This is a genomic window from Paenibacillus oryzae, from assembly GCF_001675045.1.
Classification (GTDB): Bacteria; Bacillota; Bacilli; order Paenibacillales; family Paenibacillaceae; genus Pristimantibacillus; species Pristimantibacillus oryzae.
The window spans coordinates 346029-403699 of sequence record NZ_LYPA01000065.1 but is presented as its reverse complement, the minus strand read 5'-3'; the positions used below and the strand labels follow the sequence as shown (position 1 = coordinate 403699).

Below are 57671 nucleotides of genomic sequence, written 5' to 3'. Positions count from 1 at the left end.
TGTCTGGATTGCGGTACATAAAACAACTCGTCAAAACCCCTCAGCAGCTGAACGTTTTGCTTTTCTACCGTATGAGGAAATACTCCAAACATTTTTTGATCCAGATTATATTTGGGAATGCCATAATGATGGTAAAGCCCCGCCTGGGACGCCCAGCAAATATGGAAGGTAGAGGTGACATGGCGTTTGCTCCACTCCATGATCTCCTTCAGCTCTTCCCAATAAGTAACCTCCTCGAACGGCAGATGCTCAACGGGCGCTCCTGTAATAATCATGCCGTCGAAGTAGCGGTGTGCGATTTCGTCAAACGTTTTGTAAAAGGACTCCAGATGCTCTGCAGACGTATTTTTGGACGTGTGCGTCCGGGGATGGAGCAGCACGACCTCAACCTGCAGAGGCGTATTGCCGATCAGGCGGAGCAGCTGGGTTTCAGTCGTTTCCTTGGTCGGCATCAAATTTAATATGGCAATTCGAAGCGGACGAATATCCTGATGGTAAGCGACGCTTTCATCCATGACAAAAATATTTTCGCGGTTCAGTATTTCCTTTGCCGGCAAGTTGTCCGGAACTTTAATGGGCATTCTGACTCCTCCTATGCTCATGATGCGGCTTGCGCCAAAATCATCAGACTGCAATAAAAAAGACCCCTTCTGCGTGAGAAAAGGTCGTCTGCTCGGAAAAGAAGCCATCCGCCTCTCTCATCTCCCAGAAACGTTGTCGTTTCCGCAAGAATTAGCACCGTGCTTATGCCGGTTGCCGGGCTTCATCGGGCTAGTCCCTCCGCCTGCTCTTGATAAGAAAGTAGTCTATTCAATTTTTTGCAATCCTAATTTATTTACACTTTAATGCATTATGTCACTCTCGTCAAGAACCTGTTTTGCATACACTACTACTGATATCTGTTCAATGCTTGAATGTTACAGCGAACCGGGAGTATACTAGACAAGGATTGCGGCTTAATTGAAGACAAAAAGGAGTGAACGCAGGATTATGGAAGGTGATCGAGGTAGCTCGGACAATTGTGATACGGCATTACCGCCAGTCTTCGCGAGAAGGCGAAGCATAACCCTCAGTTCCCTTGTTTGTCGCCGCTTATCGGGCAGATTCTCAAGGCATCTCTGAAGGCTTGATTTCGCCTCTGCAGACTGGCGGTTTCCTGCATGAAGCGAGAGGAGAAACTGCATATGAAAATCAGACATGTGATCAATGGCAATTTTGAAGTGCTGGAGGAAATCGAAAAAACGATTACGCCTCCCGCCGAAGGTTTTTATTGGATCGACGCCGACGTTGAAGATCTGGCCGTTCTGCAGCCGTTGTTCGGCATGCATGACCTGGCCGTGGAGGATTGTCTTCAGGAAGAGGAGCAACGTCCCAAAATCGAGCTTTACGAGCAGCATTATTTTATTGTAATCAACAGCATCCGGTTCGACGATGAGGAAATTTTCCTCCGTGCGCTTAACATCTTTTTGGGCCGCCATTATATTATTACAGTTACCCGGCAAAAAATTAGCGAGCTGCGCACGCTGAAGCCTATTCTATGGGAGCAGGAGGTCTGCCGCCCCGACCAGTTTCTCTATCATCTTGTCGACCTTGTCGTCGATAATTACTTCCTGGTTGGCGACCGGATCGACATGCGGATAGAAGCGCTTGAGGAGGATATCCTCATGCATACGAAAAAATCCCATCTGAATGAAATTATCGGCTTGCGCGCCGAAATATTGTGGGTCAAAAAAGCGCTTGGCCCTCAACGCGAGCTTATCTTTACATTAAATAAAAAAGAACTGCGCCTGATCGACGACCAGCTCCAGAAATATTTTGGCGACGTTTATGAAAATACGCTGAAAATCGCGGAGTCCTTTGAAACGTACCGCGATTTGATGGGCAACTTGCGCGAGGCGTATCAGTCCAGCCTGTCCAGCAGAGCAAACGAAATTATGCGCGTTTTTACCGCTATTACAACCATTTTTATGCCGCTGACGTTTATTACCGGAATCTACGGCATGAACTTCGACATTATACCCGGCCTACATTATCGCTTTGGCGCGTATGTGCTTCTTGGCATCATGGCGATACTTGGCTTCAGCATGTTTGTTATCTTCCGCAAAAAGGAATGGCTCTAATGCCTTTCCTTTTTTTCTTTTTCTTTTTCTTTTTGCTGCCGCTTGACGGGAAGGCTATAATAGAATAAGGACTGGCGGCATTCTGCAAGTCGGAAGGAGGCATAACCGAATATGAATATCAGCCAGTTGGAAACGCTGCTGACCATCTCCAAAACGATGAGCTTTCGCAAGGCTGGCGAATTGCTGAACTTGACCCAGCCGGCTGTGTCGGCCCAGATCAAAAGTCTGGAGGACGAATTCAAGTCCGTGCTGATCAATCGAAATCAACCCGTCACATTAACGGATCACGGACAAGTCTTTCTGGAGCATGCGGAGAAAATACTTGGCATTGTAGAGGAGCTTAAGCAGCGTCTGGATGATTTGAATCAGACCCCTCAGGGCCACATCGTGCTTGGCACAACAACCTCCATTGCCATTCAGATTTTGCCCAGGGTGCTTTCCTATTTCCAGGATCAATATCCGCAAATTAAAACCACCATCCATACAATGCCTTCTTCACAGGTGATGACATGCGTGGAGAACGGTACGGTTGATGTCGGAATCACCTACCTGACCGAAAAAAATCCGAATATTTCCTCATCCGTTCTTTATTACGACACCTTCGAGCTTGTCGTGTCTCCCGAGCATCCTATGAGCCGTCTAACCCATACAACAGTAGACAAGCTGCGAGATTTGCCCATGATTATGCTGGCGCCGGACACACTTGGGAGACGGTTTATAGACGGTATTTTAAGAAAGCATAATGTGCAGCCAAATATTGTCATGGAGCTGTCCAGCAGCGAAGAAGTGAAGCGAATGGTGGAAATAGATTTGGGCGCAGCGATCGTGTCCAAATTATCGATACCTACGGAGCTAAAATTGGGCACGCTAAAAATCATCAAGGTGCATGAGCTGGAGACAACCCATCCCGTTGGGGTGGTTTATCGGTCGGGACGTTACCTTAATACCGCGATGCAGCAGTTTCTTAGCGATTTGAGGGGTATGCCGGAGCACCAATTCATAAGCAGCGAGTAGGAGCGTGAGTACAATGAAATTTGATTTACATACTCATCATTTCAGATGTGGACATGCCGACGGCAGCATTGAGGATTATATTAAAGCCGGCATTGAGCATGGCCTGCAGGTAATCGGCATATCGGATCACTCCCCTTATTTTGCCCATGAGGAGGATCATCCCGCCCCCGGCATCGCCATGGCGCGCAGCGAATTCGCCAACTACGTGGCCGAGGTGCAGCGCCTCAAGGAAAAGTACAGAGGCAAAATCGAGGTGCTGCTTGGCGTGGAGTCGGATTATTTCCCCGACAAAGCCGACGTTTACCGGGCCGCCTACAAAGATGTTCCGTTTGACTACATCATCGGCTCTGTCCATCAGGTTAGCGGCGTCAGCATTTTTAACCGGACTCGTTGGCAGAAGCTTCCAGAAATCCGGCATGTTGACGAGAAAAAGAGCTATTACGATCTTATAGCCCGTTCCGCGCAAAGCGGCATGTTCGACATTCTGGGCCATATCGACGCCATGAAGGGGTATTATCCTGCCTTTTCGGACATTCAAACGCCAGAAGCCATAGACGATGCGTTGCGGGTCATTGCTCAAAGCAATGTGTCCATTGAAATCAATACCTCCGGCAGCACCAAATATGTGGGCGGGTGGTATCCATCCGACGCGATTCTGGAGCGCGCTCATTATTTTGGCGTCAATGTTACCTTTGGCTCCGACGCCCATCTCCCTTCCAGAGTCGGGGACGAGTGGGAGCTTGTTGCAAAACGGCTGAAGGAAATCGGCTTTAAAAAATGGGTTTTCTACCGTCAGCGCAAACCCGTTATTGTGCCTCTATAGACAAAAAAGTGGACCCGCGCTAAACGCAGGTCCCAATATAGTTATATGAAAAGGGGGTCTTGCTTATTATAATAACCCCTTTATATAAACGTGCGATAACAGGAACATTTCATTTGTGTAACAAATAGGACATGTTGAAAGTAATGAAACGGCTCCCCTTCCTCCATTGCTCTGAACCTGGGAACGCATACCGTATTAGACACTTACTTTTTGTACGTGTATATGGTATAATGGAAGCAGAAAAGCGGGGTGATTACGTTGGATTATTCGATCATGTGTCCTAGATACGAGGCGGCTGCAGATATCCTGGGTAAGAAATGGACTGGCCGGATTATCCGGGTGCTGTTGGGCGGACCGAAACGCTTCAAGGACATGAAGGAGCAGATTCCGGAGATGAGCGATAAAATGCTGACGGACCGGATGAAGGAATTAGAGCTGCTCGGCATTGTCAATCGCCATGTTTATCCCGAGATGCCAGTACGGATTGAATACGAGCTTACGCCGAAAGGCCGCGATCTGAAGCCCGTAATCGAGTCGATTCAAGTCTGGGGAGAATCCTGGATGTAAAACATGCGTTGCGCGTCATGCAGCCTGGCTGTTATGCCGCTCCCAAAAACAAGCAGTCTCCCGCCTTGCCGATGCCGGCATGACCAGGAGACTGTTTTTTTGTCATCTTAAAAAGGGAAGAACAAGGGCAGCGCCACAACCATAGCAACGCCTAGCAGTATCTGCACCGGCATGCCCACCTTAACATAATCCATAAAGGAATAACGTCCCGCGGACATGACTAGCGCATTGGGAGGCGTTGAAAATGGAACGGCAAAGCAAATGGTAGCGCCTAATGAAACGGCAAATAGATAAGGCACCGGATTAACGCCAAGTTGAACGGCCGCCGATAGCGCGATGGGAGCAAACAGGATAGCGCAAGCCGTGTTACTGATAAACAAGGTCAGGAACGAGGTGGCGAAATAGATGCCTGCCAGCATCGCCATCGGGCCAGCGCTGCCCAAGCTGCCTACAAGCCCTTCTGATATCAGGGTCGCCGCGCCCGATTTCTCAATCGCTGTAGACATGGGAATCATGCCTCCGATCAGCACGATGCTTTCCCAATTGACTGTTTTATAGGCGGCTTCCATGTTGCGAAGACAGCCTGTTGCCACCATCAGAACAGCCGCCAGCATGACAGAAACAACGGCCGGGAATACTTCCGCTATCATCAGCACCACCATCAGCAGCATAATGCCTCCGGCAAGCGGCGCTTTATGCTTGAGCGGCATAGCCGCAGCGGATTCCAGCGGCTGGCCGACAACAACAACGTCATCCTGCTCGCGCGCCATGCTTGCGATGCTTTTCCACGCTCCCTGCACCAGCAGCGCATCCCCCGTGCGGATTTTTTCATCCTTTAGGCCATGCAGGACAAACGTCCCTTTCCGCTGGATGCCTAATACGTTGACGTTATAGTTTTCACGAAAACCGGAATGCTTCACCAGTTGATTGATATGTTTGGAATTGGTGGGAATAATCACTTCGGCTATGCCAAAGTCGGTGGAGGCGTAGCCCTCGCTTGCGGATTCCCCTTCCTTTTCCGTCGCGCCTTGATCCATCAGAATCAAATCGTATTCCTTGGCAAAGGCATTAATTTCAGGGAAATCGCCTTTTACATAAAGAATATCCTGCACCAAAATCCGCGTATCGGGTCGGGCCATCTCGCCATTGATCGTTTTGAAAAAAGGATTTTTATGCGATGTTTTTCTGCGAATTTCACTAATATGGATACCGAACTGTTCGCCAATATTAAGCTCGCGAATGATTTTCTGGGCAATTGGCGACCGCTCATGCACCTTAAGGCGGTACAGGTTTTGCGACAGCATATATCGCTTGGCCAGCTCATTAATGTTGACGCCTGCCCCGCCGCTGGCGTTGCTGTCATCCTTGCGCCCTGACAAAAAGAGTTTGCTGAAAAATAAAATAAGCAGCGTGCCTAAACCTAAGGCAACCAAACCAATCGGCGTAAAGGAAAAAAAGGATAATTCCTGAAAGCCGCCTTTGGTCAAGGTTTCACGAATAACCATATTGGGCGGCGTCCCGATAAGCGTAAGGGTCCCGCCAAGGCTGCTGGCAAATGCCAGAGGCATCAATAATCTAGAGGGGCTGCTGCCGGCTCTCATCGCCAAGCTGACGACGATAGGCAGCATAACCGCTACTGTCCCGGTGTTGCTTACGAACGTTCCCAAAAACGATGTTGCCAGCATGACCGTTATGAGAAGCTTTGTTTCATTGGCGCCGGCAAGAGCCAGCAGCTTTCCGCTGACGATTCCGGCAAGCCCCGTCTGGAAGATGCCTCCTCCGACCACAAATAATCCAATCATCATAATAACAACCGAATTGGAAAAGCCGGACAACGCCTCCGAAGGTGTCAGAATATCGCTGACGACCAGCACAATAAGAGCGCAAATGGCTACAAGATCGGAACGAACTTTGCCGCTGGCGAACAACGCCGCAGCAGCAGCCAATACAAGCAAGGTAATAATCATATCGCCGCTCATCTCTGCCTATCCCCCCACTCGCCCGTGTGGTTTTCTATTTAACCGGGCAAAATCTGCAAGCATGTTCACTGATGAATTGCTTATAACTTCTCCATGTTTACGTTGAAAATTTTAACACAGTTTCACAAGCGCTTTTGTGATTTACTTCACAATGATTAGCGTTGACAGCAATCGTCTTTGACGTTATTATAAATGATAATAATTATCAATTTCAAAATCAAGCTTATGTATGTAAAAAAACAGCCGGCAAGCCTGTCGCCGCTTGCCGGCTGCTGAAACGCGCCACCATGGCGGCGCTATTGTCATCAAGAATAAACGTATAATGTTAGGTTACATACCCAGCCATTTCTTGAACAGATGTTTGGTGGTGTCCTTGTTCATCGCCGCTATGGATGTTGTCAGCGGAATGCCCTTTGGACAAGAGCGGACGCAGTTTTGCGAGTTGCCGCAGCCTTCAATGCCGCCATCGGTCATCAGCGCTTCCAGACGCTCCTCTTTGTTCATCTCACCCGTAGGATGAGCATTGAACAAACGAACCTGTGAAATCGCCGCAGGACCGATAAAGCTGTTCCGGTCGTTTACGTTAGGACAGGATTCCAGACAGACGCCGCAGGTCATGCACTTGGAAAGCTCGTACGCCCATTGACGCTTTGTTTCCGCCATGCGCGGACCAGGGCCAAGGTCATACGTACCGTCGATCGGAATCCATGCTTTAACCTTCTTGAGCGCTCCAAACATGCGCTCGCGGTTAATAACAAGGTCTCGTACAACCGGGAAGGTACGCATAGGCTCAAGGCGGATCGGCTGCTCCAGCTTGTCAACGAGCGCGCTGCACGCTTGACGCGGCTTGCCGTTAATGACCATGGAGCAAGCTCCGCACACTTCCTCCAGACAGTTGGAGTCCCAGCATACCGGCGAGGTTTTGGTTCCGTCTGCCTTGAGCGGATTGCGCTGGATTTCCATCAGCCCGCTGATTACGTTCATATTGGGACGATACGGAATTTCGAATTCTTCCGTATACGGCTTGGATTCAGGCGTATCCTGGCGAGAGATAATAAACTTAACCGTTTTAGTAGCAGCAGTCGTTTCAGCCATCGTTATTCTCCTTTCTTCTTATCGGTAGAATAGTCGCGCTTGCGAGGCGGGATCAGACTGACATCAATATCCTCGTAGCTGATTTTGGGACCATCCGGCGTCCAGGTTGCGATTGTGGATTTCATAAATTGATCGTCATTACGGTCCGGGAAATCAGGCTTGTAATGCGCGCCGCGGCTTTCATTGCGCTGCAGGGCGCCCAGCGTCATCGCTTCCGACAGCTCAAGCATGTTCCATAGCTGGCGGGTAAAGGCGACGCCTGCATTGTTCCAGCCAGCGGTGTCGTTGATATTGATGTTCCGGTAGCGCTGCTTCAGCTCTTTGATTTTGCCAATCGTCGCTTCCAGCTTGTCGTTAAACCGGACAACGGTCATGTTGTTGGTCATCCATTCGCCAAGCTCTTTGTGAAGCACGTAAGCATTTTCCGTGCCGTTCATGGCCAGAATGCCGTTGTATTTATCGGTGTGGCGTTTTGTATCCCGGTCGAATACAGAGGAAGCTACATCCTCAGCCGATTTTTTTAGGCCTTTAATATATTCAACCGCTTTTGGACCGGCCACCATGCCGCCATAAATGGCTGACAGGAGGGAGTTGGCTCCCAGCCGGTTAGCGCCGTGGTATTGATATTCGCATTCGCCTGCGGCGAACAAGCCCGGGATATTGGTCATCTGGTTGTAATCAACCCACATGCCGCCCATGGAATAATGAACCGCAGGGAAAATTTTCATCGGAATTTTGCGAGGGTCGTCGCCCATGAATTTTTCATAAATTTCGATGATGCCGCCCAGCTTGACGTCAAGCTCCTTGGGATCTTTATGCGACAGGTCGAGATAAACCATGTTTTCGCCATTAATGCCAAGCTTCTGATCGACGCAAACGGCGAAAATTTCCCGTGTCGCAATATCGCGCGGCACCAGATTGCCGTATGCGGGATATTTTTCTTCAAGGAAATACCACGGCTTTCCGTCTTTGTACGTCCATACTCGTCCGCCTTCGCCGCGCGCCGATTCCGACATCAGCCGAAGCTTGTCGTCGCCCGGAATGGCTGTGGGGTGAATCTGGATAAACTCGCCGTTGGCGTAGTTGACGCCTTGCTGGTAAACCGCGCTGGCCGCCGTACCCGTATTGATAACGGAGTTGGTTGTTTTTCCGAAAATAATGCCTGGGCCTCCTGATGCCAAAATAACGGCGTCAGCCCTGACGGTAAGAACCTCCATGCTGCGAAGATCCTGAGCGGAAATGCCGCGGCATACGCCGTCGTCGTCGAGCACCGCGCCAAGAAATTCCCAATGCTCGAACTTGTTGACAAGACCAGCCGCTTCCCATCTGCGGACCTGCTCGTCAAGCGCGTACAGAAGCTGCTGGCCTGTCGTTGCGCCCGCAAATGCCGTGCGGTGATGCTTGGTGCCGCCAAAACGGCGGAAATCCAGCAAGCCCTCCGACGTACGGCTAAACATAACGCCCATCCGGTCCATCAGGTGGATGATGCCGGGAGCCGCGTCGCACATCGCTTTGACCGGAGGCTGATTTGCCAGAAAGTCGCCGCCATATACGGTATCGTCAAAATGTTCCCAAGGCGAATCGCCTTCGCCCTTTGTATTAACCGCGCCGTTAATGCCGCCTTGCGCGCATACGGAGTGGGAGCGCTTTACCGGCACTAGTGAAAAGAGATCGACATGTATGCCGGCTTCCGCCGCTTTGATTGTCGCCATCAGGCCGGCCAAACCGCCGCCGACAACGATAATTTTATTTTTAGCCATTACGCTTGCCTCCTTGTCGTCAATCTAGCCGATATTGCCAAGCAGGGCAATGGCGGCGCTTGCAACTTCATTAAACTCGTCACCCCTGAACGCTACAAGGGAAAGAATGAACAATGCGGAAACGATAACAAAAACACCCATGCAAATATAAGAAGAGACACGCTGAGCCTTAGGGCCGATCGTAATGCCCCAGCTGATCAGAAATGCCCAGAGTCCATTGCTGAAGTGGAACACGGCCGCCAATACGCCAATAACGTAAAGAGCGAAAAAAACCGGGCTGCTGGCAATGTGATGCATGGTGGAGCCTAACTCTTCATGCGTAATTTTGCCCATATACACTTGAAGACGGGTTTGGTACACATGCCAGAAAACGAATACAAAAGTAATCACGCCGGTAATTCGCTGTGCTGTAAACGCCCAGTTGCGACCATATTTGAATCGCCCCGTATTGGAGTTGGACTGATACGCCACGTATAAGCCGTATATCCCGTGAAACAGCAGCGGGAGATAAATCATTACCACCTCAAGCAGCGGCAGCAGCGGCAGGCCGTTAATCAGGCCAACGCCCTTGGCAAAGCCTTCCGGCCCGCGCTCGAACGCCTGATAGTTCGCCAAGCCATGCACAACAATGAACCCGCCAAGCGGAATAATACCCAGAAGCGAGTGCAATTTGCGCGCGAAATACGAATTCCCTTTCATTGTTCCCTTCTCCTTTCAAATCTGTGAATACCCCCACTTGTCACATAAGCCAGTTTACATTGTAACGCTGGCGTTTGCCTCCGTCAACAAAACTCGACACACATTCGCCACACTTCCATGGTACTCTTTTTCAGCTTATAATGGAATTGCATATTTATTATTAACTATTATAACAAAATGACATAAGAAGGTGTTAGCATGTATGAAGAATTGGAAATGTTTGCGGTTATCGTCGAGCAACGGAGTCTCAATAAAGCGTCGTCGCAATTAAATTTGTCACAGCCGGCGCTGTCTCGCAAGCTTGCGAAGCTGGAAAACGAAATCGGAGTCAAGCTTTTCCTGCGCGTCGGCAAGCGGCTGGAGCTGACCCGCATCGGCCAGTTGACCTACGAATATGCGCTGGAGCTGCGCCATCTTCACAAAAATTACCTGCAGACGGTAGCCGAATTTACCGCGACGGGGCGAGCCTCGCTGACAATCGGCGCCAGCCTGACGACGCTTCAGACAACGCTGCCGGATCTCATTCAGATCCTGACGGCAAGTCATCCCGAAATCGACATCAAGGCGGTAACGGGCAAAACACATGAAATTATCACCTATGTGCGCGAGCATAAGGTAGACCTTGGCATTATCGCGTCCAGCATCGACGATTCCGCCTTGCATTGCAGCCCGCTTTTCGAGGACCATCTGCTGCTGGTGCTGCCCAGCAATCACGATATGGCACATAAAAAAGGGCTCTCCATCGGGGATTTAAACGGGCTGCCGATGATTCTTTTTTCCAGAGGCACCTGGTATCGCCTGCTTACGGACGAGCTGTTCGAGAAGCATCGCCTTGCCCCGGACGTTCGAATGGAAATCGACTCCTTCGAAGCCATTCTCCGATTGCTGCATACCTGCCGGGCAGCGACGCTGCTTCCTAAGTCATATATGAGACGCGAGCTGATGGAGGATAACGACGTCATCGCCCTTTCCATCCGGGAACTGGAGGAAACCAAACGGACGACCTCGCTCATTCACGCTGACCCTGCCCGGCTCAGCCCCTCCGTTCGGGACTGCATCCGCGAAATCGAAGCCAGATACAGCTAAATTGCCTTAAACGCTCCCGTTGCGGGTTGGATAAATAAGCCACCATTGTGATATGGTATACCATAAGATGTTGTTCAAAAGCTGAGCTTTTTGAACCGGTCTATATTTTAGAAAAACAGAGGTGAGCTATGGAGCGCCAACTAATCAATGCCGGAGAATGGCGGCGTTACTGGCTGGCGGCATTGCTGCTGACAGCCGTTTTTATGGTTATTGAAATTTATCCCCTTGTGAAGTCCGTTTCCAATCATCCTTACCAAAACAAGGTCATTTCAAAAGCGGAGGCCGCTGAAGCGGCAATTACTTTCGCAAATGGAGAAACGGGGCTTTCCTTCGAAGCCAGCCGCGTCCTGCATCAAACCAATAAGCTCTTAAACGGTTATTTGTCCAAGGAAAAGCTGCTGGAGACCTATGAAGCCAAATATGGAGCGCGTTATCCGGCCGATACCTTTCAAGTTAATCTGGATCAAAAAGACGGGAGAGGCTACGGCTTCGTTTATGTGCATATGTATACGGGAGAAATTGCCGCTTGGAAGCTGGACATTTCCCGAGACGGACAGCTAAGTGATGAAGCTCAGGTACTCGCGGCGTTGACGGATAAGCTCCGGTCACGAGACATCGATCCGGGAAGCCTGACGCTGGAGGGAAGAAATACGTGGCAGGTCGCGGGAGCCTCGATCGGTAAAGCATCGTTATCCATTAAAGCAGTGGCCCAGGAGAACAACGGCAGCATTTCTGTCGTGGAGTTCAAGCCTGAATTCAAGGCGCCTCAGGATTACATCAGCTATGTGACCAAGCAGGATAATCTGGCAAAATGGCTGACTGGCGTGGGCTACGTTTTGTTTAGTATTATTCTTGGCATTTTGGCCATCGTTTACAGCATCTTGTATCGGAAGCATACTTCATTCAAATATGGCATCTTGCTGACGGTTGTGTTCTTTGTTGCCTATCTCATTATGAACCTGAATATGCTGGACGGCGGATATGCAGCCAGCGGAGAAACGCGACTGCCGCAAGGGTTCGGCATGATTACGCTTGTTGTTACTATTTTGCTCGCCATTCCTATGGTTGGCTCCGTTTATGTGTCCATTGTTGGCGGCGACGGCTTGTGGAGGTCGCAAGGAAGGGACTTGTGGCCGCGTCCGTCTGCGCCAGGCTTTGGCGATTATGTGTGGCGCAGCGTAGGGCTTTCCTATCTGTTTGCTTTAGGCATGCTGGGATTGCAGCCCCTTCTTTTTAAAGCGCTGGAGCTGGCTATTGGAACATGGTCAACAACCGATGTGATGATGTCGCCTTACAATATGGGCGTTCTATGGCTGATGCCAGTACTGGCCTGGGCAGCAGCTATTTCGGAGGAAGCCGTATTCCGCTTTTTCGGCATCGGCCTGCTCCGCAAATGGTTCCGTCATACGTTTGCCGCAACCATCATACCAACGATTGTCTGGTCGCTCGGCCATGTTATGTATCCTTTCTATCCATCGACAACCCGGCTGTTCGAGCTTATGGTCATTGGTTTGATATTCAGCTTTATCTTTGTGCGTTACGGCTTTATTACAGCCATGTTTACACATGCCATCTTCAACAGCATCGCCGTTGCCAGCTCGCTTTATCTGATTGGCTCCGCGGCAAATATCATTTCCGCTACCTTCTTTATCGTTTTGCCTGTCATCATAGCCTGGGTTTTGCGGGAATGGAACAAACGGGCCGTTCGAAAGGGCCCGCCCTCTATAGCGGCTAACCAATATGCCGGCGGCCCTCAGGCGCCGCAATAATAACTGCTAGGGTAAACCTGCGGATGTGTTGCAGCTTGATTGGCATAACGCATCCGCAGGGCTCAGCACCGCAGCTTGCACATGGCACATCCGTGAGCCTGCTACTGCCGCAGTTTTGCGCGCATCCGCTGTGCCAGCCAAGTAGCGCAGCTTGAACGCATGACGCATCCACGTGCCTCGCAATATGGCGCAGCTTGAACGCATGAGCGCATCCACGTGCCTCGCAGCCTCGCGCAGCTTGCAAGCTGCCTCGCTACATAGCGAATCCGCGGGCACGCTACGTGTCGCAGTTTGCGCGCATGTGCGCATCCGCTGTGCCAGCCAAGTAGCGCAGCTTGAACGCATGAGCGCTTCCAAGTGCCTCGCAACATAGCGAACCCGTGACCACGCTACGTACAGCTTTTGCGCACAGAGCGTATTTGCTAGCTCGAAAAACCGAAAATCATTAAAATGTATCCTTCCAAAAGTTTTAATGTTGATGACACTATACACCGACTCATAAAAGAAGTCATTTTGTACGATTCTTCGTATAAAATATATGCTCCCCCAAGCCGTTCCTGGCTTTTTGTACGATGAATCATACAAAATGAGAACGTTCAGGCCATGATCCTTTTATTTTGTACGATTTTTCGTACAACCGGCATCTATTGCCGTGGATGAAACGGTATTTTGAGTGAAATATCGTACAAAACCTCCCCTAATACACATAACATAAAAAGCTGGAGCGAAAGCAAATGGGGCTGGGATAACCCCCTGCGCCCTTGTTTCACTCCAGCTTTATGTTTTTGTGCATTTGAGCAAGCCTGTATTAACTAGCTGGATTAAGGCATTTGCTTAGGTTGCCGAGGCTGCTAAGGCTCATAAGGCTGTTAAGGCTGTTAAGTCCGTTAAGTCTCATAAGGCCGCTAAGGCTCATAAGGCCGTTAAGGCTGCTGTGGATCGGCAAGCGCCGCAATGATTTGCCCGGCAAGCTTGTCGCCGATCGAGAGAGGCCGGAAGTCTTCGACGGAGGCCTCTTTTATTTTTTTGAGCGAGCCGAAATGCTTCAGCAGCTGTTTGCGCCGCTTTTCTCCGATGCCTGGGATGGCGTCCAGACGCGACTCTACCATCGACTTTGCCCGCTGCTCGCGGTGGAACGTAATCGCAAAACGGTGAACCTCGTCCTGGATGCGCTGCAGCAAATAAAATTCCTGGCTATCGCGCGGCAATGGCACAATCTCCGCGGGGTCGCCCGTCATCAGTTGAGCCGTTTTATGCTTGGCATCCTTCACTAAGCCGCATACCGGGATAAACAACCCCAGCTCATTCTCCAGCACGTCCAGCGCTGCCGCAATTTGTCCCTTGCCGCCATCCACCACGATCAAATCAGGCTGTGTCAAACCATCCTTCAGCACTCGCTCGTATCGTCTGCGGATGACCTCCCGCATCGTTTCGTAATCATCGGGCCCGTCCACCGTTTTTACCTTGAACTTGCGGTATTCCTTGCGATCCGGCTTGCCGTCTGTAAATACCACCATAGCGGATACGGGGTTCGTCCCTTGTATATTGGAATTATCGAAGGCTTCGATCCGTTTGATGCTATCCATGCCAAGCCAATCCGCCAACGATTCGCTCGCTTTGACGCTGCGCGCCTCGTCCCGTTCGATTAATCGGAATTTTTCGTCCAGCATCATTTTGGCATTATCCTGGGCCATCGTTACGACTTGGCTTTTTTTGCCGCGCTGCGGCAGCAGCACCTTGACCTTCAGCCAGTTATGCAGCGAGGAAACAAGCTCCTCCTCGTGCTCTGTATCCTTCTCCGGCATGGAAGGCAGCAAAATTTGCTTGGGCAGAGCCGGATTGTCGCTATAATACTGCGTCACAAACGTCATGAAGTCGTCGTATTCCTCCCCATAATAAGGGAACACGCTGCCATGGCGCTCGATAAGCTTGCCGCCGCGCATATACAGAATTTGCACGCACATCCAGCCCTTATCCACCGCATAACCAAAAATATCGCGGTCCATGGCGTCGTTCATCGTAATTTTTTGCTTCTCCATCACGGCGTCAATGGCCAAAATCTGGTCGCGGAACTCCTTCGCTCGCTCAAACTCCAGATTTTCCGCCGCCTCCTCCATTTTACGCTGAAGCTCTTCTCTTACGGCATCGTGCCCGCCGCCCAGGAAACGGACGATTTCCCCAATCATAGCATCGTATTGGCTCTGCTCCACGTCAAATTCGCAAGGAGCGAGGCATTGGCCGATATGATAATACAGGCAAACTTTGTCGGGCATCGTTTTGCATTTGCGAAGCGGATAAAGCCGATCCAGCAGCTTTTTCGTTTGCTGCGCCGCATACGCGTTAGGATAGGGGCCAAAATATTTGCCCTTGTCCTTGTAGATTTTGCGTGTAACCTCCAGCTTGGGATGGCGTTCATTCGTTATTTTGATATAAGGAAAGGACTTGTCGTCCTTCAGCAATACATTGTACCTTGGCTGATGCTGCTTGATCAGGTTGCACTCCAGAATAAGGGCTTCCATGTTGCTGGCTGTAATAATGAATTCAAAGTCATAAATTTCCGAAACCAGCCGCTGCGTCTTCACGTTATGGCTCCCGATAAAATAGGAACGTACCCGGTTTTTAAGCACTTTGGCTTTACCGACATAGATGATGACGCCATCCCTGTTTTTCATCAGGTAACAGCCCGGCTTATCCGGCAGCAGCGCAAGCTTGTTGCGAATCGCTTCCCTTGCTGCGTCAAATTGTTCCTTCTCTGCGCCGCTCCTGTTATGCTCCATTCTGCTTCCCCTCCAACCGCCTTGCTTATCCCTTTATTTTATCATAAAAACAGTTGGCAAGGAGTGAAAAAGCGCCCTGGCAGTCATGAGTGTCCGTAGGGCCGCAAAAGTATAAACGGAATTTGTCAAGCTAACGCTTTACAATTATCCAGAGAGTTGGGTATACTAATGTAAGCGATTGATCGCTGTCAAGGAGGACGACCATAATGGAAAATGTCAGAGACCCGCGCGAGCACATTAATGAAGAGCCCCGTCATGATTTGATGGATGTTGTGTTCGGCTTTGGCGGAATGCTTACCTTTATGACCGTTGTGTTTGCAGCGGCGGTCATCATAAAGTTCGTCATTTCCTGATTTGCACCGCAATAGCGGCGCAAGAAAGAAGGCGCGTTTCACAAGCTTGAGCTTGAGAAACCCGCCTTCTTTTTTTTATTATTGAGCTGCCCGAAGCGATAAGTGCCCGTTGTCTTCGTCAGCGTTTGACTGCTGGCGCTGGCTGGCCTGACTTTGCCGAGCCTCTTGCTCAGACTGGCCCGTCTGGGTTCGCTGATCTCCCAGGCTCGGCTCGCCAATCTGGCTTTGCCGGACATCTTGCTTAGACTGGGCATTTTGCCTTTGCTGTCGTTCCTGACTCTGCTGTCCTGCCGAAGGGGCTCCCGCTCCTTTTTTACGCTGGGACGATGGGGCCGAAGCAGGCTGCTCGCTCTTTTGGGCGGCCGCATCATAACGCGTGCGCTCTGTTCGATCAATCTGCACGATCCTTCCATCGTGGACCGTAATAATGACCTGACCGTATTGCAATCCGCTCACCTGGCTCAAAATCCGATCCCGCCACTGCTCATCCACTTCCAAAGGTTTTGTCATTTTGATTCCCTCCAATAAGTTAGCCCGCTTAATGGGCAGATGATTTCCATTGCACAATCGCTTTAACCATTAACGTAGCGACCGCAAGCATAACAAGCAGCGATGCCACAGCAAAGGATGCCGAAAACTGATATTCGTTGTACAAAATCTCGACATGCAGGGGCAGCGTATTGGTTTGGCCTCTTATATGGCCCGATACGACCGATACAGCTCCAAATTCGCCCATTGCGCGTGCATTACACAAAATAATGCCGTACAGCAATCCCCATTTAATATTCGGCAGCGTCACTCGCCAGAAAATAGCAAAGCCTCGCGCGCCTAAGCTGGCAGCCGCTTCTTCTTCCTGCACGCCTTGCGCCTGCATAAGCGGAATCAGCTCCCGCGCTATAAACGGCACGGTTACAAAAACAGTGGCAAGCACGATGCCTGGCAAAGCAAACACGATCTGAATGCCGCGCTCATCCAGCCACGGTCCGAAAAATCCCTGCGCGCCAAACAGCAGCACATAAACAAGCCCGGCGATAACGGGCGATACGGCAAACGGCAAATCAATCAAGGTAATCAGAAAGTTTTTCCCTTTGAACGAAAACTTGCTTACGGCCCATGCCGCGGCGAGACCAAAAACGGTATTAAGCGGCACCGCAATAACGGCGACGAGAAGCGTCAGCTTTAGTGCGGACAAGGCATCCGGCTCCGTCAGCGCCTTCACGTACACCTCCGCTCCCTTGCGAAACGCCTCTACAAACACCGACACCAGAGGCAACGCCACGACCAGCCCCAAAAAAGCCAGTGCCAGCCCGATCAGCAGCCATTTGACGACAGGGGACTCCGTTATATGCCGCGGCCGCTTGGACGCCTCGCTGTCCGTATGCACGGATATAGCTCCCGCCATTCCTCTTCCTCCTCTCCTTAAGTAAAAATGGGGAGGCGGCCCTCCCCGCTTATTCCGACAGCGTACGGCGGTTCATTTTCCATTGCAGCAAATTAATAAGCAGGAGCAGGATAAAAGAAATTGTCAGCATAACGGCAGCAATCGCCGTAGCGCCCGCATAGTCGAACTGCTCCAGCTTGGTCATAATTAGCAGAGGCGCAATTTCCGTCTTCAGCGGCATATTGCCCGATATAAACACAACCGAGCCGTATTCGCCAATACCTCTGGCAAAAGACAATGCAAAGCCGGTGAGCAAGGCCGGCAGCAGCTCCGGCAGGATGACTTTTATGAAGGTTCTGAGCCTGTATGCGCCAAGCATCACTGCGGCTTCTTCTCTTTCCTTCTCCAGATCCTGCAGCACCGGCTGCACCGTCCTGACAACAAACGGAAGCCCGATAAACACAAGGGCAATGATGATGCCTGACTGCGAATAAGCAACCTTGATGCCGAGCGGATCAAGCAGCGAGCCGATCCACCCGTTTTTGGCATAAATCGTCGTTAAGGCAATGCCCGCTACAGCCGTTGGCAGCGCAAACGGAATATCCACAAGGCTGTCGATCAGCCCCTTGCCCGGGAAACGGTAACGGACCAGCACCCAGGCAACCAGCAAGCCAAATACGGCATTGATCGCGCCTGCCCAAAATGCAGTGCTGAAGCTGATGCGGTAAGAAGCCACAACTCTCGGATTGCTCACTGTGCTCCAGAACTGCGCCCAGGTGAGGTCAAACGATTTTATAAACACGGCAGCAAGCGGTATAAGCACGAGCAGGCTGATATAAAATATAGAAAACCCAAGCGATAAACCAAATCCCGGCAGCACTCTAATCTTCCTGGAACCCTTCATGAGAAGTCAGCCCCTCTTTCACGCTTTTTTTCCATCATGCACCCGGTGTATAAATTTGATCGAATATGCCGTCATCGGCAAAATGCTTGGTTTGCGCTTCCTTCCAGCCGCCAAAATCTTTATCGATCGTAAGCAGCTCCAATGACGGGAACTGCTCCGCAAATTGTGCGGCAATGGCCTCATCCGTTGGTCTGTAATAGTTCTTTCCGGCGATTTTTTGCCCTTCATCGGAATACAAATATTGCAGGTAGGCTTCAGCTACTTCACGCGTGCCGTTCGCATCGACCGTTTTGTCGACAATAGCAACGGGAGGTTCCGCCAAAATACTGATCGACGGATAAACGATGTCGAATTTGTCAGGCCCAAGCTCGTTAATGGACAGATATGCCTCATTTTCCCAAGCAAGCAGCACATCGCCAAGGCCGCGCTCAACAAACGTTGTTGTGGAGCCGCGAGCTCCGGTATCCAAAACCGGCACATGCTTGAACAGGTCTTTAACAAACTGTTTGGCCGCTTCTTCGTCATTATTGTTTTGCTTCAGCGCATATCCCCAAGCGGCCAGATAGTTCCAGCGTGCGCCTCCGGAGGTTTTGGGGTTAGGCGTAATGACCTCCACTCCATCCTTCAGAAGGTCATTCCAATCCTTAATCCCTTTGGGGTTGCCCTTCCTCACCAGAAAAACAATGGTTGACGTATAAGGGGAGCTATTGCGCTCGAACTGGCTTTGCCAGTCGCTGCCCAGCAGCCCTGCATCCACAATAGCGTCAATGTCATAACCTAACGCCAATGTAACCACGTCCGCCTTCAAGCCATCAATAACCGTTCTTGCCTGCTTGCCGGAGCCTCCATGCGACTGGTCAATTTCTACCTTCTGATTTTTTTCCTTAAGCCAATGGGCAGCAAAAGCTTGGTTGAATTCAACGTAAAGCTCCCTTGTAGGGTCATAGGAAACGTTAAGCAATTTTACGGGGGGAAGCGGCTTATTGCTCTCTGCCGCAGCGTCTGTGCCGGGAGCTGCTGTTGTGGAACCTTCTGTTGTGGACGGCGTTCCAGCAGCACCGCCGCTATTCCCGCCGTTATTGCCTGATTTTGCGCTGCCGCATGCAGCCAGCACCAAAGTCATGACAACCAAATATAAAAAAAGAGTTTGAAAACGAACCGACGTTTTTTTCATCTGTTAAGCACCCCTTGTTCCAAATTTGTTCGGGAAGCAGTTAACTCCGGTTCGTCCGGTCATCACCATTATTCCTACCCATTTAGTTGGTTATTACTGAATATTACCAGCAGCCTCCAGTCCTGTCAATAACAAAATTGTATGCTTGCTTTAATGCTTGCAAAAGAGTTTAAAGGACAGCAAAAAGCCCGGAGGGGAGGACCTTTTCCCCCGCATCCAGGCTATATCTGCAACTTATTTTTTTCCGCGCTTGTTTTCGCCCGCAACCATCACCACTTCAACATAAGGCGATATGCGGTCCATAAGCCTCTGACCCTTATGCGACTCATCGCCGTCCTTGCTTGTGAAGCTGAAATGCCTCTCCAGCGCGTCCAGCTCATAATTGGAGGTATAAAAGGTCGGCTTTCGCTCCATCCGGTAGTTCAAAATAGCGCCCAGCACATGATCACGCACCCAGGGACTCAAATTTTCAGCCCCGATGTCGTCAAAAATAAGCAGATCGGTTTCCTTCATCATGTCAACCGTTTCCTTCAGCTTGCCAGGCTCATGCATCATCGCTTTCAAATCCTCGACAAAATCCGGCATATACACAATAACTCCGGAGTATCCCGCTTTGGCAAGCTCCTGCAGCAAATAACACATCAGGAACGTTTTGCCCGTTCCGAAACGCCCCGCCAAATAAAGGCCTTCCTGCTGAAGTCCCTGCTCTTTCGTTTTATGAATGTAAGAGAGCACTTGTCCAACCGATTCCGCCCGCATCAAATCCTTTGTCAAAATTTCATCGGAGGAATATTGTTTCCTAAGCACATGCTCATCCACGTAAAAGCTTGTAATTCGGCTGCGGATAGCTTCGTCCGCCTGCCTTGCCAAAAACTTGCGGCAGGAAACCTTCCGGTCATATAGCTGCGTTTGCGCACCAACCGTCTCGCAGCTAAGTAGCGTATAATGCCCTTCATAATCATTGGGGCAGCGGTCCAGTCCTGGACAGTTGCTGCAATTATGGTGTTCGGTAACATATTGATAGACCCGGTTCAGATTAAGCCGGATCAGCCCTTCGTCCAGATCGGGATATTTGGACAGAAGCTTGCCGACCAGAGGGTCGTCCATCAACTCTCGCAGCTTGCCTTCCGCCTTCTCCGTCAGCGATTGCCCTGCGGGCCATGCCTTCAACAAATCGCCAAGCGACTCCATTTAACACACCCCATCTCTACGTTTTTCCATCCAGCTTTCTTGCCAGCTTGCGAAGCTCCTCCAATTTGTCAGCCGAAATGGGATCATTCCTGTATTCCTCCGACACGATAGGAATATTGGGCTTGCCGGACAGGCCGCCCCGGCCATTGCCGGCTCGTCCTCCCCTTGATCCGCTGCCCCGGGCGTTTCCGTAGGATGGCCGTCCTCCGGCATCCCCAGTCGAAGCTTCCTCGCGGCGGCGCTCTTTATCCTGTTCAAGCTTCGCTTGTTCTCTGACATAATGAACCGCTTTTTCAAACGTGTCTATATTTTTGATCAGCATATTGGAGGCTACCGCATCCAGGAAGGTCCGGGTTACCCGGCCGGAATCGCCCGCTCCGATCACATAATGAATAAGCACATTTATGACGGGTGCAGCCAACCGGTAATTAAGGTCGATTCGTTCAAACACGCCTTCTATCCAGTCCGGCACCGCTCCGGGAAAAAAGCGCCGAAGAAACCGGGTATGAGGCTCATTGCGCATCAGCATATTGTATTGCTGAATATCGCAGCGCCCCTTCAATTGCTCCGGCACCGGCAAATAATATTGCTCCAGAACCTCTGCTTCGTCCTCCTGCTCGTCCACGGCTTGCATATCCGCTGCATCGTTGGTCATAGGCGTTTTGGCCAGCATTCGCTGTCGGTCGTCCTCGCGCTTTTTATCCTGGCGGTACAGCTGATTGGCGCGCAGCTGAAGCTCGTCAACATTCAACGAGCCGGAGGAATCAAATACCTCGTCTTCATCAAGCAGACGGCATACGGCCGAAACGGACAAGTGATATTTATAAGCGACATAGTTGATTTGAGCCAAGCCGTCGTCATTGCCGCGAAGACGTTCGACATAAGGTCTGTTGGCGGAGTTCCGCGGGAAACGAAGGAGCAGCTCGCCGTAGGCAATACCAGCGCTTGCAAGCTCCTGGCGAGGAGCGCTTTGCCTTGACGGAGCAACCTCCGTAAGCGCCTGCTCCAGCTCGGAATCAAAGGATTGCATATTCAGCTTAAACAGCTCGTAAAATGGAACCGATATATTTTCCTTCTCCAGCTCGGCTCCCGCAAGCTCGTCCGGCTCCGGCGAACCAAACAGCTCGCGAAGCTCGATCACCGCATATTTGCCAACCTTGTCGCGCAGAAGCATAGCAAGATGCATGTTTTTAAAAAACTCCCCCGGCGAAAGAGGGCACACCAGCTCATATTCATATACGGTTTCCTCCAATAAGGAACCGCCTAATCTTGAGGTTTGCAGCAGGCCTACCGCCTCAAGCCTGGAAGCCGCGTCCACAACCTGCCTTCTGCTTTTTTCGTTCATTTCCAGCCCCAGCCCCAGAAACAGCTTCCGCTGAGGCTCCAGCCTGGAATATCCGGCGGAATCGCCGGGAATGGAATGATATAGCTGCTGATACAGCCCGATGGCAAACGCGCCGATCATGGGCTGGTAAATAAGCGACAACATTCGCCCGTCAAGACTGCTTAACGAAAAATCGCGAAATATGTAGTATCGGTGATGCTCCGTAAATTGCATCAGATTTGGGATGCGCATTGCACCGTCTCCATCCTTGTTTTTCTTTCTACTATATTATCATAAAACGCATCATAGAGTCGCAGGCTAATATATGAAAAAAACCTCCGCTTGGACGTTCGCTCGAAACGAAAGCCCCGGAGGTTGGTATGTTGCAATGGATGGGAATGAAAAGCGAACTATCGGAACAGCCTCAAAACATTTTGTAGCCGCCCCTGCGCAACGCGCGAATGGCCCAACCGCTAACATAAGCGCCAATCAAAGCCCCTATAATGGGAATATAATAAACAAGCGTATAGGTTCCCAGGTTTTCCATTGTTGGATTTTGGGAAGGGTCCCAGGGCGACCATATAGCCAGGCCGATCAGCACAACGACAAAAAGCCCGATAGGGAACCACGTTGTCTTAAGCAGCATATTCAGAATAAAACCAATGCCAAACATCATGACAAAAAACAGCACGGCTGCAATAATAATTTGAATAGCTTCTACCATAAAGCGGCTTGCCCCTTTCGTATTAAAGCTGCAGGATGCAATGAAAATGCTTGCAACTATCCTTCAGTTTAATAAAAGCCGAAAGTGAAGTCAATCACTATGCCAAAAAGGCTCGCCGCCTGCATCCTTGTTTACAGCTGCTACCTGGAATAATCGGTAATGCCTAACCGGTTTCCGAATTCATCCTCGAATTCAACAGACATTCCTGTTCCGATTTTGAAGGGCTCCGTCAAAAAACGTACGCCCTTTGCCTTGAGCCGTTCGTATTCTGCTGGAACATCGTCAACGACAAGCCATATCGCCGGTTTTGCATCGGCATGTTTATTAATGTCCTTCAAAATAATAGCAGGCTCCTCGTCTCCAACATGGAATGCCGCCATACCTTTGTCTGCAAAGTTGAATTTCATTTTTAGTCCAAGAACATTGGCATAATAATGAATGGCGCTGTCCATATCGTCCACCGGCAAAAAATAATTGTCATAACCCTTCATCGTCTTAACCTCCCGATTGTTTGGCTTTCAGTACAAGCGTAACATAGCCAACTTGACAGCATCCTGTCATATTGGAAATTTTTTTCTATGCAATGACGGAAACAAACGATTAGGCAGCGCTCGCCCAGGCCCACCATGCATGGAGAGAAATGTCACAAGTCGTACATTTGCCCCATACCAAAGCGTTAGGATACAATTGAACTATGGAAGAAATAGCCGAACCGGCAGCGAAAGGGGAAGAAACAAAACAATGAGTGAAGCCGCACAAACGTTAGAGGGCTGGTACGCGCTGCATGATTTCCGCAGCATGGACTGGACTGCCTGGAGACTTGCCGATGAAAGCGAGCGGGCTCGCGCGCTGGAGGAATTGCATGCTTTTTTGAAGGAATGGTCGCAGCTTGAGGAACAAAATGGGGGCAGCTCAGCCCATTATTCCATCGTGGGTCAAAAAGCCGATTTTGTATTCATGCATTTGCGCGAAACGCTGGAGGACCTGAACAAGCTGGAAACCGCCTTTAACAAAACGTTGTTTGCCAGCTTTACCTACCCTGTACATTCCTATGTCAGCGTGGTGGAGCTTAGTAACTATATGGGACAACCAGGGGCAGACCCGATGGAAAATCCCGAGATTGTGGCCCGTCTGAAGCCGATTTTGCCAAAATGGCGCCATATCTGCTTCTATCCTATGAACAAACGCCGCTCGGGCAATGACAATTGGTACATGCTGGGCATGGAAGAGCGCAAAGCCTTGATGAGAAGCCATGGCATGATTGGCCGCAAATACGCCGGCAAGGTCAAACAAATTATTACAGGCTCCGTCGGTTTCGATAACTGGGAGTGGGGCGTTACGCTGTTTGCCGAGGATTCGCTGCAATTCAAAAAGCTCGTTTATGAAATGCGTTTTGACGAGGTAAGCGCGCGTTATGGCGATTTTGGCGATTTCTATGTTGGCAACTATCTGGACGGCGGTAAATTTGAGGAATTGTTAAGCGTTTAAAAAGTGCTGCGGGGCTGTCCGAAGAGCCCCGTTTTTATTATTTAAAAAAGGCTCCTGCATGTGCGCATTCCGTAGAATGCAGCATGCAGGAGCCTTACACATTATAAATTGAATGGGGCAAGCTCAATACCGCAGCTTACTCTTCTTCTTGATTGGCCTCTTCATTCAGCCGCTTGGCATCCAAATATTCGCGCGTCGCCCTGTCCCGCTCCCGCCCCTTGTCCTTCAGACGTTCGATAGCGGGCTGAATAAGCAGATCCACTTCCTTCTGAACCGGATAAGCCAAATCATAGCGGTTTTGCGACTCCAGAAACGAGCCTACCTCCATCAACGCGTTGTACCGATCAAGCTCATCTCTAGTCAACAAGCCCCGAACCTGTACGCTGCAATGACGCATTAGAAAAATTTCCCTTTGCGCAGTACAAGCGGAATGCCGCCGATAATGAACAGATAGCGGATATCAATCACTTTTTTCAGCAAAGCCGCAAAACGGCCTTTATATTTCTTGCCGAACGCAACGCCAATTGCTTCGCCTTTGCCAAGCGACGCCACGGTGCCTTTGTTGCTGAATACAAATGTTTTAAGCGGCTGGTTGCGGATGGATGCAACCAGGTTGTTTGCGCAAACGACGCCTTGTTGCATAGCAATTTGGGCGGTTGGCGGATAAGGACGGCCTTCCGGGTTAAACATCAGGGAGTTGTCGCCAACAATGTAGATGTTTTCGTGACCCGGGCAACGCAGAAACTCATCGATTTTCACGCGTCCGCGCATCGTTTCAAAGCCGGCTTCCTCGATCAGACGGTTGCCGCGAATGCCCCCTGTCCAGATAACGGTAGCGGATTTAATTTCTTCGCCTTCGCCTACTACAACCCCTTCAGCCGTACACTCCTTGATTGCTGTTCCAATACGGAAGGTTACGCCCTTTTTAGTAAGAACGTTCATGCCGTATTCCACCAGCTCGGGATCAAAGCCCGGCAATGCCGTTGGCGCTGCTTCAATGTTGTAGATTTTAACGAGTGAAGGATCTACGTCAAATTCCTTGCACAAAACCGGAATGCGGTCGGCAAGCTCGCCAATAAACTCGATTCCTGTAAAGCCGGCTCCGCCAACGATAAAGGTCAGGTAGTCCGTACGGTGCGGCTCGCGTTTATAACGGGCAAATTGATAGTCGATATGCTCGCGAATGAGGCGAACGGAGTTGATGCTGCGAATGTTCATTGCATGCTCCGCCAAGCCAGGAATGCCAAACGTTTCAGGCTCTCCGCCAAGTCCGATAACCAGGTAGTCGTAGGAAAGCGTTCCGTCTTCCAGAATGACCTTTTTGTCCTGAGGACGAATTTGAACAACGGTTGATTTTACAAAATCGATTTTGAATTCATCAATAAGCTTGGAGATGCTTACGCGAGCATTTTCATGAGCGTCCGTGCCTGCTGCAGGCATGTGAAGATGAGTTGTGAAGTAGTGGTAATCATGCTTGTTGACAAGCGTCACATCCGCCTCATTATAATTAAGCTCCTTTTGCAAACGAAGCGCGGTCAGAACGCCACCGTATCCTGCGCCAAGAATAACGATTTTTGGTATGTTGCTCATTGCCTAATCCCATCCATTCTACATGTTCTTTTGTGTTTATCTTAAGAGGTGTGAAAAATTACACAATCTCATCCAAACCGCCATAATTCACTTTTCAAGTTTACGCTAAAATAAGGGTTTTTACCCTTCAATTCATTCCATGCAGACAAGTTTCATATACATCAGACATATTACAGACTTTTCACACAAAGTTCAAGAGTAAATTCTACGAAAAAGTTTAGAATTGTGCACAATTACTGGCATAATCACAATGAGAAATGATTTCATTCCCATGTGGGAACGTTTATAATAGATAGCGTAGTAAAATTGTTGGAGGTGCACTATAAGTGTCTAATACAGATAAAGAGTTGAATCCGGTCGATATTTTAATTATCGGTGGAGGCCCTGCCGGCTTGTTCGCCGCTTTCTATGGCGGCATGCGCCAGGCATCCGTAAAGATCGTGGAAAGCATGCCCCAACTGGGCGGACAGCTTGCCGCGCTTTATCCCGAGAAATATATTTATGATGTTGCCGGGTTTCCGAAAGTAACCGCTCAAGAGCTGGTTGACCGTCTCAAGGAGCAGTTGGATTTGTTCAAGCCTCAGGTATGCCTGGAGGAAAAAGTGATAAATGTCCGCAAGCTGGATGAAAGGCTGTTTGAGGTGACGACCGATAAAGACGTGCATTATGCAAAAGCGGTTATCATTACAGCGGGAGTAGGGGCATTCGAGCCGCGCAGGCTGGAGCTTCCGGAGGCATCCCAATATGAAGGTAACAATCTGCATTATTTTGTAGGAGACCTGAACCGATTTAAAGACAAGCGCGTGCTGGTTAGCGGCGGCGGCGATTCCGCCGTGGACTGGTCGCTTATGCTGGAGCCTATCGCCAAAAGCGTAACGCTGATTCACCGTCGCGATAAATTCAGAGCGCATGAGCATAGCGTGGAAAATTTGATGAACTCATCCGTGAACGTCATTACCCCAACGGAAATAACGGCTTTGCATGGCGACGACGCCATTACAAGCGTAACGCTGACCGATGTAAAAACGAAAGAAAACACGCAGCATGAAGTGGATGCTGTCATCGTAAACTTCGGCTTTGTGTCCTCGCTTGGACCGATTGCAGAATGGGGCATCGAAATCCAGGGCGGCTCCATTGTCGTGGACACGCGGATGGAAACCAAAATTCCGGGCATCTTTGCCGCAGGCGATGTAACCACCTATCCCGGCAAGCTTAAACTGATCGCGGTAGGCTTCGGCGAAGCGCCAACTGCTATCAATAACGCCAAGGTATATATTGATCCAAGCGCGAAGCTGTCTCCTGGACATAGCAGCAACATGAAGCTTTAATTTACTTTAATTTTTCGCTAAAGCCTGAGATAGGACTGCCCGCAGCGTCTGATGAAGCAAGGACGGAGCCAAGCTCCCGACCTGCTGCGTCAGACGCTGTTTACAAGCAAAGCCGGCGCCAATTCCCTGCGCTTCAGTTCTTGCGCAAGCATCCGGATAAATTCCGGGTCAAGCTTGAACTGGATCGCCGCGTGGTACGTGTCCACCAATAGCTCGTCCGTTAAAATTTCCATCGTCCATTCCACTCCTCATCCATAAAGTGCGGTGAACAACCTCATACAAATGCGAGTTCACTACCTCATATAGGAATGTAAATAGTGTAGCATGCCCCTTCTAGCCCCAACAACAGACCTCCTTATACACATACCCCTGTGGATACCATGTGAATCAATTGTGAATACCCGCTTGAAAACGTGCAATATCAGCGTGGATAATGTGGATATCCTTATCCACACCTGCCTTCAAAGCTTTTTCCATAAAAAAGTTTGATGGATATTCCTTCTGCTATAAATGGAATATTTTAACGGCATTAAGCACCTTGGATTCCGGACTCCATCCTTAACCGCTTTTTTGCCCTTCCTTTAACATGCAAAGGACCTTCCGGCAGTCCGTTGACCGCTGCGAAAGGTCCATTCCATTTTGATGCAGGCAATAGCAGAGCTTAGTTATCCCGTTTGCATGTTAATGGGGACGCGTGTTGACTTCAAAAATCCATAGCTTGCCTTGCCTGTCGATTCCGTAATCGAAGCCAAGATGCGAAATGCCGGGAAAACGCTGCTCCAATACCCGGGTCGACATTACCGTAAGCTCTCTCATGCGGCCCTTCTTGGCCTTGACCTGGGAGGAACCCAACGAAGCGGCAATGCCATTGGAGGCAGTGACCATCTGCCCGCCTTGACTCAAATTGGTGACAAACAACCCGCGTCTGGCAATCCGGCCCACCATGGACCGGTATTCCCACCCTCTGGCGCCTTTTACGTATTTGACGCGGTAGTCAATAGGCCGGCCGCCTACCGTAGCCAGCTGGATTCCTTTCTGAATCAGATAAGGCCTGCGCCCAACCCGGCTTCCCAAACCTGCCGCCAGCCCGTCAAAGCTGGAAAAACGGGTTGTTCGATCGCGAAATGTATACGCAAACCCAACCCCGTCCCTGAATACCTTGATGACTCCGCTGCCGCCCGAGCCCACCACGGGCTTCACCACAACAAAGCCGTGGCTGTCCAGCATCATGCGAAGCTGAGATGGCGAATATCGCCGCGTGGGAGGAATATGCGGAACAATGCCGGGATGCGACATAAGCGCCTCCGTTTTTGCCCATTTGCTTGCGAGCTGCCTGCCTGAATGATTGTGATTGGCCATGACTGTTATCTCCTTTCCAGTCGCCATAGTACATACTATGTTGTCCGGCAGGAGAGCTTGTGGATGTATGCCGCTGGTTAAGAGCGGGAATTGCCAAGCAGGTGCCATAAGCCTACAACAGATTGGCTTCCCAATTGAACAGGTTACTTGCCATCCTTTTTCTCCAGGGCGGCCTTGAGCTTATCGGCAAGGCTGTTAGCCAGTGGCGAATTATCGCTGTATTGCTCCACCAGCCGCTGCTGCTCGCGCCGATTCATCCGTCCGCCGTCCTTGTCGCCCAGCATCTCGATCACATTGCAAGGCTTGCATTGTGCGTATTTTCCTGCTTTGCCGTCATGCAGCTCCATTTTTTTGCGGCATTGCGAGCAACGCTTGTTTAATAAAACGGGGTCCGAATGTCTGCGATAGCCGCATTCCTTGTCGGAGCACACCATGGATTTTCCCCGTTTGTTTTTAACCTCCAGCATCGGCTTTCCGCATTCCGGACAACGCGAGGTGGTCAAATTATGCGGCTTGTATTCCTTGGTTTCCGTCCTTACCTCCTGTACCCACTTGCGGGATTGCTCGCGGATGCCGCGCATAAACGCCACCGCATCCCCCTTGCCTTTGGCGATGCGCTCCAGCTCGCCCTCCCACTTTGCCGTCAATTCAGGGCTGCGCAGCTCCTCAACGACAAGGCCGATTAATTGCTTGCCCTTGCCCGTTGGAATAAGCGACGATCTGGAGCGTTCAATCGTATCCGTGGAGAGCAGCTTCTCGATAATATCGGCGCGCGTTGCCGGCGTGCCAAGGCCGTATTTCTCCATTTTGCCCAGCAGGGAGGCTTCGGTATAACGCGCAGGCGGCAGCGTTCTCAGCTCCTTGATTGCCGGGTTTTTGAGCGGAAGCGCCGCTCCCGCCGCAAGCGGAGGCAGAAGCTGTGAGGACTGGCGGTCGCCAAATTGGCGTCCTCCCCCCTCCTTATCGTCATCCTCTTCATCGTCTTCATCATCGTAGCTCCCGCCTTGGTACAGCTCCTTCCAGCCTGCATCCTTCCGGATTTTTCCCTTCGCATAAAAGCGTTCTCCGCCCGCAACAAGCGTTACAGAGGTTTCATCGTAACGGTAAGGACCATAGAACAACGCGATGAAGCGGCGGACGATCAAATCGTACAGCTTGCGCTCGTCGTTGGAAAGCGACTGAAGCTGAAGATATTGCTCCGTCGGTATGATGGCGTGATGATCGCTCACCTTGCTGTCGTCTACAATCCGGTTAGTCATTTTCAGCGGCGACCGTAACGCCTTTCTGGCCAAGGCGGCGTAAGGGCCAACAGCTACGCTTTCCAGCCGTCCCTTGAGCGTTGGAACCATATCGCTGGTTAAGTAGCGGGAATCCGTTCTAGGGTAGGTCACCAGCTTGTGCTGCTCGTACAGCTTCTGCAATACATTGGACGTTTGCTTGGCGGAAAAGCCCAGCCGCTTGTTGGCATCGCGCTGCAGCTCTGTCAAATCATACGCAAGCGGATGGCTCTCGGCACGCTCAGTCGTGCGCAGCTTCTCCACCTTGGCGCTTCCCGCCGCTCCGGCTCGGGCGGCGACCGCTTCCGCATCCTCCCGCTTCCATATGCGTCCGTCATGACCGTCAGCCGCGCGCCATTGCGCAGTAAATTCGCCAAACGGCGCACTGACGGTCCAATAAGGCTGAGCTTGAAAGGTTTCGATTTCCCGCTCCCGGTCCATCAGCATCGCTAGCGTTGGCGTCTGGACGCGGCCTGCCGCAAGCTGCGCATTGTATTTGGTCGTTAATGCGCGCGTCATATTAAGGCCGATCAGCCAATCCGCTTCTGCCCGGCATACGGCCGACTTATATAAGTGATCGTAATCGCGTCCGGGCTTCAAATTTTTGAAGCCGTCCCGAATGGCTTTGTCGGTCTGCGACGATATCCACAGCCGCTTGAACGGCTTCCTGAAGCCTGCCAGCTCCATAATCCAGCGCGCTACCAGCTCTCCCTCGCGCCCGGCGTCCGTAGCGATGATCAGCTCCCCGATATCGCTGCGCTTTAACAGCTGGGCAACCGCTTTGTATTGATGGGAGGTTTCCTTCAATACCTTCAGCTTCATTTTGTCCGGCAGCAGCGGCAAATCCTCCAGATTCCATGTTTTGAACCGGTTATCATAATCCTCGGGCTCAGCCAATGTCACAAGATGGCCCAAAGCCCAGGTCACCACATAGCCAGGTCCCTCGATATAGCTTTTTCCTTTGCCGTTGCAGCCCAATACGCGCGCGATTTCCTTGGCAACGCTTGGCTTTTCGGCAAGCACTAATGATTTCATTCCCCTATCTCTCCATTTCGGCTTCCGTTATGGTGCAAAGATACCACATGAAGAAGTGGCGCGCAATGAAAACGCTCTTCAATAAATCTCCGGAACCATTCACACTCTAGCCCTCCGCATCCATTTGTAGTCTACTCTTTCCCTGTGCTATAGTAGGCTCAAAAAGAGCGCCTGCCGCCTCCCGGCAGCGTCAAACAAGGAGTGTGCCCTTGCAATGAATAGTCGGACTGTTGCAGCTTTAACAGGCTTTTTGCTTCTTTACGGCGCGCTCGTTGCCTACATCGGCTGGAACGGCTGGATATATCTTTCCTCCGTCGTCGGCTCGCCGCCTGCCATCATTTATTGGGTTTTGATAGGCTTGCTTTCCCTTGGTTATGTATTGGGCAGAATGGGGGAGTCTACCGCACTCCGCCCTCTCGCCGAACCGCTCAAAATAACCGGCTCCTATTGGATCGGCTTGTTCCAATACAGTCTGCTGCTGCTTCCCGTAGCGGGCATCGTTGGACTTTCCCTCAAGCTGGCCGGACTGCCGCAGTCTGTTTATATTAACGGCGTAGGCTCGGCCGTAGCCATCCTTCTCCTCGTTCTGCTCGTCGTTGGCACTCGCAATGCATGGAGCCCCGTAATTCGACGTTATGCGGTTACCATTCCCAAAAGCGCCGGTTCCCGCAAAACGTTAACCATTGCAATGGCATCCGATTTGCATCTGGGCATCGTCATCGGCAAACGGCATATCGCGCGGCTGGTGAACAAGGTTAACGAAATCAAGCCCGATATCATCCTGCTGCCTGGAGATATACTGGATGACGATCTTGCTCCTTTCTTGCGCAAAGGAATGGCTTCTGCGCTGGAACAGCTCAAAGCGCCGCTTGGCGTGTACGCCGTTACGGGAAATCATGAATATATCGGAGGCAAGGTGCCGCAATATATCCAGGCCATGCGGGAAATTGGCATACCGGTGCTCATGGATGAAGCGGTTGTCATTGAAAACAGCTTTGTTGTATTGGGCCGCAAGGACAAGGCATCAGCGGGCTTTAAAGGCGGAGGACGCAAATCGGTGGCCGAGCTGGTTGAGACGCTGCCGCGCGAGCTGCCGATCATCATGCTGGATCATCAGCCTTCTGATCTGAATGCCGCACAAGCGGCGGGCATCGACCTCTCCCTGTCGGGCCATACCCACCGGGGCCAAATGGCGCCGAACCATTGGATTACAAAACGGATGTTCGAGCTGGATTGGGGCTATAAGCAAAAAGGAAGCCTGCACGCCATCGTCTCCTCCGGCTTCGGCTTCTGGGGACCGCCCATGCGGCTTGGAAGCCGCAGCGAGGTTGTTGAAATAAAAGTAACGTTTGAAAATTTGGGCCGAGGACAATTGTAACGCCGCCGCTTCCCGCGCAGCTCCCCCATAATATATTGATGGTAAACATCAGGAATCCGCAAAAAGGAGGCGAGCGCGTTGGATTATGCCGCAACAGGAATGCCGGATGGACGCTTGCTTGCCATATCGGATATCCACGGGCGGCAGGAGGGGCTTCTTAGACTGCTGCAAATGGCCAAATACACCCCCGGCAAGGATTGTCTCATTCTGTTAGGCGATTATATTGAGGCTGACAAACCTTCAACCTGGGAAATTCTTCAGACCATCCGTCTGCTTGCTAAAGGAGGGGCGATTGTCATTGCGGGAAATCATGAGCTAAAGCTTGCAGCCATGACCCGCAAAGGCGCCTCCCGTTATCGGCCCTACGTCAAATGGATTGCGGGTCTGCCGTTATACAAAATTATTACTCCCTATCTGTTTGTGCATGCCGGAATCCGTCCTGGAGTACAGCTTGCGGCACAAAGCGTGCGGGATATGACCGAAATTCGCGAACGATTCTATGCCTGTCCCCCCGACAGCTTCCCGTTTGCCCCGGAGGACGACGGAAGCGAGTGGAGCCGGATCGTATTCGGGCATACAGCCACGCATAAGCTTGGCGCCGATGCCGGGTTCCTGTGGCGGGACAGCCTGCGCATAGGCATCGACACGGGCGCCAAGCAGGGCATGCGTCTGACGCTGGTCGATTTTACAAATGATCTGGCATACTCCTGCGCCGCCAATCCTCAATACCGCTGCAGCGATTATCAGCTAGAGACCGCAGGAATTAGGTTCAACGGTCATTAACCAAAATCATTTTCATATAGCTGCGGCTCGCCATAAGGAAATACAAGCCCTGCATAACGACGAAAATGCCAACGATGACCAGGGAGTACAGCCAGTTGGAGGACATCATGATATTGTCCAGCGCCAGCATGGCAAACAACGCATGGCTGGTTCCCACTACGCAAGGCACAAAAAAAACAATGCCGATTTGCGTAACGACCATCTTCCTGATTTCCTTCAATGTCATGCCTATACGCGTCAGTCCTCTGATTTGCGCTTGATCCTCCTGCAGCTCGGTAAACAGCTTGAAATAAATCATGCTGCCTGCAGCGATAAAAAACAGCAGGCTGATAAACAAGCCGATAAACAAGGTCAATGAATAGCTTTCGGCTGTCACTGCATAGCGGGAAGCGCGCGTAAAGTCCGTTTCGCCGCGCCATTGTTCTGCCACAGCAGCTTCCAGCTTATGTCCCAGAAGGATGCTGTTCTCCCAATCAGCTACCTCGTAGCCGTAAAAAACGAGCTGCTTCTCCTCCGGTATGCCGGCAAGCAAGCTTATAAAAGTCAGATCATCCATAACCAGTGTTACGGCATTGGAATGAATCCGATTATTCAAAACCGTATGCTGCAAGGTTCCCGATATTGGAAAATGAACGGCTTTGCCGTTTAAAACGCCCTTAATAGTGCCTTCCATTTGCCCCAGATTGAGATAATAGGAGGAGAGGAGGGTCAGCTTGCCGCTAACGGCTGTCAAAGCCTGCTTCCCTTGCTGGGCAGCCAGCTTGTTGTAGCTGGAAGCCGAAATAACAAACGCCCTTTGCTTGTCCTCTTCGGTTCGGTTTCCCGTCATTTCAAGGCCGTTCTCCAGGTTTACCGTATATTGATCTATTCCGATGCCAGCCACTCTGACCTCCCGGATCAGTTCAAATCCCGCATCCTTAAGCGTGTCGTTCAGAAGCTCCCGCTCCAATACCTGATGGGACTCAAGCCCCTCCTCCATATAAGCCAGACTGTATGGAGCATTTCGCAGCTCCGCTTGCTTGCTTTCAATAAACATAAAATAAACGGTCCCGGCAGCCGTCATAATAACAGCGCTCATAATGGATACAGCAAACAAAATCCGGGCATTATCCTTGATTTTGTAGCCTAGCTGGGAAAAAATAAGCAGGTTGGTGCGATTGTAATAAAAGCTTTTGCGCCGTTGAATCAGCCGGAGCAAAATAATGCTGAGCTGGGAGAACAAAAAATAGGTGCCGGTCACAACCGTCGCCAGCACAGGCAGCGCCAATACCATAAAATTGATCATCGTCATGGACAAGGCCATCCAGTAGCCTCCGACGAGACAGAGAACACCAAGCACACATTGCAGACGCGAATACCGAAGCTCGCCCTTAGGCTGCCTCGATGCACCCAGCAGCTCGATAATTTCAACGCGCCTCATCGTCATGACCGACCACGCCGAAATGCACATAAACACAATAAAAAAACAGGCCGCTGTCAGCCAAACTGCCTTTAACGGTACGGCAAATGCAATGCTGTCCTCTATTTTGAGCATCGCCGTCAGCGCCATAAAAAACAGCTTGCTGAATAAGATCCCAAGACCAATGCCAGTCGCAATAGACAGGACCGAAATCGCGATATTTTCATAAATGATCAGCTTGCGCAGCTGCGGGCGCGTCATGCCAAACAGCGTGAACAGTCCAAACTCCTGTTTTCTCGTTTTAAGAAATGCGGAATTGGAATAGAGAATAAAAAGAATCGAAAACATGATGATGAGATACAGGCAAAAGGCCATGCCTTGCCGTACCTTTCCCGCTGCCAGAATTTCACCGTTCAGCACATCGGGATGCATAATAAAAGCGGCGTAAATATAAAAAATCAAAACGGAAAAGACGCTGCTGAGGAAAAAGGCGCTGTACGCCCTCCAGTTCCCTTTGACGTTGCTAAGGGCGAGCGAACGGAACGTCATCGAAATTCCCTCCCAGCACGCTTAACGCATCCAGGATTTGCTGAAAAAAGGTTTGCCGATTGGAGCCGCGTCTGATCTCCGAAAACAGCCTGCCGTCCTTTATAAATACAATACGCTGGCAGTAGCTGGCCGAAAACGGATCATGCGTCACCATCAAAATGGTTGCGTTATACTGCTCATTCATATCCTTCAGCGCATCCATGACGTCCTTGGCCGCCTTGGAGTCCAGGTTGCCGGTCAGCTCGTCAGCCAGCAGCAGCGAAGGCTTGTGAATAATTGCCCTTGCAATCGCAGCGCGCTGCTTCTGCCCGCCGGACACTTCATATGTCCGCTTTCCCAAAATGCCGTCGATCTGCAGCAGCTCCACAAGTGGTTCCAGCGCCTTCCCGATTTCGGCAGGACGCACGCCCCCCAATACAAGCGGAAGGATAATATTTTCCTTAATTGTTAGCGTATCCAGCAGGTTATAATCCTGAAAGACAAAACCAAGCTCCCGGCGGCGAAATAACGCCAGCTGAGCGGGGTTTAGCTTTACGGGATTGACGCCATTAATTTGGACCGTGCCCGAGGTTGGACGATCAATAGTAGCCAGCAGGTTCAGGAGTGTTGTTTTTCCGCTGCCGGATGGCCCCATCACGCCGACAAATTCGCCGGGATTAATCTCCAGATCAATATCCTCCAGCGCTTTGAATACGACATTTCCTTTGCTGCTGTACAGCTTGCCAAGAGCCGTCGCTTTAAGCACGCTCATTGCCGTCGCCTCCCATCTCGTTAATGCAGCAAGTATATACCGCCGGACAACTCCACGCCCATCGATTTGTCTTTCAATGGCCTCCGGCAAGCTTACAACATTGTCACTATCCTTCCTTTTGCTTTATTCCATAACATGAATGCCGCCCGGCTTAAAGGTTAAAGTAAAGACGGCTCCCTTGCCAGGCACGCTCTCCGCGGTCAAGCTATGGCCTAGCCGGCTGCAAACCTCCTTAGCCAAATAAAGCCCCATGCCCGTTGATTCGCCAGAGGATCTGCCGTTTTCCCCCGTAAAAAAGGGATCAAATATGCGGGGAAGATCATGCGGCAAAATGCCTATGCCTTCATCCTCGACCTCCAGCGTTACCGCACCTCCGTTTTGTTCCTTGATACGAAATTGCAGATTTTTGGAGCCTGGCTTGGTTTTGCTGTATTTGATACTATTCCCGATCAGCTGGTTCAGTACAAAAGTAATCCACTTCTCGTCGCTTTCCACCCATGCCTCGCCGTCAATTCGGGGAAAAATGGAATGCTTGATGCATAACCGCTTATGACTGTTGACCGCCGAACGAAGGATTTCATGGAGCGGCCTGCGGCGAATATGAAGGTCCAGAGCAAATTTGTCCAGTCTAGCCGTATGAAGCATCTGCTCCAGCCCTCTTGTCATCCGTTCCGCTTCCTCCTGAATGCTTTGCGCCGCTTCGCGCTGCGCCTCCTCTCCTAACGGCAGCTCCCGCAAAACCTCCTGCATTTGCATATCGATGACCGAAACCGGAGTTTTCATATAATGCACCCATTGCAGCACAAAATGATTGCGGAGCTCCTGCTGGCGCTTGTACTGATTCAGCTCGTTCAAAAAAGCCGCGTTTTGCTCCTGAAGCAGGGCAACAACAAGCTTTTGCTCATGCGTGACGCCATTATTGACAATGGCGGCTCCATCGCGCTCGCCGGCCCTCTCCGTCGCCTCCTGCAGCTGCCTGTAGAAATGACGCTGCCGAACATAGTCCGCCGCCAGCCAAATGATAAGCAGAAAAACGGCGAATACCGCAATATAAACCATGGTCCCGCTTTCAATAAGACCGGGATAACGGTAATTCTCCAGCACAAATAAAAGGATGGCAAAACCCGCAAGAAACAAAAACGTCATGATATAAACCAATCGATCCTTCAAAAAAGCGGTCAAGGTCACTTTATTCATCGCCGCTTTCCTCCAGCCTTTGGATAGAGAGCTTGTAGCCCAAACCTCTGATGGTGTCGATCAGCTTGGGCAAGCCAAGCTCCTCCATTTTTTTGCGCAATCTCGTCACGTTAACGGTAAGCGTATTGTCGTCGACAAACTGAACATCGTCCCATAGCGCCTCCAGCAGCACATCCCGCGACAACACCTCTCCCGGCTTGCTCATCAGACATTCCGCCAGCAGCAGCTCGTTTTTGGTCAACTCCAGCCGCTTCCCCTTCCACTCCAGCTCATTTCGTCCGGGGTATAGACGCAAGCCGCCGCATTCCAGCAAAGGGCGGCCCACATACGTTTGATCGCTCCATGAGGGCAAGCCGGAGACAGCTCCTTCGTTTCCGCCATCCATTCCCGAGGATGCGTATTCGCCATAAGCCCGCCGGAGCGCCCCTTTAATTTTGGCCATCATCAGCTCCAGCTGAATCGGCTTGGTTATATAGTCATCGCCGCCGTTTTCAATAGCCATCACCTGATCCATCTCTCCCGCCCGTGCGGAAATATAAAGGATTGGCATGCTGGATCTCATGCGGATTTGGCGGCACCAGTAATAACCGTCAAAATACGGCAGATTGATATCCAGCAAAACCAGATGAGGCTGAAACGCCTCAAGCTCCGGCAACAGCTCCCGGAAATTAACGGCAACAGCGGCCGAATACCCGTATTGCTCCATCTTTTTTTTCAAAATAGCAGCTATTTTGGCATCGTCTTCAACAATAAAAATGTTATACATGTTTCCCTCCCAATCCTAACCAGCCATAATGAATCGGAATGTGATAAGCCGTTTTATAAATTCAGCTCCACCATGCTTTGCGCTCGAAGCGGATAATCCGTAATCATGCCGTCGATTCGGAATTTCAGCACTTCCTTCATGTTCCGGCTGCTGTTGACGGTCCAGACCCATACTTCCCGCCCGCTGCTATGGGCCCGTTTGACCAGCGGCTCCGTCAGCATAACCTGTTCAATGGTGTAAAAGTCTACATCCAGAGCGGACAAATCACCCAATGCAAAATAAAGAATTTGCCCGATTTTGATATCGGGAGCAAGCTCGCGGATCAGACGAAGCGACTCGCTGTCAAAGGATTGAATATAAACCTCCCGCTCCATCCCGAATTGCTGGATGGTTCCCACGACCTTGTGAACCAGCTCCGCTCCGGGTCCGTATGGCTTCAAATCAAGAAGCAGCTTAGTTTTCCCCTGCGCCTCCGATAGAGCCTCGCTTAATGTGGGAATATGAATCGGCTCCAGATTTCCATCCTCTCCGATCATCAGCCTGCTTAATTCATCATAAGTCAGCTCGTTCACCCGTAGCTGCACGCCTGCCATTCGCTGTAACGTATAGTCATGGTGAAGCACCGCCACGCCATCACGGGTCAGCTGTACGTCAAGCTCCACCGACTGCACCCCTTTGTCAATAGCTGATCTTATGGCGGGAATTGAATTTTCAGGAGCAAGCTCCACGTCTCCTCTATGGGCGGATATGAGAACGGTCCACTGGGCGTACAGGAGATTTTCATTAGCGCGAAAGCCCACAAAAATCATTAGCCCGACATAGATGGCCGTAATGGAAATATACAACGTCCGGGTCGTTTTTCTCCTACTCAAATAAACGGTCAGCTTCCGCTCCAGCCCTCCCAGCCGGCTGGGCCGCAGCTCTAGCGTATCCCGGGGCCGAATGCCTTGACCTGCGCGAAAATAGAAATAAAGGCGGGTCAGAAAAATCAGGTTGACCGGCAGCAATAAAAGCGCAAACATATAGTTCAGAATGGAGGAAAGCGTGAGTGAATAATGAGCGGAAAACAGCCTTAGCACATTGATGTTAAGCCAAGCCGGCAAATGGGAAAGAGAGGAAAGCACAAAAAAACCGGCCGACAGAACAAGCGCATTCAGAAGGAACAAAATCAGAAACAGCTTTAGCTGGCTCCAGCCTCTTGTAAGCGCCATGCTGCTGCGGACCGCCTCCGCAATGCTTTTACCCTCCAGCATAATATAATGCAGCACAAAAACCCATCTCAGCAGCAGGTACAGCAAAATAAGCAGCAAAAAGGCGTAAACTACGGTCATAATGACAGAGCTTTCGACCACCCTGCTATTTATAAGGATAGGGAAATTAAACAGAGCATAAAAAGACTCCGATAACGGGGAATCGATAAACGGAATAAGAACCAGCAAAAAAAACAATAGCTGAAGTATGCCAAAGCCAAGCAGACGCGGCGTGCGGCGAAGCGCAGCCAGCAAGGAATCCGAAATTAGAACCTCTTTGGAAAAATAATGCTGCTGCACCATAACAACAAGCACGCATAACTCGATAAAAAGAGTGAAAGAAGCCAGCAGTCCGATAATAACCAGACCAAGGACGCCTTCATAGGCCAGCCCGATCCGGTACACTTCTCCATTCAGCAGCGAGCCTGAACCAAGCACCGTCAATATCCGGTTAAACACATATGTAATAACCGGGATAACGACAAAGCTGGACAGGAGCATAAACATATATTCAAACAGAAGCAATTTTTTGAAGGAGGTACGGAAATCCGCAAGACTTCTGACGAGCAGCCGCATCATAAGCAATCATCCCATTCGCCAAAGGTGTTTATGTCCCATTATACTCTGCCTGCTCGTTCAAGCACAAAAAAAATACAAAAAAACCTTCTGTTCTCCCTATCGCGGGGAACAGAAGGTTTTGGGTCGGGGCAAGGGAGCGTTGCTCCTCAAGCGCGATTCCCATATCGATTAACTCATCCGTCAAGGGCTCGCTTATAGTCCTGTTTTGATTAAATGGTCAAGTATGCTTTTGAGCTCTCCGTCATGATAGCCCTCGCCATTGTCCTCGCCTTTAATTTCGATTTTGGTAATATCCAGCTTGTAGTCCTCGCCGCCTAGCGGCGCAAAAATCAGCTCCCGCTCGTCCTCCAGCGTAACATTGTAGCCCAGCTGCTTGAAAGCGGCGATAAAGTCGGAGATCGCTGGATGTTTGTTCGGCTCCAGCATAATCAAAGCGCGCAGCAGCTTGCTTTTGTCGCCCCGGATTACCTTAAAGTGAAAAATGCATTCTCTCATACGTTGTTTCGCTCCTTACTTAATAACTCGGAAGGCCGGTCCTGCCTCGGCGCGGCGGAACAGCTTGCCTCCGGTTTTTTTGCCCAGCCATGGCAGAACGTATCTGTCAAGACCGAATCTGCCGGCGTTGGCGCCAGCCAATACGACGATGAAGCCCAACAACAGAAGCCAAGGATTGCTGCTTACAGTACCTGCGAACATAAACATAAAGTTCATCACTAGACCAAAAAACGCTGCCGTCAATGTCAGGGTGCCCAAAATCAGTCCCGCGCCAATCAATACTTCGCCCCATGGAACAAGGATATTAATAATTTTAATATTTGGCAAGGCGACATGCTCGACAAAGCTGTTGAATAACGGATAAAGCGGTTCGCCTGTTGCTTTGTTCATAACCGGGTTAGTGATGACATTGTTCAGAAATCCTTCTGCGGTAAACGGCGTGGCGCCCGTTAGTTTTGGCAGCCCCGAGCTAAGCCATTGATAACCAAGAAATATCCGAATAAATGCCGCGAAACCTGCCGCCCATACGTTTTCTCTCCAAAATTTCATCATCTCTCATCACTCCTTCTCTTTATGTCCTTATTATAATATCGGACAAATGGAGAGTATGTGATTTAAATCACTAATTAGAGTGAAAAGTGATTTTTTTCACGAGAGGGTGTAAGTTCAAATTAATTTGGCTGGCAGGAGGGCGTCCGCCATGTGAATGGTTCTTCCGATCGCTTATTGTTTCCAGATTACCTGATTGTATTAATCTAATGTTGTAATCCGGAAACACAGGCGAACGCTTCGCTTCTCCAGAACCATTAACACTCTGTCCGATCTCTGCCGTTTATTTTAATTGAACTTACATTAGCACTCGCCGGCTGCGGCAGGTTTTCCTGCATCGGTTGCCGTGCGGAACGATGAGCCGCATCCGCAGGTCGCGGAGGCGTTGGGATTTTCAATCGTAAAACCGCCACCCATCGCTGACTCCTTGAAGTCGATCACAAGGCCATTCAAATATTTGATGCTGTCCTCGTCTACAACTACCTTCAAGCCTTGGGTCTGAATGGTTTGGTCGCCTTCATTTAGTTCATCGTCAAAGCCCATGCCGTAAGAAAAGCCGCTGCAGCCGCCTTCCTTGACGCCTACGCGCAGAAACAAATCCGGTGAAGCTTCTTGCTCCAGCATTTCCTTTATCTTTTCAGATGCCAGCTCACTAATTGTGATCATGATCATCCCTCCGTTTGCTTTCGCTGTATTGGCGGACCCATAGAGCCGCCATCATGCTTACTTATCTATAGTATACTCCACTTTACCGGCTTGCTCAAGCCGGAACGACTTTCTTGTTGCCCGTACATCCTGTGAGGTTTATAATAGTTAGAGCTAATGAGACATGATACATGTTCCTTTTTTCACAAAATACATTATAACTTCGCGAGGAGGTCTTTCCTTGAATGTCATTATTCCGACTCAAGAAAGCCGCATGCAGGACATCATCGAAAAAGTACGCCACGGAGAACGCTTAAGCCTTCAGGATGGCGTTTTTCTATATCAATCCGAGGACTTGCTTACTATCGGCCAGCTGGCTAATGAAGTGGCGCTGCGCAAAAACGGAAAAAAGGTTTATTTTATTGAAAATATGAGCCTGTATTTTACGAATGTTTGTGAAGCGCATTGCGCTTTCTGCAACTTCCGCAAGGATCAGGGCGATCCCGGAGCCTATACGCTTTCCGGCGAAGAAATGATCGCCTACGTTGAGAAGCATTTCCACCCTGGCGTCCGCGAGTTCCATATTGTTGGCGGGCATAATAACCACGTGCCTTTCCAATATTACGTGGATTCCCTCAAAGCGCTTAGGGACCGCTTCCCTGAAGTGACGCTTAAGGCGTACACCGCTGCGGAAATCGATTTTTTCTCGAAAATCAGCGGGTTATCCTATAAAGAAGTGCTTCAAGAGCTCATGAAGGCTGGGCTTCAATCCTTGACCGGCGGCGGAGCCGAAATTTTATCCGATCAATACCGTAAAAAAATGCGGGTGACTAAAGCCGATGTTTCACAATATCTGGAGGTTCACCGTACAGCACATGAGCTGGGCCTCAAAACACATACGACGATGCTGTACGGCTCCATCGAGACCAAGGAGGACCGGGTTCAGCATTTGATCCATCTGCGCGAGCTCCAGGATGAAACGAACGGCTTTCTCGTGTTCATCCCGCTTTCCATGCAGCCCATTAATCCCAATGCAGGAATCAGACGCCGCAATTCAGCGTTCGAGGACCTCAAAACGATTGCGATCAGCAGACTTATGCTGGACAACTTCCAGCATATTAAAGCCTACTTTATTAATATAGGCGTTCAGTTGACACAGGTTGCTTTGACCATGGGCGCCTCCGACGCTCACGGCACCATCGTTAAAGAAAGAATCAGCCATGCCGCCGGAGCGCTTACGCCCGAAGGCATTACTCGCGAAGATTTGATCTGGCTTATTAAAGGAGCGGGACGAATTCCAGTCGAGAGGGATACGTTCTATAATGAAATAAAAGTATACGAATAAGGCTTCAGAACCCAACATCATAAAGCGTGGAGCTGTTACTATGAAAAAAGTGGTTATACTGGGCGGCGGCTATGGCGGAGCCGCCCTGGTCAACGAACTGATCCAGCATCATCTTCCGCAGGACGTATCCATACTGCTGATTGATCGCATGCCCTTTCAAGGTCTCAAGACGGAATATTACGCGCTTGCCGCAGGCACCGTGTCGGATTTGGAGCTGCGCGTCAGCTTCCCGATTCATCCGAAAGTCCAATATGTATACGGTGAAATTCAGGATGTGGATCTTGAAGCCAAGCTGGTGAACGTAGAGGGTCATGATCCCGTTTCCTATGATTGGCTCGTCATCGGCCTGGGCTGTACGGATAAATATCATGGCATAGAAGGCGCAGAGCAATATTCCAGCAGCATTCAAACCTTTTCGGCAACCCGTAAAACCTATGCCCGCTTGAATGATGTTAAGCCTTATGGACAGGTTACCATTGTTGGCGGCGGACTTAGCGGAGTAGAAGTGGCAGCGGAGCTTAGGGAAAGCCGCCCCGATCTCAATGTTCGCATTCTGGATCGCGGGCCTAGCGTCTTATCCGCCTTCCCCGGAAAGCTGCAACGGTTTGTAGCGGAATGGTTCAAGGGACATGAAGTCGAAATGCTGGGACATGTCTCCTTGTCCAGGGTTGAGGAAGGCCAGCTTTATGACGGCAATACTGATACTTCCTTTTTGACCGATGTAACGGTTTGGACGGCAGGCATTCAGCCTGTCGAGCTGGTACAACGTATGGACTTGCCCAAGGATTTGACGGGACGGCTGCTTCTGAATGAATTCCATATGCTTCCCGCCTACAACGATGTATTTGTGGTTGGGGATTGCGCGTCGATGCCTTTTTCGCCAAGCGGTCAAGCCGCCGGCGCTCAAGGCAAACAAATTGCGGAAGTGCTTCATAGCATCTGGCAAGGCACAACGCCCAAGCTTGGCAAGCTGAAGCTAAAGGGCGTATTGGGATCATTAGGGAAAAAAAGCGGATTTGGTATTATGGGCAATACGCCGATTTTGGGCCGGGTGCCAAGGCTGGTCAAAAGCGGCGTATTATGGCGCTCCAAGCGTCATCTTGGTTAAATGGGAATAATGACGTAGTGCTGCGCTAATCTCCAAGCAGCTTGTCCAGCGCCTCGCGGTCGCTTTCCTGCTGCTTGATGGCATTACGGATTGCCTCCGTCAGCTCTTCCGCGGAATCAGCGGCAACGATAGCGCCGTCGACCAGGGCAAATGGCGAAAGATAACATTCGCCGCAATTGCCAAGACAGCCGTATTCGGTTACTTCCAGCGTATCATCAAGCTCCAGCTCCTCCATCACGGCAAATGTGCCGCGATGCATATTGCTGGCGCAAAAATCGATCATTGGTTTTAACATGATTGTCACCTTGTTTCCAGGATGCCTCATTATCATCCATTTTCAATTGCTTCACTTTGTACTATAATAGGGGAGAAAGGAGCTGATTGCAATGAGTGAACAAGTACAAGACACAATGTACGATGAAGTGCTGGACGTACTGGATAAGCTTCGTCCATTCCTTCAACGCGATGGCGGCGACGTTGAGCTGGTTGACGTGGAGGATGGAATCGTCAAGCTTCGCCTGATGGGCGCTTGCGGCAGCTGTCCAAGCTCAACCATTACACTGAAAGCCGGCATCGAGCGCGCTTTGCTTGAAGAAGTTGACGGTGTTGTGGAAGTCGTACAAGTATTTTAATGCAGAGAGTCTTATCAGACCGAGAAGCTTCAAGCTGCTTGGATTAGATAAGGCTCTTTTTTTTGAGCAGCATGAAGGGAAAAAGCCGGCTTTTCGCATGATGTTATGCGCAGCCGGCTTTTTGTAAAATGGACTTTTCGGACAGCCCCTACATCAAATCTTTAATATTGGCGCGGATGGGATCAAACCCCCCGGTTACGTCAATAACGTTCCCCGTCAAAAAGCTGGAGTCCTTCATACACAAAAACTGAATAACCCGAGCAACATCTTCTCCCGTGCCGGGCCGGCCAAGCGGAGAATCGGGGTCCTGCTCGTCCTTGGCCTCCGCTATCGTCCTTTCCTTGTTCACTCCTCGAATATCGCCAGGCCCAATCAGATTCACCGTAATCCCAAAGGGAGCTTCCTCAACAGCTAATGATTTGGTAAAGGATACAAGGCCGGTTTTAGCTGCGGCGTAAACCGCCCGATGAGGCCATGCCCTTGCTTCATTGGCATGGCCAAAGCCGAAGTGAATAATTCGTCCCCACCTGCGCTCCCGCATATACGGCAATAACCGATGATCAAGCAGCATCACGCTCAGCAGGTTGCCGTTCATCAAACGGATAATGGTTTCTTCATCGTATTCACTAAACAGCTTGCGTTTGCGCACAAAGGGCCCTGCATTATTAACGAGGATATCGACGCCGCCCACCCAAGCTTCAGCAGCGTCAGCCAGCTTATGGGCACCAGCCGTCGTAGCGATATCCGCTTGCACGGTAATGGCTTTAACTCCAAGCTCCTCAATGGTTGCTTTAACCTCTCGCGCTTCCTGCTCCGATTCCAAATAATTGATGATCAGATCGCATCCTTGCTCCGCAAGCTGCAAGGCGGTACGTTTGCCAAGCCCCTTGGCGCTTCCTGTTACAAGCGCCGTCTTGCCCTTAAGCTCCACAACCATTCACCCTCCCCCGGCATTACATGATTTTAGCTCTTCATCAAGCTGCAGGCATACTGAAAAGTAAGCCGCAGTGAATCTATCGCCATGTTTAAGGCTTGATGCAAATCCTCTTCCTGAGCCTGAATATTTTCAAGACGGATTTCCTCGCCATACATACGCTGGCTTTGAATCAAATCATCCTGCATTTCGGAGTTCATATAATGGATTTCCGTATTTCTGCGCTTACGCAGTCTGCGCATCGGCTCGCTATAACGCTCCTTAATTTCATCAAGGGGCCGCCCCAGGTTGGCATGAACTCTTTTTTCCCTCATATGGCGCAGCACTGTAAAATACGAGAAGTGGGGCTTAAACCGTTCCGTCCGCAAGCCAAGCAGCTCGTTCAGCAATGTCCCCAGCTTGTCCAGCAAGGAAAAAACCCGTATAAACGCATTTTTATCAAAATAGACGTAGCGATCGTAGTTAAGCTTTTCTTCAGGCGTCATAGCCTCGACGGAGGTTGAAATAACCTTCTCCCTGAACTTGACTGATGCGTAACAGCTTTGTTCCAGTTCAATGAGAGAAGCGCGAAGACCACGAGTCCAAATATGATATTTCCGTAATTTGGCCCCCATGTCTCCCTCTCGTCCCTCGGCCAGCCTTTTGCCAATTATTCCGGAGAAACGGTCCATTAGGGAAAGCGTTTCGCCTAATGCGCCGTCCGGCACCTTTTCCGGCTCGCCAAACAGGATATGAAGCATAGCTTATTGCCTCCTACAGCTTGAATTCGTTCCAGGTCCCTGTTCTTGCGCGAGCGCGTCGAGCAGGCTTGCAATCACAGGGAAAGGGCTGCCCTTCACAGTGGTGAAAAGCAGCGCCGTTCCTTCCTCTTCTATAGCTCTGCATTAAATTCAGATCTAGATAATTTGCATAAACCTGCTGGTTTCATTGTCTTTTCTTAAGCCGCCATGATGTTATCAACACATCAAGCAAATAACCAAACAGGAATACAATAATCAAATTGTGAAGAAGGTTGGAGAAAATGTAGATGTTTTCATTGCCGATCGTCCATGTCAGGAAAGCCCCGCTCCAAATTTGGAGCAATACTAGCCCAAGCACCCAGCCCGACGTTTTCTGCAGATGGTTGTTTTCCAATTTAAGCTTGAGAATATGGAAATAGAGCTCGGCAATCATAATAGTCAAAATCACCGCAGCCACCCTATGGATAAATACAGGGCCAGCTGTGCCGGTCAAATCAGGCACAACTTGTCCGTTGCAAAGCGGCCAGCCTTGACATCCGCCAGCTGTATCCGTATGGCGGATATATGCGCCCAGATAAATAACCACGTAGCAAAATAGGGATGTCGCCAGCGCCCGCGGCATAATGGACCCCGGTACTCTATAAGCTTTCGGCAGCCCGTTGCGTGTCCGATACATCCAGATCACCAGCAGGAACGTGGCGGCGAATGCAATAATGGATATGCCAAAATGAATGGCTAATATCGGCGGAGATTGGGGCCACATCACCGCCGCGGCTCCCATTAAAGCTTGAATGATCGTAAACAAAAGGGCAAATCCCGCATAATAGAGCGGCTCGCGGAAAACGTCGCGGTTAGTTCGGTACTTTAAGAATACCGCAATCGCTACCCCAAGCACAAGAAAACCTTCGACAGCGCTAACAACCCGGTGTGAATATTCAATCATCGACTCCATTGTGTAAGCAGGAATAAACTTTCCGTTGCAAAGCGGCCAATCGTCCCCGCAGCCCCGTCCCGATTCGGTTTTGGTTACAAGCGCTCCTGCCAGAAGCACCAATAACATACCGATGGACGATGCGATGGCAAAAGCGCGCAAACGCCGGGTTACCATTTAAAATCACCTATTTTCCGTAGACTATGTCAGTACAATTATAGCGATAACGGTTTTTAAAAGCCATGTTGAAAATGTGACGATTCCTACTATTGCCATTCCGGAATGTCCTGAAAACAGCAAGGTCCGCCAGCGCATCGTCCTTATCGATGCGTCCGGCGGACCTTTATGGCAACCTTGACCGTTCCAGCTTCACACCTGTTTGCTTTGCCAGAACCGTGGTTATTCTTTGCCCAAGCTACCCGCTACGGCAATGCTTCTATCCACAAACTGCTCTATTTCATCCCTTGTTTTGCGAAGCTTGCTGACAAAGCGGATTAGCTCCTTCCCATCCTTGAACGCAATAAAGCTGGGAATGCCCAATATATTGAGCTCGGAGCACAAATCAGGCAAATCGTCACGGTCAATTTCAAAAAATTTGACTACATCGCTATATTTCTGCTCAAGCTCCGGCATAAACGGGTCGATAAAATGACAGTCCTTGCACCAGGTCGTTTTGAAAACGGCAATGCTCAGACCTTCCGAGGATACCGCTTCGCGAAATTGTTCATCTGTCGTCAGTTTTTCCATGCTGATTCGCTCCGTCCTTGTACACTAATTTTTGCCCCGGCCTTGCTTGCCGGGGCTCGATTGCAAGCTTTATAGCTCGCGTTCAATAACAAGCTCTTTAATGTCCTCGTAAAGGGGTTCCCAGCTAATATCTGCGCCAAGCGCCTCCGCAAGCTTGCGGGCAGGCACATACACGCTGCCGTTTATTTTGGTTGCCGGGAATGGCCAAATCTCCGTTACACCGTTTACGACTGCTTTATCACTGCCGACCTTAACCTTAATTGTTGTATCGGTCAAAGCATCGTATAGCGTAGCTGTTTTTGATGCCGCATCATAGCTGATTTCCGCTCCAAAGGCTTCGCCAACATCACGAAGCGACACAATGGTGATGTAGCCTGGAACAATGATTGGCGGGTTGTAATAATCATCACTATAGGCTGAGTAAGTTTGACGCGCCATATGCAATTCGTTTTTGAGCAGGCTGTAGAGATCGGAATTTTCATCAAAATAACCCAATATCTCATAGTTTTCAAGCCAGGTAAGCTCTTCCGCGTCAACCGCATTTTCAGCTGCAACGGCTTTATCAGCGGTTACGGCTCCGCCCACATTCCACTGTTCGTTCTCAACCTTCACCGTAAAGCCCGTAAATGGCTGATAATAGCCCTCTTCCTCCTGCTCGGCGAGCGTTGGATCGGTATAACTTACCTCAGCCTGCGATTTGCGAATATCCAGCTTGCTATCCACATAAAAGCTGGCTTTTAGCTTCAGCGCATCCGTAAATACGCCACTGCTTGCCAAATATTCGTTTTGTTTATCCTGTTTAAGCTCCTCTTGCATATCTTTCATGAAAGCAACCATTTCCTGAGCCATTTCATCCGCAATTTCATCGGCGGTTGGAGCATCCAGCGAATCGCTGCTAGCAAAAGGATTTTCTACTCCCAGAACCCCCCACAGCTCGGGCTCGTCGCTCATCAGCTGCACAAAACCTTTAATCATTGCTTTCAGCCCCGCTTCATCCTTGAGCAGCGCCTCCAAATAACCTTCCACCCATGCCAGCATTTCCTCGCCGTTCATCTCAAAGCTGGCGTGCAGCAAGCTAACCTGCTGGCCGTTAATGGACTCCGTAACAGGAGCAACCTTAAGCCCCTTCGGGTTCGGCAGGTTATTAATAGCATAACCGCCGATTAAATCAGTCAGCTTGAAGCCCAGCTCTGTAAGCGACTGCTCCGTTTCAGGCGTCAGCTCTCCGTCAAACGTCTGCCCTGTCACTTCAAGCAAGCCTTCGCTTGTCAAATCAAGCACAAACGGAGCTTTTGCCCCCTCCAGCTCCATAACAAGCGTTTCCTTATCCTGCTTGACAATAAAGCCAATGTTGTATTTGTCTCCCAAAATCAATTTGCCTTTAATGGATACATGATTGCGGTCCTGCTGCTTCATTTCATCAAACTTCAGTGTAATATTCGAGAACAGACGGAGCAGTCCTATTTCGTCCTCGTTATAATCTCCGCTGTCCAATGCGGCTTCGTTAAGCTGCAAATTAAATTGAACGGAGCCTTTGCTTTCGCTGGAAGTCACCTTAAGCGACTGAATAAGCGCTTTATTAAAGTCAAGTCCGCCAATTGCCTGACAACCTGCCGCGATTAGCAATACGGAGGCAAGCAACAGCAAGCCCAGTCTGGTCCGCATTGAACGAAAAATTCTGTTATTCATAAATTCCCTCCAGTTTCTTTATTAAAATAAATGCTATGTAGCGCTCTATTATTGTACAGGAGCCAAAGAGGTCTTGTAAATGATGGAAACCCATGAAAAAGCGGACATGTCTGCCCATGTCCGCTCCTATTGGATGCGTTGCCCTGCTACCCTCCGGCTTTAAGCCGTCCGCCCGGCACCAGCTTCATCAGACGCTGGAACGGCTTGCGCAGACGTCCTGGAAGCGATGAAACATCGTCAGCCGTAATAACCCGCAGCATGATGAGCAGAACGAAATACAAACCTCCTACAACAATAGCAGCCGTACCGGCGGCCAGGAAATAGGACAGCTTGGCTGGCAATCCCTTGCTCAGCTCCAGCATACCGTATTCCGCGCCCCATCCGGCTAATGCCGAAATGGCAACAGCGGCGATATACGGCAGCCAGCGTTTGCCGAAAACAACAAGCTTGACTTCGCGGTTGATGTGGCGAAGGTTAAGCAGTGTAACAGCGGCAAAGCAAACCGTCGACCCGATGATCATGCCGAATATACCCATAAGCGGAGCAAGAGCGATACTAGCCACAACCTTAAGCCCAAGTCCAATTAATGTGTGTCGCATGGACACCCTTTGCTTGCTCATTCCATACAGGATGGAGTTTGAGGTCATCATTGTAATTTGCAGAATTGTACCCGCCGTAAGCGCCGCTACAACCTCATAGCCGGAAGTGCCTTTGAAAAGCAATCCGGTAATGGAGAAGGACGCAATGCTGAGCAGGAGAGCAATTGGAACGCCCGTAAAGCAAACAATTCGCATCACCATGGAGGCTTGCCGCTGAACCACGTTCATATTGCGCAAGGAATAGGCGGAAGCAATTATCGGAATGATGGATGAACCAAGCGCAATTGCCAAAATAGGCGGAATGCCGGCAAGAGAAATCGCCTTGATGCCGAAGTCCTTTTTTATATCCAAAGCCATCTGAAGACCGTAATAGCTCTCCGTCAATCGCGGAATTAGCGCTGTATCAAATAGATAAACAAGATTTACCGCCATCGAGGTAATGATTGCGGGCAAGGACATCGCAAAAATTTCGCGATATATATTTCGGTATTTTAGCGGTTCACGGCTGCCGGCATTTCGTGCGGGTCCCATCAAAGCGGCGGTGGCTTCCGCCCCCGCAACGCCGTTAGCCTGTTCGGCATCATCCTGACGCTTTAGCCTGCGGCCAAACCGCAGCATAACGACCAATGCTCCTATGCCGCCAAACACAGTGCCGAATGATACGGCCGCTGCTACCCAGCGCTCGCCCCAGCCCAGCTGAAGCACAATCAAGCCTAGGCCAATCCCCAGCAGAACGCGCAGAAATTGCTCGACAATTTGAGAGGTTCCGCCTGCGGCCATCATTTGCCTGCCTTGATAATACCCCCGCATCATGGCAATGATCGGAAAAAACAGCAATGCAGGCGCAATGGCTCTGACCGCAAGCACACTGCCTTCGCCTTTGGTCAAGGTTGCGTATGCGGGCGCCAGCATATACAAGGCAATTGCCAGAATGAGGCCGGCTGCTGCGCCAAACACCAATCCCGCATGGAAAATCCGTTTGGCCTCGTCGGGGCGTCCTAACGCAAACCGCTCCGACACCATTTTGCTGATCGCGCTGGGAAATCCCGCGGTTGCTATAAGCAGCAAAAGCAAATAAATATTGTTGGCGTCCGTAAAGGCATTGCTGCCCTCCGTGCCCAGCATGTAGTCGAGCGGAATACGCTGGAACAGGCCTAGCGCCCGGGCTGTCAGCGCCGCTGCCGCCAAAATAAGCGTACCTTTAATTAATGAGTCTTTTTTTACCATGGCATTGTGGCTTCCCGTCTTTTTAAGGTTTGACAGCTATCGGTTCAAGCGGCTTATGGTTGCCGCGAACCGGGGCCGCTGCTCCGGATGGGGCCGCCCAGCGTACGGCATTACCGATAACTTTCAGAATATCCTTGTTGTAATAGGTTGGATATGTTTCGTGCCCGGGACGGAAATAAAAGATTTTCCCTTGTCCCCTGTGGAAGGTGCAGCCGCTTCTGAACACTTCGCCGCCTTCAAACCAGCTGACAAAAACCAGCTCGTCCGGCGCAGGAATATCAAAGTGCTCACCGTACATTTCTTCCTTTTCCAGCGTAATGTGCTCCGGCACTCCCGCGGCAATTGGATGGGCGGGGTTAACGACCCATAAACGTTCCTTTTCGTCCGCCTCGCGCCATTTGAGATCGCAGCTGGTGCCCATCAATTTTTTGAACAGCTTGGAGAAGTGACCGGAGTGAAGCACGATCAGCCCCATGCCTTCCCAAACGCGCTTTTGCACGGCTTCCACAACGGCGTCATCAACCTCGTCATGCGTTTTGTGTCCCCACCAGATCAACACATCGGTGTTGGCCAGTTTCTCTGCATTCAGACCATGCTGCTCCTCCTGCTGCGTTGCCGTGGATATGTGCAAATCATCTCCTGCAAGCCCCATTTTCAAAGCGGCATGTATGCCGTCGGGATATATGCTTTTGACGATTTCATTATGATGCTCATGCCAATATTCGTTCCAAATGGTTAATCTGATCATACATTCCCGCCTCGATTTCATAGTTGTTAAAAAACGAGCCACAGTATAAAAGCGATAATCATAACAAGCTGCAAAATGATTTTGACCACAACGCTGGTAAAGAGGCCAACTAAAGCTCCCCAGCCCGCTTTAATGGACTGCTCCAGGCTTCTGCCCGCAATGAGTTCTCCAATTACCGCGCCGCCAAACGGTCCGATGATGAGGCCATATACCGGAATGACGAATGGACCGGCAATCAATCCGATCGTGCTGCCCACCACGGATGCTTTTGTTCCCCCGAATCGCTTGACGCCCCATGCGCTGACGGCATAATCCGCGATAAACAAAATAATGACAATCAAGCTTTGGATCGTCCAGAACCAAAACCCGAACTCCTTGAACGAGAAAAAAAAGCCATAAACAAAAAAGGCGGCATAAATAGCCAGCGCCCCCGGCAAAATGGGATAGATCGTTCCCGCCATGCCAATCACAAAAAGCAGAATAACTAATACCCAGCCCAAAATATCCATGCCGCATCTCCTCCGTTATCAATCAGCCAATACGTAACACCTGATAGCTTCGGCAACTCCATGCTCATTATTGTCCAGCGTAACAACGTCCGCCGCTTCCTTGACCAGGTCCTGAGCATTGCCCATGGCAACGCCAAGCCCCGCTGCCTTGATTGCTTCGATATCGTTGAGGCTGTCGCCAACAGCTACCGCGTCCTGCATCCTGATGCCAAGCATGGCGCAAAGCTCCTCCATCGCGCTTGCTTTGGACACGCCAATAGGATTTAGCTCTATGTTATGGGGCGACGAGTTGCTGAGCTCCAGCGCTCCCCATGAGGCCGCTTCCTTGCGAAGCGCTTCTCTTGCGGCATCGTCCTCCGTGTAATAGCCGAATTTAAGCCAGTTGAAATCCGTGTAATCCTTGTCGGCCGCAATCCACTTTTCTTTATTATATATGCCTTCTGTTGAATACGCCCAGTACCACACCTCCGGATATTTCCGGGCCAGCTCATGCAGCTGCTTGACATAAACTGGACTTAACTCTATACGTTTGTGCAGCACATGTGGTTTCGCCCATATCTCGCCGCCGTTAACGGTAATCATCGGCGTTTCCAGGCCAAGCTGCTCCGCAAAGGGCAGCGCGCTGACAAAGCCGCGTCCGGTTGAGAAACATACCGTTACGCCCGCTTGAAGCGCCTTGGCGATCCATTCGGCATTTTCGCTGCTGATTTCACTTTGATCGTTAAGCAGCGTGCCATCCATGTCCAGTGCCACCAGCTTATAGTTTGCCATTTTGCTCCATCCCTTCTCCGTTCCTGATATACCGTCTTATTCTATCATATCTGTGCCGGAAACCAAACGGGAGAAAGGAGATTCGTCAATGTCGTCAATGTTTAGAAAAAAGAAAAGACACGCCTCGGGAGACGTGTCGGAGCATGTCGGAGCAGTCCGTATGGAAAGCAAAGGACCACTAGTTTGTTCAAATGCCTTCTAAGCGGGTCGTGGTATCGGCTTCGCTTCCCGCAATCCGCTTCATCAATGTTTTGCGCCAGCTTTCGGACAACTCCTCCACCTGCAGCATGGCCCTGGCCGCATCGGGATCATTTTTGTCCACATGCATTAGCCGATTGGCCTCTGAGACGGAAATACCGTGCGGATGCCGCTGCGTCCGGGTCAGTTTGTCCAAGCGCTCCACCTTGCCTTCCTTAAGTACGCGAAAATAAAAGCCCGTATATCCCGTCTCCTGCACCTTGACCGGCATTTCGGGAACGCCATAACGAAGCGCAAGCTTGAAGCACGGCTGGCGCGGCTGGCTAATCTGGACGACCGCTTCCCCTAACGAAAAAATATCTCCGATATGTACGTCGTCTTCCCTCAGCCCGTCAAGCGTCACATTTTCGCCAAAAGCGCCCGGCTCCAGCTTAATGTCCAGCTCACGCTCCCAGTAGGCATAATGCTCATAGGGATAAACGCATACTGCTTTATCCGCTCCTCCGTGATGAACGGTGTCGGCTTGACCATCTCCCTCAAAGTTAAGCCTGGATAAAAAAAGCGGCCCCTGCACAGGTTTTTTGAAGATACCCGTAGATACCTCCTTGCCCTTAAAGGGCATCTGCGCAGGCAAGCCGATATTCAGTGAAAGCACTGAAGCCTCAATCATCTCCGCATTCTCTCCCCGTCAATCGTTTAATGCCGCTTATTGCTTCTGAACGGAGGCAATCGCCGCCTGCGCCGCAAGACGTCTCTGTCTGAGCTTCGTCACAACAAGACCTTGCGATGGCGAAAAGAGAAACGCAGCCGCAAACAGCACAGCAACCGCAACAACCATACATCCGGCAATGGATGCATCCAGAAGAACGGAGGCCCCGTAACCAAGGAAGGTTCCGGCAACTCCGACGGCAACGCTTAAGCCAAGCATAACACCGAGCCGGTCTGTCAGCAAATAGGCGGTTGACGGCGGAATGATCAGCAAGCCGACAACCAGAATGGCGCCTACGCTTTCAAAGGAGGAAACGGTCGCCATGGACACAAGCCCCATCAGAAGGTAATGGAAAAATGCAACGGGTATGCCTACCGCCGCCGCCAGCGCCGGGTCAAAGGACGCCAGCTTGAACTGCTTATAAAACAGGCTGATTACCGCAATGATGACGACCAGCGTAAAACCTAGCAGCCAAACCGCTTTTGGTCCCATATTAACGCCGCCGAGCTCCCAAATATTCCAGTGGACAAAAGCAATTTCGCCATACAAAATTGCGTCCTGATCCAAATGAACCTGTCTGGCGAACAAGCTGACGAGAATGACTCCAATGGCAAACAGCGCGGTAAACACAACGCCGATCGAAGCATCCGACTGAATGCCGGTCCGCTGCATCAGACCAATAAGAAACGTCGTAATGAGGCCAAAAAGAAGCGCCGCGCTCATCATAAGCATGGAATCCCGGGAGCCGCTCAGCAGAAACGCGATCACAATGCCGGGCATGACGGAATGGCTGATGGCGTCGCCGATCATCGCCATTTTGCGAAGCACAAGAAAGACGCCTACGATACCGCAGCATGCCGCAACTAACGAACCCGTCAAAAGTATCCAGAAGTCGCTCATGATACGCTCTCCCCTTTCATCGCTTCCGCAATCCGCACCTCGCGCTCAGCATGATAGCTCCGTTTAACCTTTTGTCTAAGCAGCCATTTGGCCAGCAAACCTCTCTCCGGTCCAAGCAGCACCGAAGCCGCAAAAAACAAAGTAGCCGCCAATACCGTAACCGGCCCTGTCGGCAGGTTGGAGACGGAGGAGCTAATCCAGGCGCCAAGTCCGCCGCTTAACGCTCCGATCATGCCGGATAGTGTCACCATAATGCCAAGCGTGTTAGTCCAGTAGCGGGCGGATACGGCCGGTGTAATGAGAAGCGCGGCAATAAGCACAACCCCAACGGCCTGAATGCCGATTACAACGGCAACGACGACCAGAAGCATCAACAGCTGCTCCAGCAAGCCGACCCGGTAGCCAAGCCCTTTTGCAAAGCCGGGATCAAAGGAGATCAGCTTGAATTGCTTGAACAACAAGCTGCAAATTCCGACCAGAACGGCGGAGATGACGGACATGGTTATAACGTCGCCGCCCACCATAGCGGCAGCCTGCCCGAACAAAAACTTGTCCAAGCCGGCTTGGTTGCCATAATCGCCATGCTGGATAAAGGTAAGCAATACGATGCCGAGTCCAAAAAATGAAGATAAAACAATACCAAGCGCCGCATCCTGCTTCAGCTTGGTATGTCTTGTAATAAAGCTGATGCCAAACGTTGCCAGAAAGCCTGCCGCCGCAGCTCCAACGAGAAACACGCCTATGGATTTGACGCCCGTCAGCATAAAGGCTATGCAGATGCCGGGCAATGCGGCATGCGCCAGCGTATCGCCAACCAGGCTTTGCTTGCGCAAATACGAGAAGCTCCCGATTACGCCGCTGCTAAGCCCCAGCAGCATGCAGCCCAGAAAAATCCAGCGCATATTGGGATCGCCAAGCATAGCGAAAAAGTTATTCATAAGCTTACACCCCCGTGAGCCTCAGTCGCTCCCGCCGCAATGGTGTGATCCAGAAACGCCAGCCTTCCGCCATAGGTATGCTGGAGCATATCCTGTGTAAACACTCTGGAGGTAGGCCCAAAGCCTTTTAACTCTACATTAAGCAGCAGCACGGAGTCGAAATATTGCTGAACCGTCGCCAAATCGTGATGGACCACGATAACCGTTTTCCCGTTTTTTTTCAGCTCCTGAAGCAGCGTAATAATGGCCTTTTCCGTCGCTGCGTCTACGCCTGCAAAAGGTTCGTCCATAAAATACAGCTTGGCGTTTTGCACAAGCGCGCGGGCCAGAAAAACCCGCTGCTGCTGGCCGCCCGAAAGCTGGCTGATTTGCCTGTCGGCGTAATCCGCCATTCCGACCTTGCGCAGGCATTCCATCGCTTCGGCCTTTTCCTTGGCGCCGGGGCGGCGTATCCATCCCAGCCGTCCGTAAGTGCCCATCAGCACAACGTCAAGCGCATTGGTTGGAAAATCCCAATCCACCGATTCGCGCTGCGGCACATAGCCGATCAATCTGCGCTGCTCGCTGCAAGGTTTTCCGTAGACCAGCACCTCGCCGGAAATGCTTGGAATAAGTCCCAGAGCCGCCTTCATCATTGTTGATTTGCCCGCTCCGTTTGGCCCGATGACGCCAATCAGCTCTCCTTCATTCACTTCAAAGGTGACATCGCGAAGCACCGGTTTTTTCTGGTAAGCCACGCTTAAACCCGACACGCTAAGCGGGGAAGTCGCTCCGGAGGGAGCCTTTACGCCGCCAGCTCCATGCTGGTGTAGTTTATCTAATGTTTTCATTCCCGTCGCTTCCTTCCTTAAGAGGATATTTATTTAAGGGCTTTTACAATCGTGTCTACGTTATGGCGAACCATTCCGATGTAGGTGCCTTCCACGGTTCCTTCATCCCCCATTGCATCAGAGAAAAGCTCGCCTCCGATAGATACCTCATGTCCCAATGTGCGCGCTCCTTCTATGACCGACTGAATGGACTTGGAGGATACGCTGGATTCGATAAAAACAGCTTTGATTTCATTTTTTACTAGAAAGTCCCGCAGCTCGCTTACATCCTTGGAGCCGTATTCCGACATGGTATTCATACCCTGCAATCCTGTTACCTGGAGGCCATAAGCTTCACCGAAGTAACCAAACGCATCATGGGCTGTGACCAGTATACGGCTTTTTTCCGGTATTTGTGCAATCTGCTCCTGTGCGTATTGATCCAGCTTCTCCAATTCGTTTAAGTATGCCGCCGCATTTTGCTCGTAGGCTGCCGCGTTTTGGGGGTCCTTCTCCGATAATGCGTCGCGAATCGTTTCTACTGCCGACATCCACAATTTGACGTTAAACCAGATATGGGGATCGTGCACGGCCTCGCCCTTTGCCGCCGGATCGCCATGCAGGAGCGACTCATCAATGTTTGCTGAAACGGCTACAACAGGTTTTCTTTTCTCCAGCTTCTCAAAGATTTCACCCATTTTCCCTTCCAGATGAAGGCCATTGTAAAAGATGATGTCTGCACCGTCGAGCTTCTTGACATCGCCCTGCGACGCTTTATACAAATGCGGGTCGATGCCTGGGCCCATCAGCCCCGTTACGATGACATGCTCGCCGCCAACATTGGCGGCGGCATCCGCGATCATGCCGGTTGTCGCTGTCACCCTCAGCTTGCCGGATTCCCCATCCTTTTCTCCGTTACCGTTAGTACCGCTGCAAGCCGCCAGTGCTGCAGCCATTGTCAAAAACAAGATCGACATTA

The 57671-nt window shown here is 50.6% G+C and carries 57 protein-coding genes and 1 riboswitch (2 of these 58 cut by a window edge); of the genes, 14 read left to right on the top strand and 43 right to left on the bottom strand.

Annotated features, from left to right (window positions below; all coding sequences use genetic code 11):
* Positions 1–581, bottom strand: the 5' portion of a protein-coding gene (gene metA, locus A7K91_RS17785) for a homoserine O-acetyltransferase MetA (protein ID WP_068685111.1). The gene continues 337 nt to the left of window position 1, outside the view; only the first 581 of its 918 coding nucleotides appear in the window; the start codon lies at positions 579–581; its stop codon lies off the left edge, out of view.
* Positions 582–695: 114 nt separating this feature from the next.
* Positions 696–800, bottom strand: a riboswitch (SAM riboswitch).
* A 384-nt stretch (positions 801–1184) separates the two neighbouring features.
* Between metA and corA the strand changes: the two genes are divergently transcribed.
* The 4 genes from corA to A7K91_RS17765 all read left to right on the top strand — a co-directional run bounded on the left by corA (position 1185) and on the right by A7K91_RS17765 (position 4524).
* Entirely contained in the window at positions 1185–2120 is a 936-nt protein-coding gene (corA, locus tag A7K91_RS17780) for a magnesium/cobalt transporter CorA (RefSeq protein WP_068685109.1), read from the top strand.
* Between the two features lie 111 nt (positions 2121–2231).
* Positions 2232–3134: a LysR family transcriptional regulator gene (locus A7K91_RS17775; protein ID WP_068685107.1), complete on the top strand. Its 903-nt coding sequence runs from the start codon at positions 2232–2234 to the stop codon at positions 3132–3134.
* Between the two features lie 13 nt (positions 3135–3147).
* Positions 3148–3957, top strand: coding sequence for a histidinol-phosphatase (locus A7K91_RS17770; RefSeq protein WP_068685105.1), 810 nt, complete (start codon positions 3148–3150; stop codon positions 3955–3957).
* A gap of 258 nt (positions 3958–4215) precedes the next feature.
* Positions 4216–4524, top strand: coding sequence for a winged helix-turn-helix transcriptional regulator (locus tag A7K91_RS17765; protein WP_068685256.1), 309 nt, complete (start codon positions 4216–4218; stop codon positions 4522–4524).
* A 107-nt stretch (positions 4525–4631) separates the two neighbouring features.
* On the opposite strand, the gene A7K91_RS17760 is transcribed toward A7K91_RS17765, so the two are convergent.
* From A7K91_RS17760 to A7K91_RS17745, 4 genes are all read right to left on the bottom strand, one after another.
* Positions 4632–6503, bottom strand: a complete 1872-nt coding sequence (locus A7K91_RS17760; RefSeq protein ID WP_156739620.1) for an SLC13 family permease — start codon at positions 6501–6503, stop codon at positions 4632–4634.
* A 330-nt stretch (positions 6504–6833) separates the two neighbouring features.
* Positions 6834–7598, bottom strand: a complete 765-nt coding sequence (gene sdhB, locus A7K91_RS17755) for a succinate dehydrogenase iron-sulfur subunit (RefSeq protein WP_068685102.1) — start codon at positions 7596–7598, stop codon at positions 6834–6836.
* 2 nt (positions 7599–7600) lie between these two features.
* A complete protein-coding gene (gene sdhA / locus A7K91_RS17750) occupies positions 7601–9358 on the bottom strand; it encodes a succinate dehydrogenase flavoprotein subunit (RefSeq protein ID WP_068685100.1) in 1758 nt (585 codons plus the stop codon).
* Between the two features lie 24 nt (positions 9359–9382).
* Complete coding sequence (locus tag A7K91_RS17745; protein WP_068685098.1) at positions 9383–10057, bottom strand: succinate dehydrogenase cytochrome b558 subunit; 675 nt, start codon at positions 10055–10057, stop codon at positions 9383–9385.
* Positions 10058–10255: 198 nt separating this feature from the next.
* Between A7K91_RS17745 and A7K91_RS17740 the strand changes: the two genes are divergently transcribed.
* Positions 10256–11143: a LysR family transcriptional regulator gene (locus A7K91_RS17740; protein WP_068685096.1), complete on the top strand. Its 888-nt coding sequence runs from the start codon at positions 10256–10258 to the stop codon at positions 11141–11143.
* Positions 11144–11271: 128 nt separating this feature from the next.
* A complete protein-coding gene (locus A7K91_RS17735) occupies positions 11272–12912 on the top strand; it encodes a CPBP family intramembrane glutamic endopeptidase (RefSeq protein ID WP_068685094.1) in 1641 nt (546 codons plus the stop codon).
* A 6-nt stretch (positions 12913–12918) separates the two neighbouring features.
* Here the strand turns inward: A7K91_RS17735 and A7K91_RS26510 are convergent, their stop codons facing one another.
* Positions 12919–13128, bottom strand: a complete 210-nt coding sequence (locus A7K91_RS26510) for a hypothetical protein (RefSeq protein ID WP_156739618.1) — start codon at positions 13126–13128, stop codon at positions 12919–12921.
* Between the two features lie 707 nt (positions 13129–13835).
* Positions 13836–15689, bottom strand: a complete 1854-nt coding sequence (gene uvrC / locus A7K91_RS17730; protein ID WP_068685092.1) for an excinuclease ABC subunit UvrC — start codon at positions 15687–15689, stop codon at positions 13836–13838.
* Between the two features lie 206 nt (positions 15690–15895).
* On the opposite strand from uvrC, the gene A7K91_RS26505 reads away from it, so the two are divergent.
* Positions 15896–16042: a YqzM family protein gene (locus tag A7K91_RS26505; RefSeq protein ID WP_156739616.1), complete on the top strand. Its 147-nt coding sequence runs from the start codon at positions 15896–15898 to the stop codon at positions 16040–16042.
* Positions 16043–16120: 78 nt separating this feature from the next.
* Here A7K91_RS26505 and A7K91_RS27470 read toward each other — a convergent pair whose 3' ends face one another.
* The 8 genes from A7K91_RS27470 to A7K91_RS17690 all read right to left on the bottom strand — a co-directional run bounded on the left by A7K91_RS27470 (position 16121) and on the right by A7K91_RS17690 (position 23231).
* On the bottom strand, positions 16121–16552 hold the full coding sequence (locus A7K91_RS27470; protein WP_068685090.1) for a YezD family protein: 432 nt from the start codon (positions 16550–16552) through the stop codon (positions 16121–16123).
* 28 nt (positions 16553–16580) lie between these two features.
* The gene (gene cysW, locus A7K91_RS17720) at positions 16581–17444 is read right to left on the bottom strand and encodes a sulfate ABC transporter permease subunit CysW (RefSeq protein ID WP_068685088.1); all 864 of its coding nucleotides are present in this window, start codon (positions 17442–17444) and stop codon (positions 16581–16583) included.
* A gap of 49 nt (positions 17445–17493) precedes the next feature.
* Complete coding sequence (gene cysT, locus A7K91_RS17715; protein WP_068685086.1) at positions 17494–18327, bottom strand: sulfate ABC transporter permease subunit CysT; 834 nt, start codon at positions 18325–18327, stop codon at positions 17494–17496.
* Positions 18328–18361: 34 nt separating this feature from the next.
* Complete coding sequence (locus A7K91_RS17710; RefSeq protein ID WP_068685084.1) at positions 18362–19501, bottom strand: sulfate ABC transporter substrate-binding protein; 1140 nt, start codon at positions 19499–19501, stop codon at positions 18362–18364.
* A 234-nt stretch (positions 19502–19735) separates the two neighbouring features.
* Complete coding sequence (gene dnaI / locus A7K91_RS17705; protein WP_068685082.1) at positions 19736–20692, bottom strand: primosomal protein DnaI; 957 nt, start codon at positions 20690–20692, stop codon at positions 19736–19738.
* 16 nt (positions 20693–20708) lie between these two features.
* Complete coding sequence (locus tag A7K91_RS17700; RefSeq protein WP_068685080.1) at positions 20709–22268, bottom strand: replication initiation and membrane attachment family protein; 1560 nt, start codon at positions 22266–22268, stop codon at positions 20709–20711.
* A gap of 172 nt (positions 22269–22440) precedes the next feature.
* Positions 22441–22740 (bottom strand): YuiB family protein, encoded by a 300-nt coding sequence (locus A7K91_RS17695; protein WP_068685078.1) that lies wholly within the window; start codon positions 22738–22740, stop codon positions 22441–22443.
* A 140-nt stretch (positions 22741–22880) separates the two neighbouring features.
* Complete coding sequence (locus A7K91_RS17690) at positions 22881–23231, bottom strand: VOC family protein (protein WP_068685076.1); 351 nt, start codon at positions 23229–23231, stop codon at positions 22881–22883.
* Between the two features lie 250 nt (positions 23232–23481).
* Between A7K91_RS17690 and hemQ the strand changes: the two genes are divergently transcribed.
* A complete protein-coding gene (gene hemQ / locus A7K91_RS17685) occupies positions 23482–24228 on the top strand; it encodes a hydrogen peroxide-dependent heme synthase (RefSeq protein WP_068685074.1) in 747 nt (248 codons plus the stop codon).
* A 136-nt stretch (positions 24229–24364) separates the two neighbouring features.
* On the opposite strand, the gene A7K91_RS17680 is transcribed toward hemQ, so the two are convergent.
* Positions 24365–24625: a hypothetical protein gene (locus A7K91_RS17680; RefSeq protein WP_068685072.1), complete on the bottom strand. Its 261-nt coding sequence runs from the start codon at positions 24623–24625 to the stop codon at positions 24365–24367.
* Positions 24625–25818, bottom strand: coding sequence for an NAD(P)/FAD-dependent oxidoreductase (locus A7K91_RS17675; protein ID WP_068685070.1), 1194 nt, complete (start codon positions 25816–25818; stop codon positions 24625–24627). Before A7K91_RS17675 ends, A7K91_RS17680 begins: the two co-directional genes overlap by 1 nt.
* Before the next feature lie 326 nt (positions 25819–26144).
* Here A7K91_RS17675 and A7K91_RS17670 point away from each other — a divergent pair, with 326 nt between their 5' ends.
* Positions 26145–27146: an NAD(P)/FAD-dependent oxidoreductase gene (locus A7K91_RS17670; protein ID WP_211274538.1), complete on the top strand. Its 1002-nt coding sequence runs from the start codon at positions 26145–26147 to the stop codon at positions 27144–27146.
* Between the two features lie 89 nt (positions 27147–27235).
* Here the strand turns inward: A7K91_RS17670 and sda are convergent, their stop codons facing one another.
* The 3 genes from sda to A7K91_RS17655 all read right to left on the bottom strand — a co-directional run bounded on the left by sda (position 27236) and on the right by A7K91_RS17655 (position 30817).
* Positions 27236–27379 (bottom strand): sporulation histidine kinase inhibitor Sda, encoded by a 144-nt coding sequence (sda, locus tag A7K91_RS17665; RefSeq protein ID WP_068685069.1) that lies wholly within the window; start codon positions 27377–27379, stop codon positions 27236–27238.
* 448 nt (positions 27380–27827) lie between these two features.
* Positions 27828–28505 carry a YheC/YheD family protein gene (locus A7K91_RS17660; RefSeq protein WP_068685066.1) on the bottom strand — a complete coding sequence of 226 codons (678 nt, stop codon included), beginning with the start codon at positions 28503–28505 and terminating at the stop codon, positions 27828–27830.
* Positions 28506–28648: 143 nt separating this feature from the next.
* Complete coding sequence (locus tag A7K91_RS17655; protein WP_068685065.1) at positions 28649–30817, bottom strand: DNA topoisomerase III; 2169 nt, start codon at positions 30815–30817, stop codon at positions 28649–28651.
* Positions 30818–31031: 214 nt separating this feature from the next.
* Here A7K91_RS17655 and A7K91_RS17650 point away from each other — a divergent pair, with 214 nt between their 5' ends.
* Positions 31032–32195 (top strand): metallophosphoesterase, encoded by a 1164-nt coding sequence (locus A7K91_RS17650; protein WP_068685063.1) that lies wholly within the window; start codon positions 31032–31034, stop codon positions 32193–32195.
* Positions 32196–32273: 78 nt separating this feature from the next.
* On the top strand, positions 32274–32978 hold the full coding sequence (locus A7K91_RS17645) for a metallophosphoesterase (protein ID WP_068685062.1): 705 nt from the start codon (positions 32274–32276) through the stop codon (positions 32976–32978).
* Here A7K91_RS17645 and A7K91_RS17640 read toward each other — a convergent pair.
* The 8 genes from A7K91_RS17640 to erpA form a co-directional block, all read right to left on the bottom strand.
* Positions 32965–34926, bottom strand: a complete 1962-nt coding sequence (locus tag A7K91_RS17640; RefSeq protein WP_068685060.1) for an FtsX-like permease family protein — start codon at positions 34924–34926, stop codon at positions 32965–32967. The two genes, A7K91_RS17645 and A7K91_RS17640, sit on opposite strands and share 14 nt — an antisense overlap.
* On the bottom strand, positions 34901–35677 hold the full coding sequence (locus A7K91_RS17635) for an ABC transporter ATP-binding protein (RefSeq protein WP_068685059.1): 777 nt from the start codon (positions 35675–35677) through the stop codon (positions 34901–34903). Before A7K91_RS17635 ends, A7K91_RS17640 begins: the two co-directional genes overlap by 26 nt.
* A 123-nt stretch (positions 35678–35800) precedes the next feature.
* Positions 35801–36874, bottom strand: coding sequence for a sensor histidine kinase (locus A7K91_RS17630; protein WP_082967540.1), 1074 nt, complete (start codon positions 36872–36874; stop codon positions 35801–35803).
* Entirely contained in the window at positions 36867–37640 is a 774-nt protein-coding gene (locus A7K91_RS17625) for a response regulator transcription factor (protein ID WP_068685056.1), read from the bottom strand. The genes A7K91_RS17630 and A7K91_RS17625 overlap by 8 nt, the downstream gene beginning before the upstream one ends.
* A gap of 53 nt (positions 37641–37693) precedes the next feature.
* Positions 37694–39469 (bottom strand): glycerophosphodiester phosphodiesterase, encoded by a 1776-nt coding sequence (locus A7K91_RS17620; protein ID WP_068685054.1) that lies wholly within the window; start codon positions 39467–39469, stop codon positions 37694–37696.
* A gap of 192 nt (positions 39470–39661) precedes the next feature.
* Entirely contained in the window at positions 39662–39964 is a 303-nt protein-coding gene (locus tag A7K91_RS17615; protein ID WP_068685052.1) for a hypothetical protein, read from the bottom strand.
* 15 nt (positions 39965–39979) lie between these two features.
* Positions 39980–40516, bottom strand: a complete 537-nt coding sequence (locus A7K91_RS17610) for a DoxX family protein (protein WP_211274537.1) — start codon at positions 40514–40516, stop codon at positions 39980–39982.
* A gap of 300 nt (positions 40517–40816) precedes the next feature.
* On the bottom strand, positions 40817–41179 hold the full coding sequence (gene erpA / locus A7K91_RS17605) for an iron-sulfur cluster insertion protein ErpA (protein ID WP_068685050.1): 363 nt from the start codon (positions 41177–41179) through the stop codon (positions 40817–40819).
* Positions 41180–41432: 253 nt separating this feature from the next.
* On the opposite strand from erpA, the gene mqnE reads away from it, so the two are divergent.
* Positions 41433–42503, top strand: a complete 1071-nt coding sequence (gene mqnE / locus A7K91_RS17600) for an aminofutalosine synthase MqnE (protein ID WP_068685247.1) — start codon at positions 41433–41435, stop codon at positions 42501–42503.
* A gap of 40 nt (positions 42504–42543) precedes the next feature.
* A complete protein-coding gene (locus tag A7K91_RS17595; RefSeq protein WP_068685049.1) occupies positions 42544–43611 on the top strand; it encodes an NAD(P)/FAD-dependent oxidoreductase in 1068 nt (355 codons plus the stop codon).
* Between the two features lie 25 nt (positions 43612–43636).
* On the opposite strand, the gene A7K91_RS17590 is transcribed toward A7K91_RS17595, so the two are convergent.
* The gene (locus tag A7K91_RS17590) at positions 43637–43906 is read right to left on the bottom strand and encodes a YuzB family protein (RefSeq protein WP_068685245.1); all 270 of its coding nucleotides are present in this window, start codon (positions 43904–43906) and stop codon (positions 43637–43639) included.
* A gap of 91 nt (positions 43907–43997) precedes the next feature.
* On the opposite strand from A7K91_RS17590, the gene A7K91_RS17585 reads away from it, so the two are divergent.
* Positions 43998–44243 (top strand): NifU family protein, encoded by a 246-nt coding sequence (locus A7K91_RS17585; protein ID WP_068685047.1) that lies wholly within the window; start codon positions 43998–44000, stop codon positions 44241–44243.
* Positions 44244–44391: 148 nt separating this feature from the next.
* Here the strand turns inward: A7K91_RS17585 and A7K91_RS17580 are convergent, their stop codons facing one another.
* From A7K91_RS17580 to A7K91_RS17515, 14 genes are all read right to left on the bottom strand, one after another.
* The gene (locus A7K91_RS17580; RefSeq protein ID WP_068685045.1) at positions 44392–45180 is read right to left on the bottom strand and encodes an SDR family oxidoreductase; all 789 of its coding nucleotides are present in this window, start codon (positions 45178–45180) and stop codon (positions 44392–44394) included.
* Between the two features lie 26 nt (positions 45181–45206).
* A complete protein-coding gene (locus tag A7K91_RS17575) occupies positions 45207–45917 on the bottom strand; it encodes a Cthe_2314 family HEPN domain-containing protein (RefSeq protein WP_068685043.1) in 711 nt (236 codons plus the stop codon).
* 184 nt (positions 45918–46101) lie between these two features.
* Positions 46102–47025: a COX15/CtaA family protein gene (locus tag A7K91_RS17570; RefSeq protein ID WP_068685041.1), complete on the bottom strand. Its 924-nt coding sequence runs from the start codon at positions 47023–47025 to the stop codon at positions 46102–46104.
* Between the two features lie 222 nt (positions 47026–47247).
* Entirely contained in the window at positions 47248–47595 is a 348-nt protein-coding gene (locus A7K91_RS17565) for a thioredoxin family protein (protein WP_068685039.1), read from the bottom strand.
* A gap of 69 nt (positions 47596–47664) precedes the next feature.
* Positions 47665–49284, bottom strand: a complete 1620-nt coding sequence (locus A7K91_RS17560) for a copper amine oxidase N-terminal domain-containing protein (RefSeq protein WP_068685037.1) — start codon at positions 49282–49284, stop codon at positions 47665–47667.
* A gap of 146 nt (positions 49285–49430) precedes the next feature.
* Positions 49431–51110, bottom strand: a complete 1680-nt coding sequence (locus A7K91_RS17555; protein WP_068685035.1) for a putative polysaccharide biosynthesis protein — start codon at positions 51108–51110, stop codon at positions 49431–49433.
* Positions 51111–51132: 22 nt separating this feature from the next.
* Positions 51133–51858, bottom strand: coding sequence for a ThuA domain-containing protein (locus A7K91_RS17550; RefSeq protein ID WP_068685033.1), 726 nt, complete (start codon positions 51856–51858; stop codon positions 51133–51135).
* A gap of 26 nt (positions 51859–51884) precedes the next feature.
* Positions 51885–52367 carry a DUF456 domain-containing protein gene (locus A7K91_RS17545; protein WP_068685031.1) on the bottom strand — a complete coding sequence of 161 codons (483 nt, stop codon included), beginning with the start codon at positions 52365–52367 and terminating at the stop codon, positions 51885–51887.
* 18 nt (positions 52368–52385) lie between these two features.
* On the bottom strand, positions 52386–53138 hold the full coding sequence (locus tag A7K91_RS17540) for a Cof-type HAD-IIB family hydrolase (RefSeq protein ID WP_068685029.1): 753 nt from the start codon (positions 53136–53138) through the stop codon (positions 52386–52388).
* A 187-nt stretch (positions 53139–53325) separates the two neighbouring features.
* Positions 53326–54006: an MOSC domain-containing protein gene (locus A7K91_RS17535; RefSeq protein WP_068685027.1), complete on the bottom strand. Its 681-nt coding sequence runs from the start codon at positions 54004–54006 to the stop codon at positions 53326–53328.
* 36 nt (positions 54007–54042) lie between these two features.
* On the bottom strand, positions 54043–54945 hold the full coding sequence (locus A7K91_RS17530) for a metal ABC transporter permease (protein WP_068685025.1): 903 nt from the start codon (positions 54943–54945) through the stop codon (positions 54043–54045).
* Positions 54942–55883, bottom strand: coding sequence for a metal ABC transporter permease (locus A7K91_RS17525; protein ID WP_068685023.1), 942 nt, complete (start codon positions 55881–55883; stop codon positions 54942–54944). Before A7K91_RS17525 ends, A7K91_RS17530 begins: the two co-directional genes overlap by 4 nt.
* Complete coding sequence (locus A7K91_RS17520; protein WP_082967538.1) at positions 55880–56713, bottom strand: metal ABC transporter ATP-binding protein; 834 nt, start codon at positions 56711–56713, stop codon at positions 55880–55882. The genes A7K91_RS17525 and A7K91_RS17520 overlap by 4 nt, the downstream gene beginning before the upstream one ends.
* A 29-nt stretch (positions 56714–56742) precedes the next feature.
* Positions 56743–57671: the 3' portion of a metal ABC transporter solute-binding protein, Zn/Mn family gene (locus A7K91_RS17515; RefSeq protein ID WP_068685022.1), read on the bottom strand. 46 nt of this gene lie beyond the right edge of the window; the window shows 929 of its 975 coding nt (coding positions 47–975); its start codon lies beyond the right edge, outside the window; its stop codon occupies positions 56743–56745.

Coding starts and splice junctions, on each gene's coding strand:
- corA (WP_068685109.1), top strand. CDS start 1,185: ATGAAAATCAGACATGTGATCAATGGCAATTTTGAAGTGCTGGAGGAA.
- A7K91_RS17775 (WP_068685107.1), top strand. CDS start 2,232: ATGAATATCAGCCAGTTGGAAACGCTGCTGACCATCTCCAAAACGATG.
- A7K91_RS17770 (WP_068685105.1), top strand. CDS start 3,148: ATGAAATTTGATTTACATACTCATCATTTCAGATGTGGACATGCCGAC.
- A7K91_RS17760 (WP_156739620.1), bottom strand. CDS start 6,503: ATGAGCGGCGATATGATTATTACCTTGCTTGTATTGGCTGCTGCTGCG.
- sdhB (WP_068685102.1), bottom strand. CDS start 7,598: ATGGCTGAAACGACTGCTGCTACTAAAACGGTTAAGTTTATTATCTCT.
- sdhA (WP_068685100.1), bottom strand. CDS start 9,358: ATGGCTAAAAATAAAATTATCGTTGTCGGCGGCGGTTTGGCCGGCCTG.
- A7K91_RS17745 (WP_068685098.1), bottom strand. CDS start 10,057: ATGAAAGGGAATTCGTATTTCGCGCGCAAATTGCACTCGCTTCTGGGT.
- A7K91_RS17740 (WP_068685096.1), top strand. CDS start 10,256: ATGTATGAAGAATTGGAAATGTTTGCGGTTATCGTCGAGCAACGGAGT.
- A7K91_RS17735 (WP_068685094.1), top strand. CDS start 11,272: ATGGAGCGCCAACTAATCAATGCCGGAGAATGGCGGCGTTACTGGCTG.
- uvrC (WP_068685092.1), bottom strand. CDS start 15,689: ATGGAGCATAACAGGAGCGGCGCAGAGAAGGAACAATTTGACGCAGCA.
- A7K91_RS26505 (WP_156739616.1), top strand. CDS start 15,896: ATGGAAAATGTCAGAGACCCGCGCGAGCACATTAATGAAGAGCCCCGT.
- A7K91_RS27470 (WP_068685090.1), bottom strand. CDS start 16,552: ATGACAAAACCTTTGGAAGTGGATGAGCAGTGGCGGGATCGGATTTTG.
- cysW (WP_068685088.1), bottom strand. CDS start 17,444: ATGGCGGGAGCTATATCCGTGCATACGGACAGCGAGGCGTCCAAGCGG.
- cysT (WP_068685086.1), bottom strand. CDS start 18,327: ATGAAGGGTTCCAGGAAGATTAGAGTGCTGCCGGGATTTGGTTTATCG.
- A7K91_RS17710 (WP_068685084.1), bottom strand. CDS start 19,501: ATGAAAAAAACGTCGGTTCGTTTTCAAACTCTTTTTTTATATTTGGTT.
- dnaI (WP_068685082.1), bottom strand. CDS start 20,692: ATGGAGTCGCTTGGCGATTTGTTGAAGGCATGGCCCGCAGGGCAATCG.
- A7K91_RS17700 (WP_068685080.1), bottom strand. CDS start 22,268: ATGCGCATCCCAAATCTGATGCAATTTACGGAGCATCACCGATACTAC.
- A7K91_RS17695 (WP_068685078.1), bottom strand. CDS start 22,740: ATGGTAGAAGCTATTCAAATTATTATTGCAGCCGTGCTGTTTTTTGTC.
- A7K91_RS17690 (WP_068685076.1), bottom strand. CDS start 23,231: ATGAAGGGTTATGACAATTATTTTTTGCCGGTGGACGATATGGACAGC.
- hemQ (WP_068685074.1), top strand. CDS start 23,482: ATGAGTGAAGCCGCACAAACGTTAGAGGGCTGGTACGCGCTGCATGAT.
- A7K91_RS17680 (WP_068685072.1), bottom strand. CDS start 24,625: ATGCGTCATTGCAGCGTACAGGTTCGGGGCTTGTTGACTAGAGATGAG.
- A7K91_RS17675 (WP_068685070.1), bottom strand. CDS start 25,818: ATGAGCAACATACCAAAAATCGTTATTCTTGGCGCAGGATACGGTGGC.
- sda (WP_068685069.1), bottom strand. CDS start 27,379: ATGGAAATTTTAACGGACGAGCTATTGGTGGACACGTACCACGCGGCG.
- A7K91_RS17660 (WP_068685066.1), bottom strand. CDS start 28,505: ATGGCCAATCACAATCATTCAGGCAGGCAGCTCGCAAGCAAATGGGCA.
- A7K91_RS17655 (WP_068685065.1), bottom strand. CDS start 30,817: ATGAAATCATTAGTGCTTGCCGAAAAGCCAAGCGTTGCCAAGGAAATC.
- A7K91_RS17650 (WP_068685063.1), top strand. CDS start 31,032: ATGAATAGTCGGACTGTTGCAGCTTTAACAGGCTTTTTGCTTCTTTAC.
- A7K91_RS17640 (WP_068685060.1), bottom strand. CDS start 34,926: ATGACGTTCCGTTCGCTCGCCCTTAGCAACGTCAAAGGGAACTGGAGG.
- A7K91_RS17635 (WP_068685059.1), bottom strand. CDS start 35,677: ATGAGCGTGCTTAAAGCGACGGCTCTTGGCAAGCTGTACAGCAGCAAA.
- A7K91_RS17630 (WP_082967540.1), bottom strand. CDS start 36,874: ATGAATAAAGTGACCTTGACCGCTTTTTTGAAGGATCGATTGGTTTAT.
- A7K91_RS17625 (WP_068685056.1), bottom strand. CDS start 37,640: ATGTATAACATTTTTATTGTTGAAGACGATGCCAAAATAGCTGCTATT.
- A7K91_RS17620 (WP_068685054.1), bottom strand. CDS start 39,469: ATGATGCGGCTGCTCGTCAGAAGTCTTGCGGATTTCCGTACCTCCTTC.
- A7K91_RS17615 (WP_068685052.1), bottom strand. CDS start 39,964: ATGAGAGAATGCATTTTTCACTTTAAGGTAATCCGGGGCGACAAAAGC.
- A7K91_RS17610 (WP_211274537.1), bottom strand. CDS start 40,516: ATGATGAAATTTTGGAGAGAAAACGTATGGGCGGCAGGTTTCGCGGCA.
- erpA (WP_068685050.1), bottom strand. CDS start 41,179: ATGATCACAATTAGTGAGCTGGCATCTGAAAAGATAAAGGAAATGCTG.
- mqnE (WP_068685247.1), top strand. CDS start 41,433: ATGCAGGACATCATCGAAAAAGTACGCCACGGAGAACGCTTAAGCCTT.
- A7K91_RS17595 (WP_068685049.1), top strand. CDS start 42,544: ATGAAAAAAGTGGTTATACTGGGCGGCGGCTATGGCGGAGCCGCCCTG.
- A7K91_RS17590 (WP_068685245.1), bottom strand. CDS start 43,906: ATGTTAAAACCAATGATCGATTTTTGCGCCAGCAATATGCATCGCGGC.
- A7K91_RS17585 (WP_068685047.1), top strand. CDS start 43,998: ATGAGTGAACAAGTACAAGACACAATGTACGATGAAGTGCTGGACGTA.
- A7K91_RS17580 (WP_068685045.1), bottom strand. CDS start 45,180: ATGGTTGTGGAGCTTAAGGGCAAGACGGCGCTTGTAACAGGAAGCGCC.
- A7K91_RS17575 (WP_068685043.1), bottom strand. CDS start 45,917: ATGCTTCATATCCTGTTTGGCGAGCCGGAAAAGGTGCCGGACGGCGCA.
- A7K91_RS17570 (WP_068685041.1), bottom strand. CDS start 47,025: ATGGTAACCCGGCGTTTGCGCGCTTTTGCCATCGCATCGTCCATCGGT.
- A7K91_RS17565 (WP_068685039.1), bottom strand. CDS start 47,595: ATGGAAAAACTGACGACAGATGAACAATTTCGCGAAGCGGTATCCTCG.
- A7K91_RS17560 (WP_068685037.1), bottom strand. CDS start 49,284: ATGAATAACAGAATTTTTCGTTCAATGCGGACCAGACTGGGCTTGCTG.
- A7K91_RS17555 (WP_068685035.1), bottom strand. CDS start 51,110: ATGGTAAAAAAAGACTCATTAATTAAAGGTACGCTTATTTTGGCGGCA.
- A7K91_RS17550 (WP_068685033.1), bottom strand. CDS start 51,858: ATGATCAGATTAACCATTTGGAACGAATATTGGCATGAGCATCATAAT.
- A7K91_RS17545 (WP_068685031.1), bottom strand. CDS start 52,367: ATGGATATTTTGGGCTGGGTATTAGTTATTCTGCTTTTTGTGATTGGC.
- A7K91_RS17540 (WP_068685029.1), bottom strand. CDS start 53,138: ATGGCAAACTATAAGCTGGTGGCACTGGACATGGATGGCACGCTGCTT.
- A7K91_RS17535 (WP_068685027.1), bottom strand. CDS start 54,006: ATGATTGAGGCTTCAGTGCTTTCACTGAATATCGGCTTGCCTGCGCAG.
- A7K91_RS17530 (WP_068685025.1), bottom strand. CDS start 54,945: ATGAGCGACTTCTGGATACTTTTGACGGGTTCGTTAGTTGCGGCATGC.
- A7K91_RS17525 (WP_068685023.1), bottom strand. CDS start 55,883: ATGAATAACTTTTTCGCTATGCTTGGCGATCCCAATATGCGCTGGATT.
- A7K91_RS17520 (WP_082967538.1), bottom strand. CDS start 56,713: ATGAAAACATTAGATAAACTACACCAGCATGGAGCTGGCGGCGTAAAG.